The organism is Hydrocarboniphaga sp. (genome assembly GCF_028291725.1).
GTDB lineage: Bacteria > Pseudomonadota > Gammaproteobacteria > Nevskiales > Nevskiaceae > Hydrocarboniphaga.
The window spans coordinates 1-47,993 of record NZ_JAQGNT010000012.1; the positions used below are offsets into that span (position 1 = coordinate 1).

Consider the following 47,993-nt stretch of genomic DNA (forward strand, 5'->3'; position numbering starts at 1 on the left):
ATCGTGAACTCCTGATTCATTTTTTATTTGGCGAACAATTGCAGATGTTCGATGACCGGGCCGAGCGCCAGCGCCGGGACGTAATTAAGTACGCCAACCAACACCACCACAGCAACCAGCAGGCCGATGAACATCGGTCCATGGGTCGGCATGGTGCCGGCGTTGGACTCGAGGCGCTGCTTGCGGGCCAGCGAGCCGGCCACGGCCAGGATCGGCACGATCATCGCAAAGCGCCCGAACCACATCGCCACCGCCAGCATGCTGTTGTAAAACGGCGTGTTGGCGGACAGGCCGGCGAAGGCGCTGCCATTGTTGTTGGCCGCCGAGGAAAAGGCGTACAGGATCTCCGAAAAACCATGCGCGCCGGGGTTGGCCATGCCGGCCTTGCCCACGTCGAGCATCACGGCGATTGCCGTACCCGCCAGCACCAGGGTGGGGGTGACCAGGATGGCGATCGCGGTCATCTTCATTTCATAGGCCTGGATCTTCTTGCCCAGGTATTCGGGCGTGCGGCCGATCATCAGGCCGGCAATGAATACCGCCATGATGGCGAAAATCAGCATGGTGTACAGGCCGGTGCCGACCCCGCCGAACACGACTTCCCCAAGCTGGATCAGCACCATCGGCACCATGCCGCCGAGCGGCAAAAAGGAGTCGTGCATGGCATTGACGGCGCCGCAGGATGCGGCCGTGGTGACGGCGGCGAACAGTGCCGGGGCGCTGATGCCGAAGCGGGTTTCCTTGCCTTCCATGTTGCCGCCGGCCTGGGTCAGGCTGGCCGCCTGGTCCACGCCCAAGGCCTGGAAGCCCGGGTGAGCCTGCTGTTCGGCGACCAGCACAACGGCCGTCATGACGACGAAGATCAGCGTCATCGCCGCCAGCAGCGCCCAGCCCTGGCGCCTGTCGCCAACCATGCGGCCGAAGGCGAAGCACAAGCCGGCCGGGATCAGGAAGATCGACACCATCTGGAAGAAATTCGACAGCGCCGTCGGGTTTTCATACGGGTGCGCCGAGTTGGCATTAAAGAAGCCGCCGCCGTTGGTGCCGAGCATCTTGATCGCTTCCTGCGAGGCGACCGGGCCGGTCGCGATGTTCTGCTGCACGCCTTCGAGCGTCGTCGCGGTGACGGAGGCATCGAAGTTTTGCGGCACGCCCTGCCACACCAGCACCAGCGCGAACACCATAGCGATCGGCAACAGCACCCACAGCACCGAGCGCGTCATGTCGACATAGAAATTGCCGAGGACCTTGCTTTCGCGACGCGCGAAGCCGCGGATCAGCGTCAACACCACCGCGATGGCGGTTGCCGGCGACAGGAAGTTCTGCACCGTCAGCCCGCACATCTGCGAGAACACCGACATCGTCGACTCGCCGCTGTAGGACTGCCAGTTGGTGTTGGTGACGAAACTGATCGCGGTGTTGAACGCCAGATGCCAGGACAGGCCCGGCAGGCTGGCCGGATTCATCGGCAGATGGTCCTGGAACAGCAGGATCGCCAGCAGCAGCAGAAAGCCGCCGAAGTTCACCAGCAGCAGCGCGCTCAAGTACTGCTTCCAGTTCTGCTCGCGGGTCTCATCGACGCCGCAGACGCCGTAGATCGCGCGCTCGACGATGTTGAACCGTGTGTGTGCCGGTGCCAGCGTCGCCTGAAGATAACGGCCGACCAACGGCGAAATCAGGATCAGTGCCGCCGCGTAGGCGGCGAGCTGGATCATGTCGGATACGGGCATGGTCATGGCCTTAGAGCCTTTCCGCGTTCAGTAGCGCAAAGACCAGATAGACGAGCAGGCCGACGGCGATTGCGCCGCCGCACCAGGTTTCGATAGTCATGTAACGGGCCTCTGCCACTGCTGGATCAGGAGGCGCGCAGTATCGGCAGAGGAGCCGCTAAGCCTCCATTCGAATTTGGGGCGGGCGCCATAAAGGACGTGTAAAAGGATGCGTAAAGACCGGCATGCCTGGGCACCGAATGCAGGCGCAGAGGTCTTACACTCAGCCTTTCCAAGTCCCCGGCCCCCATGTCGAATCTGCCTTCCCGCCTGCTCGCGTTTGCGCTGCTGGTTTCGCTCGCTGCCTGCCAGTCGGACGCCGCCCGCCAGCGCGAGCGCTCGCCGATCACGTTCAAGGCCTTCGATGATGCCGATACCGATCACGACGGCAAGCTCAACCGCGAAGAGGTTCTCGCCGTGCCGGAGTTCGTGCCGCTGGCGAAGTACTTCGACCGGATCGACAGCGACCACAGCGGGTTCCTGTCCTGGAACGAAGTCCGCGCCGCGCGCTTCCCGGTTTTCCGCGAACCGAGGCTGCCGGAGCACTGAGTCGGCGTAGTTTCGTAGGTCGGCAATCCCTTGCCGACGTGAGGCGGCGATTCCAGATCGGGCTTCGCACGTCGGCAAGGGATTGCCGACCTACGGCCGTCCGCCGCAACGATTGTGATTTTTGCTTGATAAAAGTCAAGCAAGTCGATAAGTTGCTGCCAACTTGATTGCGCAGGAATCTGCTTGATCACACTTCTGCTTTGGGTCGCCACGCTGGCGGGCGGGCTGCTGATCGCCGCCGGTATCGTCGGCTCGCATCCGCGCCCCTCGGATGGCCAGTGGCGCCCGCTGTCGCCGAGCCTGCGTGCCGGCCTGAGCATCGTCGGCCTGATGGTGATCCTCGGTGGCTGGGCCTTGAACCAGGGCTGGTTCAAGGCGCCCAAAGCCGGCGTCGCGTCGGGCCCGCTCTATTCCGAGGCGCGTGCCGATCGCCCGATCGACAGCTTGTGGAACGAGGCCGAAGTCGCCGAGCGCGAAGCCCGCCAGCATCCCAGGCGGCTGCCGGCGCCATCTGAGTCCGCGACATCGACCCCGGCGGCTGCGCCGACACCGATACCGACGCCCGCGAGCACACCGGCAGCGGTGCCGACGCACGAGCCGACTCGGCTGCCTGAACCGGTGCCCGCACCTCCATCTGCACCGATGTCGGCGGCAGTGGCCACGACTCCCGGTCCGGCCGCGCCGGCACCGGCCCAGGCTGCCGCCAAGGCGCCGGCCTGCGACTGCGATCCGCCGGATCTGACCAAGCCGCTAGTTTCGAAGTCTGTGACCAGGACGCAACCGGGCCGTCACGCAACGCAGGCGATCCGCTCCGATGTGGTCAGCGTCTGTGCGCTCCAGCGGCAATACGGTATCGGTGATTCTTATCGCGGCGGCAACGGCACATCGTCGCTGCGCGTGCAGGACCGGCTCGGGCCGCAGCAGCGACGCGAGCAGTTGCGCATCACGGTCGACGGCGCTGCCTCCGCCGCGCTGAACCTCGGGCCGTCGGCGAGCAGCGGCTCGGTCAGCCTGCGCGTTCCTCGAGGCGGCGCACGCTACCGGCTGAGCGGCTTCACCGAATACCACGATGGCCACCGCGTTGCGCTGTCGGGCGAGGGCTTTGTCGACGGCAGCGCTCCGCGCTATGAACTGCGGCTGGCCGACGAGCTCAGCGGCAGCGCGTTTCTGGAACCGGCGCCCTGAGGTTTATCGCCGCGTCTACAATGCCGAGGGTCTGTTAACAATTAATCGGTCGCAGCGATCGATTAATTGTTAACTGACCCTAAAGCCAACAGGGACGCCAGCATGCCCGACCCCAGCGCCGCACCGGATTCGCAGCCGCCGCTGTCGCTTGCGCGCCGCGTCGCCGATTCGGCGGTGCGCGAGCAGGTCTACATGATTTTCCCCAACGATCTGAACAACAACGACACCGTGTTCGGCGGGCTGATCATGTCGCAGATGGATCGCCTGTGCGCGGTGGTCGCCGACCGCCATGCCGGTGCAATCTGTTCCACGGTCGGCGTCGATGCCGTGCATTTCCTGAAGCCGGCCCGCCGCGGCGACGTGCTGATTTTCAGCGCCTGCGTGAATCGCGCCTGGAACACCTCGATGGAGATCGGCTGCCGGGTCGAGGCCGAGACCATCGCCGGCCTCGATCGCCGGCATATCCTGTCGGCGTACCTGACGTTCGTCGCGCAGAATAGCGAAGGCCGGCCGCATCCGGTGCCGGCGCTGGTCGTGGAAAGCGATCAGGAGAAGCGCCGCTACGGTGAAGCGCAGTTGCGCCGCGAATCGCGCCTGGCACATTCCGAAGCCTTGAAGCGTCTGCGCGCACCGACGACGAGCGAGCCCTAACCATAACGGGGAGCAGCACCATGACGAGCAAAATCCGCAGGCATCGTTTCCGGCAGACCTTCGTGATCGCGCTGCTGTCGCTGACGATGCTCGGCTGCGCCGGGCAAAAGCAGATCGAAGCCTCGTCACCTGACGTGGTGATCGCCGGCGTCAATGTCGGCGACGAAGTCGACATCAACAGCAAGGCGGGCAAGCACTATCGCTTCGTCGTCACCAAGATCACCAACAAGGCGCTCTACGGTGAAGGCGTGCGCGTGACCTATGCGGAGATGAGTACCGTCGAAACCAAGAACAAGGATGGGGTGTTCAAACGGATCGGCAATCTGTTCTGAGTTAGCCGCCGAAGGAATCGCGTACGGCGTCATCAATGTCGTCGTCGAGACCGTGCAGCAGGATGGCCAGCGCGACGGCGCTTGCAGCGACAATGCCGCCGACCAGCCCGGCAGTGCGCCAGCCGCTGAACTGCCGCGCCTCGATCTGCTCGATCTGGTCGTAGCGCACGGCCCAGGGCCTATCGGCGCTGTCGCGGCCGGTGAACGAGGCTTCGTCGACGGATGTGACTTTCAGATCGTAGTGATGCTGGGTCCTGGTCAGCACGTTGACCTGTTCGCCGACTTTCAGATGATCCTTCACCGCCGCTGCGGCGGGCTGCTCCATCACCTGCATCGACGTGCAGCCGAGCAGCGACAGCGCCGCAAGCGCGGCGACCGGTGTTTGAAACATCGAGCTTCCCTTTATCCGAAGTCGCGAGCCGGTTGCCCGCGATACAGCCCCGTCAGGACAGTACCAGTGCCTCGGGCTGCTGCGCCAGCGAGCGGTGCAGGACCTCGGCGAGTTGCGCGACATGGCGGCGCAGCTCCGGCACTGCGGTGGCTTCCCAGTGCTGGGCACGCAGGAACGGGCCGACGTAGTACATCGTCGGCGAAGAGTAGCCCTGGCGATCGACCAGCCGGTATTCGCCGTCGACGATCAGGCCGAGGCCCAGATCGTCGGGCTTGATCAGCCCGGCTTCGCGCAAATGCGCGATCAGTGGCTCGGCGCAGCTTCGCGTATCGCTCTCGGGGCCGGTGCAGTTGATCACATAGCCGGCCGAGACGCGCTGCGTTTCGGGCTTGCTGCGCGGGCGGAAGATCACGTCGACGCCGTCGGCATGCTCGGCGTAGCCGACGACGCGGCCGGCGTGCACGCGCAGGCTGTTTTCGGCGCGCTCGGCATCGAGGAGACGGCCGAGCGCAGGCGCGCAGCGATGGCGGTGGGTGTCCCAGAACGTGCGCAGGTGGCGCATGAAGCGGCGCCGTTCGCGCATCGACAGTACCTGCCACAGTAACGGTGTGGCGCCGCGCAGGCCGCCGATGATGTCGCGCCAGTCCACGTCCTCGGTCTGCGCGAGTTCGAGTTCATGACGCAGGCCGCGCAGATAGTCGCGCACGTTCGGTGTCGACGGCAGGCGCTTCGGCAGGCCGGTGGTGTAGACCGGCCGGATCTCGAGTTCGCGATGCGGCTGCGGTAGCAGTCCGCGACGCGACAGAGCGTGGATCGGCGCGCGGTGGCCGCGTGCGCGCAGGCTCAGCAAGGTGTCGAGCATGGTCAGGCCGGTGCCGATCAGGAACACCGGCTCGTCGGGCTTGACCACCCACAGTGCGTCGGCGCGCCAGGGGTCGCGCACATAGCGCGGGCTGCTGTAGAAATTCTCGGACTCGGTGCCGACCTGCGGATCACCCGGCGCGAAGTTGCCCAGCGCAAGGACCACGCGATCGGCCTCGAGGACGCGCTTGTTGCTCAGGTGGATGCGCGCGCCGGCCGCCAGCGGCTGGATCCGCTCGACGTCGCCAACCATCGGCCGGTAGATGCTGCCCGCAGGCGCGACGCGGACCGCTTCACGCACGATCCATTCGAGATAGTCGCCGAACACACGGCGCGATACGAAGCTGTTGGCGGATACCTCGGCGTCCTGGCTCTGCGCATAGCGCAGGAAGCTTTCGTCGTCGTCGGTATAGGCGCTCATGCGCCCGGCCGGCACGTTGAGCACATGCTCGTCGGTGCGCGTGCCGTAGGCCAGGCCACGGGCCATCAGGCCCGATCGGTTGAGCAGCACGACTTCGATCGGCTCGGCAGCCTTGCGCAGCAATTGAGCGGCGGTGACTGCGCCGCAAAAGCCTGCTCCGATGATGACGACGGTTCTCATGAGAGGTTCGTGTCCCTGATGCTGACGGAGTCTTGCGGGCTTCACGCCCCCGTGCCCAACTCGTCGCAAGACGTATGCCTTGGAGGCTAAAGGCAGGGTCAGGCGGCGCACAAATAGCCAGTGCTTCTATTAAACCGTCGGGACCAACCGTGTAAGCAAATTCCTACAAACGCGGGCCCGATTACTCAGCGCGTGGCTGAGGGCGAACCCCTGGGCGCCGGTCTTGCGCGAGCTTTACGCCAGATCGGCGAAGCGGTCCGTGGCCGCCACCAGGCGCGACAGGATGCCGGGCTCGCTGGCCGCATGGCCGGCGTCGCCGACGATCTGCAGATCCGCTTCGGGCCAGGCGCGGTGCAGGTCCCAGGCCGACTTGATCGGGCAGACGACGTCGTATCGACCCTGCACGATCACGCCGGGGATGTGGCGGATGCGGTAGGTGTCTTCGAGCAGTTGATCGGGGCTGCGGAAGAAGCCGCCGTTGACGAAATAGTGGCATTCGATCCGCGCGAAGGCCTCGGCGAACTTGTCCTCGCCGAAGCGCTGGACCATGTCGCGGCTGGGCAGCAGCTTGCTGGTTGCGCCTTCCCAGATGCTCCAGGCGCGCGCGGCCTCGCGGCGCTCGTCGGCGTTGCTGCTGGTCAGGCGCCGGTGATAGGCGGCAACCAGGTCGTGGCGCTGGTCCTTCGGGATCGGGCGCAGGAAGTGCTCCCAGGCGTCCGGATAAATCCAGCTGGCGCCTTCCTGGTAGAACCAGCGGATCTCCTCACTGCGCAGCAGGAAGATGCCGCGCAGCACCAGCGCGCGGGTGTGGTCGGGGTGGGTCTGGGCGTAGGCCAGCGCCAGCGTCGATCCCCAGGAGCCGCCAAACACCAGCCAGCGGTCGATGCTAAGGGTCTTGCGGATCAGCTCCATGTCGGCGACCAGATCCCAGGTCGTGTTCTCGCGCAGATCGGCGTGCGGCGTGGAGCGGCCGCAGCCGCGCTGGTCGAACAGCACGATGCGATAAGCCTGCGGATTGAAGAACTGCCGATGCCAGGGCTCGGTGCCGCCGCCGGGGCCACCGTGGACGAACACCACCGGCTTGCCACGCGGATTGCCGCATTCCTCGACATAGATCTCGTGCAGTCCCGAGACCGGGAGGCGATGCGTCTTGTAGGGCTCGATGGCGGGATAAGGCTGGGCCATGATGGCGTCGGTGTCCTGTGTTCGTGAGGTCGTCGTGTCCGGCAAGCGGCCGGGCCGCGCGCAGATCGCTAGGGTAGCGCACCGATGCGCAAAGCTCGTACCGCTTGCCCGCGCACCCCGGTAAAGCACAGTAAAGCTCCGTGTCGCGATCAGGTTTGAGTGCGGGGGGAGCCTGGGCTAGCATCGGCTCACAGGGGTTCATGAGTGGGCGGAGTCGGTAGTGGCATCGAAGTTTTGGCGGTCTCTGGCAGGCGCAGCTGCGCTGCTGGCAACGGACCCGGTCTGGGCCCAGCAAGTCATCACCGGTGCCGATACACCGGCAAGCGTGGTGCCGACGGCCGAAGCCGCGGTGCCGGCTGAGGCGGTACTGCCACCGGTGATCGTGCCCGAACCCGCGCTGCCCACGGTTGCGCAACCCGCGCCGCTCGCCGCCGATCCGGCGGCTGCGATCGAGGCCGCGACGTCCCCGGCCGCGCTGATACGGCGCCTGCCGCCTTCGCCGCCGGTCGACGAGCGCCAGTTCCCGCGCTATGACGTGCTGGCGCCGAACGTCGCGTTCTGGACGCGGGTGTTCGGTGAATGGTCCGAGAACCAGAGCGTGGTGCATTCCAGCGAGTACCCGAACAAGGTGTTCGAGGTGCTCGACTTCCGCAACGAGGCGCTGGAGATGAATCCGGTGCAGCTGTCGCGCTACAAGGCGATGCAGGAGAACGATGCCAAGGCGCGCGTCGACAAGCTGCTCAAGCAGGTGTACGAGCTGCGCAACTCGCCGGACCAGTTGAACGAGGATCAGCGCCGCATCTGGCGGATGTTCGCCGACGTGCGCGGTGACAACAAGTTCAAGGACGCGATCGGCACATTCCGCTGCCAGCGCGGCCTCAAGGAGCGCACGGCGCTGGCGCTGCAGACCTCCGGCAGCTATCTGCCCGAAATGGAAAGCATCTTCGGCAGTTATCGCCTGCCGACGCAGCTGACGCGGCTGCCGCTGGTGGAATCGAGTTTCAACGTCGACGCGTATTCCAAGGTCGGCGCGGCGGGCCTGTGGCAGTTCATTCCGTCGAGCGCAAAGATCTACATGCGTCTGAACGAGCTGGTAGACGACCGACGCGATCCCTGGACCAGCACCGACGCCGCGGCGCGCCATCTGCGTGACGACTACGCCGCGCTCGGTGCCTGGCCGCTGGCGCTGACCGCCTACAACCACGGCCGCGGCGGCGTCGCCAAGGGCCTGCGCGAAACCGGCGGCAGCAGCCTGCCGGACCTGATCCGTGCTTACGATTCGAAGAGCTTTGGGTTCGCGTCGCGCAACTTCTACGCGGAGTTCCTGGCCGCCAGCGACGTCGAGCGCAACTGGAAGCAGCACTTCGGCGAGATCGTGCGCCGCGAGCCGCTGCGCTTCGACACCGTCGAAACCAAGAACTACGTGCCCTACGAGACGCTGCGGCGCTTGTGCGATGCCGACGACGAAGTGTTCCGCCGGCTCAATCCGGCGTATCGGCCGGAAGTCATCGAGGGCAAGCTTTACGTGCCGCCGGGGCATCTGATCCGCGTGCCGGCCGGCCGTGCGAATGCGTTCAACGTCGCGTATTCCAAGCTCGGCGCCTCGGAGCGCTTCGATTCCCAGCGCAGCTTCTTTCTGCTGCACAAGGTCGGCAAGGGCGACAGCCTGGGCAAGATTGCGAAGCAATACGGAGTCAGCCAGGCTTCCGTCAAGAGCGCCAACAGCCTCAAGGACGCAAATCCCAAGCTCAAGCTCGGCCAGGTGCTGAAGATCCCGCCGCACGAAGAGAACCGCCCCGGCCCGGTGCTCGTCGCGGTCGGCGAATCCAAGCCGACCCTGACTCGCGAGCAGTCCGACGAGGTGGTGGCAGAGCGGGTGCGCGACGAGCAGCCGACGCCGAAGAAACCGGCCAAGAAGTCAGCGCCGTCACGTCTGCACAAGGTGCGTTCGGGGCAGACGCTGGGCGAGATCGCCAAGCGCTACAAGGTCAGCGTCGCCGACATCCGCGCGGCCAACGGCATCAACGAGAGCAACCAGATCCGGGTCGGCCAGCAGCTGAAAATTCCGGCCGGGTAGGTCGGCAATGCCTTGCCGACGTGAGGCCTCGATTGCGCATCGACCGGCCACGTCGGCAAGGGATTGCCGACCTACGGATCATGCCGCTATGCCGTTCACCGACTACAGCCCACTAGTGGAAGTGCATGATGCCGATCACGCCGATCGCGATCAGGTACAGCGCGACCACGTAGTTCAGCAATCTCGGCATGACCAGGATCAGTACGCCCGCGATCAGGGACAGCACCGGAACGGTTTCGATATGCAGTGTCATCTCTGATGTCCTCGTCGCGTGATGATGGCCGGCAGCGAGTGTGTCAAACCAACCAGACGAACGCGAACACGCCGATCATCGCCAGGCCCAGCGCCAGTTTGGCGACGGTGCCAAGCAGCAGTCCGATCCAGGTTGCGAAGCCCGAAGCGGCGGCCTGATCCAGGCCGCGCCGCGCGCCGATCTCGCCGATCACGGCGCCGATGAAGGGCCCGAGTATCAATCCCGGCAGGCCAAAGAAAATGCCGACGACGCTGCCCAGTGTCGCGCCGAGCACCGCCTTGGGGCTGGCACCGACGCGTTTTGCGCCGAAGCTCCCGGCAACGAAATCCAGAGCCAGGCCGATCAGCAGCAGCACCGTCAGAATGCCGATGGTGAATTTGCCGACATGCTCGAAGCCGTCGCACCAGGCCGCGAGCAGCAGCCCGCCGAACACCATCGGCAGGCCCGGCAGGATCGGCAGGATCGCACCGGCCAGCCCGCCGAGTACCAGCATCGCGGCGATGATGTTGAACAGCGTTTGCATCATCGGATCTATCGGCGTCATCGGCTTGGGCTGGAGATCAGTGCTTGCCGGCAGTGGCTGGCGCGGCGGGCAGCCCGTCGATCAGGGTCTGCGCGATCAGATCGTAATTGCCGTCGAAGTGATGGCTGCCCGGCAGCAGCTTGATTTCGAAGCGCCTGGCGTCGAGCTTGGGGCAGATCGCGTCTTCGTCTTCCTGGCCGCAGACGATCTGGAAGTCGCGGCGGCCAGCCAGCCTGTTGATCTCGGGCAGTGTGTCGAGACCGCTCGTCTGCCCGGCCCAGGCGCCGACGTGGAACTCGAACGCGGCATGCTCGGACAGCGCCACCGCGCTGGTCAGCACGACGTGGGAGCGCGTCGCGTCGGCGAGCCGGTTGAACGTGAACGGCAACACGTCGGCGCCCTGCGAGTAGCCGATCAGCATGACGTTCGGCCGCTTCCACGCGCCGGTGTAGTGCGCGACCAGGCGGTCCAGATCCTTGGCCACGTCCTCGGGTTGGCGCTCGGTCCAGAAATAGCGCAGCGAGTCCATGCCGACCACCGGAATGCCGGCGGCGGCGAGGGTGTCGGCGACTTCTTCGTCCAGCCCGGCCCAGCCGCCGTCGCCCGATATCAGTACCGCGAACAGGTCGCGATGCTGATCGGTGTTGGCCGTCGCCGGGATCTCGACCAGGGGCAGATCGGGCAGCGCTTCCGGCTTGCGGTGCGCCGGCGCGATGTCGGCCGCCAGCGTGCCGTAAGCGACCAGCGCGGCGCCGGCGGCGCTGGGCGCGCCGGACTGGCGCCGCACCGGCCAGCGCATTTCGGCGTTCGGAATCTGGTCGATGAAGGCGCGCGCGCCACAGGCTTCGCTGGTGGGCGTGATCACCGCGTAGAACGGCGATTGCAGACGCGACGTCGTCAGCAGCTCGTTGCCTGGCGGCGTGCTGTGCTGACGCAGTGCGGTGCCGGCGCACAGCGGCGGATGCAGCACGCTGCGTGGGCAGAAGCCGACGCCGACGCCGCCGGAAAAGCTTTTAGCCGGCGCCTGTGCGAGCACGCCGAACACCAGCGCGGCCGCGTCGTCGAAGCCCAGTAGCAGTGCCGGCAGATAGTCGTCCTGATGTGTGTAGGCCTGGATGAAGCGGCTCAGGTTGTCGAGATCGCCGTCGAGAAATTCGCAGTCGTCGCCGTCCTCGCTGAGTTTTTTCAGCAGCGCCGGCGTGTCGATGCCGGCGACCAGGGTCTGGTTGTCGCGCAGCGCACGCGCGTAGGCCTCGGCGCGGCGATCCCAGCCCCTGTTGCCGGAGAACAGCAATGCGGTACTGCGCGCCGGGCCTTCCGGTTTGTACAGGTGCAGATGTTCGAAGCGGCCGTGATCGATCACTTCGTCGCGTGCCGGATCCGGCGGCGGCGATGCCCATGCCGTTGCCAGCAGCAAGCTGGCTATCAGCAAGGCGGCGCCGCCCGCCCGCATCACTTGCGTACCATCTCGCGCATGCCGCCGGCGATCAGCGAGGCGGTGTCGAGCATGATGCGCGGCAAAGCCAGCCCACCCGGCGACGCCAGATAACGCGGCCGCCACACCGGCTGATATTTTTCCTTGTAGCGGCGCAGGCCGTCGAAGTTGTAGAACGATTCGCCGTAGCGATGCACCAGCAGCCCGAGCCGGTGCCATAACGGTGCCAGCGGATGATGTTCCAGGCCCGCCAGCGGGGCCATGCCGAGATTGAACCACTGAAACTTCCGCTCCTTGCCCCACAGCAATAGTTCGACGAACAGGTAATCCATGACGCCCTTGGGCGCGTCGGCTCCGTAACGCATCAGGTCGACCGACAGCTCGCCGCCGTCGCCGGAACGCCATAGATTGGCGAACGCGACGATGGTCTCGCCGCGCATCGCCACCGCACAGGGAAAATAGGCCATGTAGGCGCGATCGAAGCGGCCGACCGAGAAGCTTTTTTCGGCGGCCGACTTGTCCGCCAGCCAGGCCAGCGACACCCGGTCGAGCTCGTCCATCCGCGCCTGTACCTGTTCGGGCTCCAGCACCTCGAAGTGCAGGCCTTCACGTGCGCCCTTGCGCTGCGCGGTGCGCAATTCCGCGCGCGGCTTGCCTTCGAGATTGAAGCCGGTCAGCTGCACGCGTGCTTCTTCGCCGAGCTTGGACAAGGACAAGCCCAGATCCAGGTACAGCGGCAGCTTGTCGGCGGTGACCTGGTAGAACACGCACCAGCCGCTGTGCCGGTCGCAAAGCTCGCGGAAGCGCCAGGCGAGTTCGGCGTGGCGCTCGGGATTGCCTGCCGGATTGCCGAGTGCGATCCACGAGCGGCCGGAACGGCGATACATGATGAAAGCGTCGCGCTGATCGCTGAACAGGATCTGCTTGTCGCCGAGCAGCACCAGGTTGGGTACGCTGTCGGAGCCGACTTTCAGGCAGGCGCGTGCGGCCTCCAGTTGCCCGGCGTCCGGCATTTCCGGTTCCGGCCGCGCCGAGCCGAGCAGCGACCACAGTCCGTAAATCAGGCCTACCACGACCGCGACCAGGCTGGCGCGCAGCATGCGCGGCGCGTTCTCGTCGAGTGCGAAGCGCCACCAGATTTCCTGGTCGTACTGCACGTCGCGGAACACCACGAAGCCGATCCAGATCGCCGCGCCAATCACCAGCCCGACATTGAGCAGCCACAAGGGCGACAGCCGCGCTTCGGTCAGCGGCGCGTGCCGATAGAAGCGATCGCGCGATACCGCGAGCACGATCAGCACCACGAGCAGGATCAGTGCCTCTTCGAAGTCGCCACCTTTGAGCAGCGACGCGGCGATGCCGCCGACCAGCAGGATCAAGGTCAGCCACCAGGCCGCCGCCAGCCGTCGATACAGGCCGCGCGCGATGATCAGCAGGCCGACGCCGAACGCGCTGCCGGCCAGATGCGAGGCTTCCAGTACGCCCAGCGGCAGCGCCTGCGCCAGCCATTCGACGCGCGTGCCGATCGCCGGCAGCGAGCCGGAGATCAGCAGCACCGCGCCGGCTGCGAATACCGCGACCGCAACCGCCTGCGGCACCATTGATTCGAATGAGCGCCGCACGGATTTGGCGGCCCGCTGGATCGGCGCGCGCAATGCGGTGACTTCGCGCGAGGCCAGCAACAGCAGCGCCAGCGTGAACGGCGCGATGTAGTAGACGACGCGGAACAGCAGGATCGAGCCGAGCAGCGGCCCCGGCTCCGGCGTCGGCAACAGCAGCAGCAGCGCCGATTCGAATACGCCGAGGCCGCCAGGCACATTGCTGATCGCGCCCAGCGCAATCGCGATGACATAGATGCCAAGGAACGCCGGGTAGTGCGCGCCGACCTCGTGCGGCAGCAGCACGTACATCGCCGCAGCCGAACACGCGATGTCGAAAGCGCTGACCACGAACTGGGCGGCGACCTGCGGGGGGTTCGGCGTCGCGATCCGCCAATTGCGCAGCTGCAGCGGTTTGCGCCGGAACGAGGCCAGCACCGCATAGCCGACCAGGAGCGCCAGCACCAGCGCGCCGATCCCGCGCGTCCATGCCGGCGAGACGTGCAGCAGCCGTGCGGCGGCATGCGGCTCCAGCAGCAGGGAGCCGCTCAGCAGAGTGCCGGCGCCGAGCAGGAAGGTTAGCGAGAACAGGCCCTGTACCAGCGCGATGTCGGTGGCGCTGAGGCCTTCGGCCGAATAGGCGCGCAGCCGCACCGAGCCGCCGGACAGCGAGGACAGGCCGAGCGAATGGGCCAGCGCGCAGGCGATGAACGAGATCGACGCCACCCGCCGGTAGCGCAGCGGCCGGCCGATGATGTCCAGCGCCAGTGCGTCGTACAGGGTCAGCGCGAAGTAGCTGGCGGCGGTCCAGCCGACCGCCGCCAGCCCCTGGCTCAGCGACAGGCTCTTCAGCGGCAGCAGCAGATCGGCCGGATCCAGCTTGCGCAGACTGTCGTCCAGCACGAACAGTGCGATGGCGAACACGCCAAGCGTCATCAGCGCGGCCGCTATGGCGCGCGCCTTTCCAGGTTCCAGTCTTTGCATGGCGCGCATTCTATGGAGCTTGAGTCCACTCTGGCATCCCGGAATGCCCGATGCCCGCTTTCCCGAGGCAATTCACCCCGTCCGGGCCGCTTCCGGCGCCGCCGAATGGCCGAAATTCCGCCAAATTGCGCCGCTGGTCCGGAACTCAGGTATCGCTCAGTGACGGCTCTGCACCATGGGGGCAAGCGCCCGCCAAATCCGAGCCCGCCCTGGCGGCGGCGACGGCGCATCCAACTGACTGTTCGCAAGGAAAGCTATTTACCATGAACCAGCCGCTGACTCCGTTGATGCTCAAGGCCCTCGTTCCCGCGACCGCGCGCGGTGAAGCGACCCGGCGCAAACTGCTGGCTGCCGCCGAAGTCGAATTCGGTGCCCGCGGCTTCCACGCCGCCTCGGTGAGTTCGATCACCACCCGTGCCGACGTCGGCCAGGGTACGTTCTACCTGTACTTCCACAGCAAGGAAGAAATTTTCATCACGCTGGTCCGCGAAATCGGCCGCGCTTTGCGCACGCTGGCGGCCAAGGCCGGTGCCGCGGCACCGACCCGCCGCGCCGGCGAGCGCGAGGGGCTGGTTGCGCTGCTGCGCTACACGCTGGACTACCCGGGCCGCTACCGGATCGTGCAGGAATCGCAGTTCGTCGACGAAACCGTGTTCCGCGAATACCACGAACGCCTCGCGCGTAGCTATTCGCAGAGCCTGGTCGAGGCCACCGAGAGCGGTAACTTCAAACCGGGCGACGCTGACACCCGCGCCTGGGCGATTCTCGGCATCGGCCAATTTCTGGCCATGCGCTATTGCCTGTGGACCGGCCGTATGCCGGCGGACACGGTGATCGACAGCGCTATGGACATGATCGAAAACGGCATCGTGACCCCGTCAGGCCTGATGTCGCCGGTGCGTGTCGCCGCCTGATTCGCATCTGATACGAGCTTGACGCACACGCCGGGCATTGTGCCCGGTGATCGGGACGCGACCAGGGCTTGTAGTGCGGATGCTGCAACGGCCCAAAAGGATCCGCCTCTGGCCGGTCCTTTCGCAGTGTCCTTGCGATCGGACGAAAATCTCCGCCAAGCGGTGAGTTTTGCAAGCTTATTGACTATTTTTTGTCACATGGGTGCGCTAAAACCGCTGATAGAATGGTGGCGTGCCGGTCGCATTGCCGGTGCTTTCCGAGGGCTTCACTCCTCTCATGTCTTCATCCCCTGTTGTCGATTCGTCCAGCCAGCCAGTGCTTGCCGAAAAGCGGTCCTACAACTGGCCTGCCATCATTCTTTTCGGATTGAGCACGACGCTCGCGCTGACCGTCTTCCCCTGGTACGTGTGGAATTACGATTTCAGTGGCGCTGCATGGGTCTGGTTCGCGATCTTCCTGTATGCGAGCGGTTTGTCGATCACGGCAGGCTACCACCGCCTGTATTCGCACCGCGCCTACCAGGCTCACTGGAGCCTGCGCCTGTTCTATGCGCTATTCGGCGCACAGGCGCTGCAGAACAGCACCTTGGTCTGGTGCTCGATGCACCGCGTCCACCATCGCGAAGTCGACGACGAACAGCACGATCCGTATTCAGCACGCCGCGGTCTGTGGTATTCGCACATGGGCTGGATGCTGCGGGACGAGCCCTGCCACCGGTTCGACGAGAACATCGGCCGCGATCTGAACAACGATCCGATCGTGCGCTGGCAGCACAAGAACTACCTGGCGATCGCACTGGCGATGAACTTCGCGCTGCCCGCCCTGGTCGGCTGGGCGAGCGGCGATCTCTGGGGTACGGTCGTGCTCGCCGGCCTGATGCGTCTGGTGATCAACCATCACTTCACCTTCTTCATCAACTCGCTCGCCCACTACTGGGGTCGCCAGCCGTATACCGACGAGAACACCGCACGCGACAATGATTTCCTCGCGCTGCTGACTTACGGCGAGGGCTACCACAACTTTCATCACCTGTTTCAGTGGGATTACCGCAACGGCGTGCGTTGGTATCAATGGGACCCGACCAAGTGGTGGATTGCCGGGTTTTCCTGGTTGGGCCTGACCAGCGGCCTGCGCCGTACCCCGGAGTTCCAGATCCAGCGAGCCAAGCTGCAGCGCCAGTTCGAGCGTGCCAAGGAGCGTCTGGCCAAGGCCGAGGCGGGTGGCCGCTTCGCGCATCTGCAGCTGCTGCTCGAGCACGAATTGCAGACCTTCTCGGCTACGCTTTCGGAATGGGCGCGGCTGCAGCAGGAGAAATTCGAGCACGCCAAGCAGCAGTTGTCGGAGCATTGGGAGACCAGCGAAGTCCATCGCCGCATGCAGCTGCTGGAACAGACGCTACGCCACCAGCAGCGCCGCGTGCGGCTGTTGAGCCTGCAGGCGGTTGCGTAACAGCCCGACGAATATCGGGCGAGGCATAAAAAAAGCCGGCTATTTAGCCGGCTTTTTTTGTGCCTCGCGGTTGCGAACAGCGCAACAGAACCTAGTGGTGACGATCGTGATCGTACTCGACGTGACGATCATAGTCGCGACGACCATCGTAGTGGACGTCGCGTTCGTAATGCACGTCACGCCCATAGCGCGGCGGACCGTAGTAACGCGGGGCGTAGTACACCGGACGGGGCGCGTAATACACCGGCGCCGGGTAATAAACGCGTTCGCGATACACCGGAGCGTAAACCGGGGGGGGTGGTGCGTAGTAGTCGTTGTAATAGACACCCACGCCCGGAAGCGGCAGGCCGATTCCGATCGATACGTCGGTGCGCGCATTCGCGACACCTATACCACCCACCATCAACACGGCAGCGGCAAGCCATTTGTAGTTCATTGAAGCGCTCCGAAAAGGGCAATAAAGCGACTTCAATCTACCGCCTTGCAATGAACACGATCTGAACCGAACCATTGGCAGAATGCAGGATCGCTGCATTCTGCCGATATTGCTGGACGCCGCTTCGACGCCGTCTACTGGTCGCCGGTGACTTTGAACTCGACGCGGCGGTTGTTATCCCGGCCCGCTTCGGTGTCGTTGGTGTCGATCGGCACGGACTCGCCGTATCCAACTGCCTTGAGTCTGGCCGTCGCGACTCCCTGGGTATCGAGGTAGCGGATGACCGAATTGGCGCGTCGCTCTGACAGGCCGAGATTGTAGGAATCGGAGCCCAGGCTGTCAGTGTGGCCTTCGACGTCCAAACGGATCTGCGGGTAGGCTGCGAGCGTCTGAGCGACGTCGCCGAGGATCACCTTGGCGGGCGCAGTGAGGCGGTCGGAGTCGAACTCGAACTTCACGCCGCGCAGCACGAAGCGTTTGTCCAGAGCGCAGCCGCGCTCGTCGACTTTCTCGCCCGGCCGCGGTTTGCGGCAGTCGCCGACCGGCGCGCAGCCGTCAGGCAGCACCTTCAGACCTGCAGGAGTATTGGGGCAGTCGTCACGCGAGTCCGGGATGCCATCGCCGTCGGAGTCCAGCGGACAGCCATCCGGGCCGACCTGTTCGCCGGGAGGCGAGTTCGGGCACTTGTCGAGAGCATCCGGTACGCCGTCACCGTCCGAGTCGCGGAAGTCGCAGCCATTGGCGTCGACCTTGGTGCCGCGGACCGTGCCTGGGCATTTGTCGAGGTAGTCGGGCACGCCGTCGCCGTCCGCATCCATCGGGCAGCCGCGGGTGTCGACCGGAGTGCCCGGCGGCGTGCCTGGGCATTGATCGAGGTAGTCCGGCACGCCGTCGCCATCGGAGTCGGCGGGGCAGCCGTCCGCATTGACCGGCGCGCCGGCCGGCGTGCCGGGGCATTTGTCGAGATAATCGGGCACACCGTCCTGATCGAGATCGGTCGGGCAGCCGTCGGAGTACACCGTGACGCCCGCCGGCGTGTTCGGGCACTTGTCGAGGCGGTCCGGCACGCCGTCGCCGTCGGAGTCGGTGCCGCCGGTGCCGAGCGCATAGCGCAGCGACAGGCCGACGTTCTGCGATTGGTATTCGGTCTTCAGCGGCTGGCCCAGCGCGCTGCGGTACTCGGGCTGATCCGCATCGACGTAGCGATAGTCGAGCGACAGCGTCAGGTAGTCGGTCAGCAGGTAGGCGATGCCGCCGCCGAGCTGGAAGCCGAAAGTCGTGTCCTTGCCGTCGATCAGGCTGGGAACGCTGGTGTCGGTCTGCTGTGCGCCGACGCCGCCGCCCACATAGGGCAGCAGCTTGCCGAGGTTGATGTCGTACCAGGCGTTCGCCATCAGGCGCAGCGTCTTGACCTTGCCGTCGTAGCTCCGTGGAGATGGATCGGCAGGCGTGCCGTCGGCATTGCCGAAGCCCGAAGTCAGCGCGATCGTGTCGACGTCGGCTTCGCTGTAGTTGATGTTGAGCTCGGGCCGGAAACCGCCTTCGAACGCATAGCCGAACGTCAGGCCGCCGCCGAAGCCCCACTTGAAGTCGTAGCTGAAGCTCTGCGCCGGGATACCGGGAATCGCATCGACCGGAGCTGTCGGATCGACATCCGGCCCCAGAATGCAAAGGCCGAGCAGGCCCAGATTGCCCAGGTTGCCGAGCGACAGTATGCAATTGGTGCCGGTGGTACCGGGGACGCCGTTGCTGCCCGGAACGCCGGCGGCACTGGCATCGGCGGATTCGGGATGCGTGCCGAAGCCCTCGACACCGAAGTACCAGCCAGGTTGCCCGGCGGCTTCGGCTTGGGACGGAATGACCGCCGAGGCAGCCGCACACGCCATCAGGGCCGCAGCAGTAGCGGCTCTAAACTTGTAAAACATTGGATTCCCCAAAAAGCGCCCCGGATATGGACGCCGCCGGTTCCCGACGAACCTGACGGCCGCTACATCTATAGCGAAATTTAGGGGGAACTACTCAGTAAAAGCAAGCCCAACAGGCTGCTAGCCCGAACGCTTGCGCTCGTGTTCCTTCAGGAACTTCTTGCGGATGCGGATCGATTGCGGCGTCAGTTCGACCAGCTCGTCCTCGTTGATGAATTCCAGCGCCTGTTCCAGCGAGTGCTTCACCGGCGGCGTCAGCAGCACGGCTTCGTCGGAACCCGAGGCACGCATGTTCGTCAGCTTCTTGCCCTTGAGCACGTTGACGACGAGGTCGTTGTCGCGCGAATGGATACCGACGATCTGGCCTTCGTAGACCTCGATGGCCGGGTCCACCATCATGCGGCCGCGCTCCTGCAGGTTGAACAGCGCGTACGGCGCGGTCTTGCCGGTTTCGTTGGAGATCAGCACGCCGTTGTGGCGCTGGCCGATGTCGGCGTTATCCGCCTGCGGGCCGAAGTGGTCGAAGTTGTGGAACAGCAGGCCGGTGCCCGAGGTCATCGACATGAACTCGGTCTGGAAGCCGATCAGGCCGCGCGACGGAATCATGTAGCTGAGGCGGACGCGGCCCCTGCCGTCCATGACCATGTCCAGCATCTTGCCGCCGCGGCTGGCGAGCCCGGTGATCGCGCCGCCCTGGTTGGCTTCCTCCACATCCGCGATCAGCGACTCGTAGGGTTCGCAGAGGACGCCGTCGATCTCTTTGATGATCACCTGCGGACGCGCCACCGCGATCTCGTAGCCTTCGCGGCGCATGTTCTCGAGCAGGATGCCGAGGTGCAGCAGGCCGCGGCCGGAGACGCGGAACTGGTCGGGCGCCTCGCCCGGCTCGACGCGCAGCGCGACGTTGGTACGCAGCTCGCGCTGCAGGCGCTCGCCGATCTGGCGGCTGGTGACGAACTTGCCTTCCTTGCCCGCGAATGGCGACTTGTTGACCTCGAACACCATGCTCATGGTCGGCTCGTCGACCTGCAGCGTCGGCAACTGTTCCGGCACCTTCGGATCGCAGATCGTCTCGGAGATGCCGAGCTCGTCGATGCCGGTCAGCGCGACGATGTCGCCGGCCTCGGCCTCGGCCACTTCGATCTTGTCCAGGCCCATGAAGCCCAGCACCTGCAGCACGCGTCCCGTGCGCACCTTGCCGTCGCGGTTGACCACCGACACCGGGGAATTCGTCCTGATCTTGCCGCGCGAAATGCGGCCGGTGCCGATCACGCCGACGTAGCTGGAATAGGCCAGCGAGATGACCTGCATCTGGAACGGACCGTCCGGATCCACTTTCGGCGGCACGACCTTGTCGACGATGGTCTGGTACAGCGGGTCCATGTCGCCTTCGCGCACGTCGGAGCTGAGGCCGGCGTAGCCGTGCAGCGCCGAGGCGTAGACGATCGGGAAATCGAGCTGGGTGTCGTTGGCGCCGAGCTTGTCGAACAGGTCGAACACCTGGTCGACGACCCAATCGGGACGCGCGCCGGGACGGTCGACCTTGTTGATGACGACGATCGGGTTCAGGCCCATCGCGAAGGCTTTCTGCGTGACGAAGCGCGTCTGCGGCATCGGGCCGTCCTGCGCATCGACCAGCAGGCAGACCGAGTCGACCATCGACAGCACGCGCTCGACTTCGCCGCCGAAGTCGGCATGGCCGGGGGTGTCGACGATGTTGATCCGGTACTGCGTGTTGGTGCGCTTGTCGAGCCAGCGGATCGCGGTGTTCTTCGACAGGATGGTGATGCCGCGCTCGCGCTCCAGGTCGTTGGAGTCCATCACGCGCTCGCCGAGGTTTTCGCGGGCGTCGAGCGTCTGGGACTGGCGCAGCAGCTTGTCGACGAGAGTGGTTTTGCCGTGGTCGACGTGGGCGATGATGGCGATGTTGCGGAGATTCTGAATCACGAGAGAGGTACCAGAAACAAAATAAGTACGGGGCAGCAAGGCTGCCCCGTTTAGACAGTCCGGGCCACGGACGGCCCGGTCTTGGTCAGGGATGGCTAAAACGGCCGCGGAGTATACGTGGACGCAGTTGACACCGCATCTGTCATGCCACGCCTTCCGGCCGCGCTCGCGACTACAATGCTCGTTTTACGCCCACCCGAGCCTCGCCAGCGATGACGTTTCTGCAATGAGCATCCTGAACAAGGCACGCCGCGTGCTGGTCGGCAAGAAACTCGATCCGTTTGATCCCAAGACCCGGCACAACATCGCGCTGATCGCGATCCTGGCCTGGATCGGCCTCGGCGCCGACGGCCTGTCCTCGTCCTGCTACGGTCCCGAAGAAGCCTTCCTGGCGCTGGGCCAGCATACTGATATCGCGCTGTTTCTTGCGTTGGCGACGGCCGTCACCGTGTTCGTCATCGCGGCCAGCTACAACCAGGTCATCGACCTGTTTCCGTCCGGCGGTGGCGGCTACAAGGCCGCAACCAAGTTGATCGGGGCCAAGGCCGGCCTGATCAGCGGTTCCGCGCTGATCGTCGACTATGTGCTGACGATCGCGATCTCGGTGGCCAGTGGTGCCGACGCGCTGTACAGCCTGCTGCCGGCGAGCATGCATGGATGGAAGCTGGCCACCGAAGCCCTGCTGGTGGTCGGTCTGATGGTGCTCAACCTGCGCGGCATGAAGGAGTCGATCCGCGTGCTGGCGCCGATTTTTCTCGGCTTCGTCGTCACCCATGTCGCGCTGATCATCTACGGCATCGGTGCCCATGCCGACGCGATCGGCACGCTGTGGCCGAACAGCGTGGCCGAAGCCCAGAAGATCTCGAAGGAAAGCGGGGTCATGTTCGTGATCGCGCTGTTCCTGCGCGCGTATTCGATCGGCGGCGGCACCTACACCGGCATCGAGGCGGTGTCGAACAACATCAACATGCTCGCCGAGCCGCGCGTCAAGACCGGCCACTACACGATGTTCTACATGGCGGTTTCGCTGGCGCTGATGGCCGGCGGCATCATCATGCTGTACCTGCTGTGGGACGCGGCGCCAACGCCGGGCCAGACGCTGAACGCGGTGACGTTCCGCCAGATCATCGAGCAGATTTTCGGCAGCGGCAGCACTGCGAACATCGCGCTCGGGACCGTATTGTTGCTGGAGGCGGGCCTGCTGATGGTCGCAGCCAATACCGGCTTTCTCGGCGGCCCCGCGGTGCTCGCGAGCATGGCCTCGGATCGCTGGGTGCCGCGCCAGTTTCGCCAGCTCTCCAACCGCATGGTTACGCAGAACGGTGTGCTGGTGATGGGCATCGCGGCGCTGCTGATCGTGCTGGCCACACGCGGCCGGGTATCGCTGCTGGTCGTGCTCTACAGCATCAACGTGTTCATCACCTTCACGCTGACGCTGTTCGGTCTGTCGCGGCACTGGTGGCAGCAGCGCCGCTACATTTTGAAGTGGAAAGGTCCGCTGCTGCTGTCGCTGACGGGGCTGTCGGTCACCGCGTTCATGCTGACCGTGATCGTCGTCGAGAAATTTCTGCTCGGCGGCTGGGTGACGCTGGTCATCACCGGCGCGGTCGCCGCGCTGTGCGTGATCGTGCGTCGCCACTACGACGAAGTGCGTCGGCTGATGGCGCACGTTGATCAGTACGCGCCGCGTGTGAGCTGGCTTGAAGAGCTGCAATCGCCGCCGCTGGATCCGGCCGGCTGCACCGCGATTGTCCTGGTCGGTGCCAACCGCGGCGCCGGTTACCGCACGCTGGAATGGGTGCTCGACAAGTTCCCGGGCAAGTTCCGCAACTTCGTTTTCGTCGCGGTCGGCGAAGTCGATCGCGATGCCTTCGACAGCGCGCGCAGTCTCGCCGCACTGCAGGCGCGCCTGCAAAATTCGCTGGCCTACTTCATCGGCTACTGCGCGAGTCAGAATATCGCCGCGACTTCGTACGAGTCTTACGGCGCCGATCCGCAGAGCGAACTGACGAGCTTGGTCGATCAGGTGTTCGAGGACTATCCCGACAGCGTCTGTTTCGCCAGCCGCATCGTGTTCCGCAACGAGAATCTTTTCACTTCGATGCTGCACAACCAGCTGCCCCTTTCGGTGCAGCGTCATCTCCATGGACAGGGCCGCGAGATGATCGTGGTGCCGGTCAAGCTGACGGAAGCGGACACCAGGCCGAGCGCCCCGACGCGCCCGCCGGTGCATTGAAGCAGCGTCCGCAGCAGGTGGGCGAAAAACTCACAGCCTCTCAGGCGTCGTCGAGCGTCTTCGGCCAGCTGTCGTGCAACAGGCGCGACAGCGCACGGTCGGCCAGCAGCCGGCCCTCGGTCTGGCAGCGCGCGCAGTAGTTCGCCTCGTTGCTGCTGTAGACGATGCGCTGCACCGGCGAGCCGCAGTCCGGGCATGGCTTCAGATAGCGGCCGTGCACCGCCATTTGCGGATGAAAGGCGGTGACTCGGGGCGGCCAGCCGCCGTTGTGCGCCGCCTCGATGCGCAGCTGCTGTGTCCATTCGCTGAGCACCGCGCGGCTTGCCGCGTACAGGCGCGCCTGTTCGTCGCTGCTCAGGCCGCGCGTCTGCTTGAACGGTGACAGCCGCGCGCGATGCAGGATCTCGTCGGAATACGCGTTGCCGATGCCGGCAAAAATGCGCGGATCGGTCAGCGCCCGCTTGAGCGTGTGGTTTTCGCGCTGCAGGCGTTCGCCGAACGCGGCGGGCTCGAGTTCGAAGACTTCGGCTCCGCCGCGATCCAGCTCGGCGCTCGATGCGCTCGCGTCGAGTAGATGCAGGGCCGCGCGACGCTTCTTGCCGGATTCGGTCAGTAGCAGCGTGCCCTTGTCGAAGTCGAACGCGGCGAGTCCGCTGCCCTTGGGTAGCGCCGCTTTCGGCTTCTTCCAGTGCAGGCGCCCGAGAATCATCAGGTGGATCACGGCGCGCATGCCGCCGTCGAACTCCAGTACCAGGCGCTTGCCGATGCGTCCGGTGCTCTGCAGCTTGCGGCCCAGAAAAGCAGCGGGCGGCGGCGTTACCGAGCGCAGCAGGAACGGATGGCCGATGCGCAGTCCGGTCAGGCGCTGGCCGAGCGCGCGCGCCTCGATGCATTCCAGGTAGACACTGAGATCGGGCAGTTCCGGCATCGAGGCGCGCGCTATTCCGGCGCGACGTGGATTTTTGCAGCAGCTCGCCGTGCTGTGGCGCGCGCCGCATCAATGTCGGCGCCGAGCGCCAGCGCCACACCCATGCGGCGGCGTCCGACGATCTCGGGTTTGCCGAACAGTCGCAACTGCGTATCCGGCTCGGCCAGTGCCTCGGCGACACCGCTGAAACCCGGCGCGACCCGATCACCTTCCAGCAGCAGTGCACAGGACGCCGCGGCGCCACGCTGCGCAATGTTCGGAATCGGCAGGCCGAGAATCGCGCGCGCATGCAGCGCGAACTGCGACAGATCCTGCGCGATCAAGGTGACCAGCCCGGTATCGTGCGGACGCGGCGAGACCTCGCTGAAAATCACTTCGTCGCCCTTGATGAACAGCTCGACGCCGAACACGCCGCGGCCGCCGAGATTGGCGGTGATCGCGGCCGCGATCTGTCGTGCACGCTCCAGCGCCTTCTCCGACATCGGATGCGGCTGCCAGGATTCGCGGTAGTCGCCGTCGATCTGCAGATGGCCGATCGGCGCGCAGAACGAAGTCTGCACGGCGTCGGCACTCGCACCATGGCGCACCGTCAGCAGCGTGATTTCGTAGTCGAAATCGACGAAGCCTTCGACGATCACACGGCCCGCGCCGGCGCGGCCGCCGGCCTGTGCGTAATCCCAGGCTTGTTGGATGTCGGCTGCGCTCTTGATCAGACTCTGGCCCTTGCCTGACGAGGACATCAGCGGTTTTACGACGCAGGGAATTCCCAGCGCTTCCACCGCGAGTTCGAACTCGGTTCTGTTGTCGGCAAAGCGGTAAGGAGAGGTCGGCAAACCCAGTGTCACCGCGGCGAGATGGCGGATGCCTTCGCGGTCCATCGTCAGCCGGGCCGCGCGTGCGGTCGGCACCACCTTCCAGCCTTCGGCTTCGAGTTCGAGCAGGGTCGGCGTATGGATCGCCTCGATTTCCGGAACGATCAGATGCGGCTTTTCGAGTTCGACGATGCGGCGCAGCTCGGCGCCGTCGAGCATCTTGAATACGTGGCGGCGATGGGCGACCTGCATCGCCGGCGCATTTTCATAGCGATCGCAGGCGATGCACTCGACGCCGAGCCGCTGCAATTCGATCACGACTTCCTTGCCCAGCTCGCCGGAGCCGAGCATCAGCACGCGGGTCGCGTTCGGGGACAGCGGAGTGCCAATGGAGCTCATGTGCGAATCACGCGCCGGGTGAAGCGCAATTATGCCCCGGTCATGGTTCAGCGGCAGGCCAGCATGGCGGCTTACTGTGGTCAGTCCATTCGATGAACAAGAACGGGTGGACCGGCAACCGCCGGAACCTGGAGGTGGCTTGTGAATCAAGGTCGGGGCATCGCCGCAACGCCAGCTGCCGCGACACTGCGCATTTCCTGGCCTGCGATCACCGCGATTTCCCTGGCGGCGATGGTGGCGGTGCTGCTCTTTGGATTGTTTTCATTGGCGCACAGCCATACGTCCTCGATGCCGGTTCAGGATAGTCCCGGATGGTTTCACGCCAGCGTCGTCGATTCCGACTCGCCGCGTGCGAAGCACTACCGCGACCGCAAACAGGAACTGGTGCATCTGCCGGATTCGAGCCCGGCCACGCTCGCAAGCAGCGCGGGTCAGCCGCAGGCGCTGCTGTTACCGCCGTCCAATTCGCTGGCCGATCATCGCGAGCGTGCCTTGCAAGCGGGAGCGGCTCTGGAGCCCGACAGCAGCGTGGTTTTGCCCGCTGTAACCGAGCAGGGCAAGCGCGTCGACTTCGTGATTGCGGCAGACGGCAGGACGCTCGCGTCGGCGCCGCGCCGGCCAGACGCTGCTCAGCGCTGACAGCGCGGGCAGAAGAAGCTCGAGCGCTGGCCGATCACGAGGCGCCTGATCGGTGTCGCGCAGCTTCGGCATGGCTGGGTATCGCGGCCGTACACGTACAGATCCTGCTGGAAATAGCCCGCGGCACCGTCGGCGCCGGCGAAGTCGCGCAGCGTCGTGCCGCCCTGCATGATCGCCTCGTTCAGCACGTCGCGGATCATCGACGCGAGCACCCGGTAGCGCGGCAGGCTGACGTCGCCGGCCGCGCGCGTGGGCCGGATACCGGCGCGGAACAGCGATTCCGCCGCGTAGATATTGCCGGCACCGACGACGATGCGTCCGTCCATCACGAAGCTCTTGATCGCTGCGCTGCGGCCGCGCGACATCCGGTGCAGATAATCACCGTCGAATTCGTCGGAGAACGGCTCAGGGCCCATGCCGGCGAGCAGTGGGTGGCTTGCGTCCGCATGCCGCCACAGCAGCACCGCGCCGAAGCGGCGCGGATCGTGGAAGCGCAGCATCTTGCCGTCGCCGAGTTCGATATCGACATGATCATGCTTGATCAGCGGATGGCCCTGATCGAGTACCAGCAGCCGGCCCGACATGCCCAGATGAATCAGCACGCGGTCGCCGTTGTCGAGGTGCAGCAGCAGATATTTGCCGCGCCGGCTGGTGCCGACGATCAACCGGCCGCGCAGCTGCTCGGCGAAATCCGGTGGCACCGGCCAGCGCATCCGCGCCTCGCGCACCAGCACGCGGCTGATGCGGCGATCGACGACGTAGGGCTCGACGCCGCGCCGTATCGTTTCGACTTCGGGCAGCTCGGGCATGCGGCTATCGCGGCTGTTACGGCGTCTGCGTTTTCGCGGCCGGGGCCGGCGTGCCGAGCTTCAGCAGCATGTCGATATCGGCCTTCGACAGCGTGTAGCGCACACCCAGGTCGGCACGCGACAACACCAGTTGCGGATCGCGGCTGACGATGTTGAAGCCCAGCGTGCGGCCGTCGGACAGCGTCAGCGTGACCGGCTCGGCCTTGGCATCTTCCGGATCGATGGCTGCATTGAACAGGGCCTTCGCATTCTTCCACGCGGTGATCACGGCGAGCAGCTGCTCGGGCCGGGCCTGCGGATGATCGGGCGAGAGCCAGACGCCGCCGGCAGTTTTCTCGATGCTCAGGCCAGGCGCCGCGATGCGCGTGATGTCGGCGCTGGCCGGCAGCAGATTCTTCGCGACCAGGTCGGAATAATCGGCGTCGAAGGCGGCGCTGCCCGGGTCGTCGATCAACTCGATCTGCTTGCCGTCGACCAGCACATAGCGGCGATATTTCAGCGGCTCTTCGCCGCCGAAATCGATGCTGTGCTCATTGAGCGTGATGCGATAGCGCGCAGGTGCCAGGCCCAGCTCCTTCAGATCGACTGCGGCCAGCGTCTGCTGCACGCCGGTATCGGCGAGGCCGACCAGGGCGTTGACCTCGAAAGGATCGGTTTCGGCCTGCACCGGTGCGGTCAGCATCCACACGCCGTTCTGCTTCGCCAGCCGGATCGCCGGCGAGCCCGGATGTTCGATCGCGATGCTGGTTACCGCGGCTTTTTCCACCGACGTCAGCGGCGGCTTTTTCTCCTCGGCCTTCTTCTGGCCGAACCAGACCGCGACGCCGAGGCCGGCGACGATCACCAGCAAACCGATATTCAGATGCGCGCGTTTCATGATGGGCTGGAGTCCGTATTTACTTGCGACGGCGCGCGAACCAGCGGCCGATGCCGATGCCGAGCAACAGCAGCGGCAGCACGATCACGAAGCCGCCCGCGAGCAGCGCGATCGCCCAGTCCGGCAGGAACAGATCCACGTCCGGCGCCTTGGGTATGTCGACATTCATCTGGCCGTCGCGCGCCGCGAGCCACTGGATCGTGTTCAGGCCGAGCTGCTGGTTGCCGAGCTGGCCGAGGTAGGCGTTGGAGATGAAGTCGGCATCGCCGATCGCGACGACGCGCTGCTGCGGCTTCGGCGGTGGCGGCGCGTCGGGCGCGGCCGGAGCTGGTGGCGGCGCGACCGCAGGGCGAGCACGAGTCAGCATCATGCCGATGTTCAGCGGCCCGGGAATATCGCCTTTCTCGGGCTCCATCTGCACCGGGCCGCCGTCGAGCGCGCCGGTTTCCAGCCACGCGGTTTCGGTGGTGACCAGCAGCGGAGCGGCGGTCCAGCCCGCGTCTTTCTTCGCGACCAGCGAACGCACCAGCGGGAACAGCGTGACCTGCTGCAAGCCGTCGGTGATCGGCGACGGCGGATAGCCGAGCGCCGCGTAAATGCCGGGATGGCCGGTGCCGAGCGCCTCGTATTCCGGAAAGATCGCGTAGCCGTTCTGCCAGGTGATGCCGAGCGAATCGGACACCGATTTCAAGCCCGGATCGTTGTCCGGATCGGCCAGCCACAGCAGGTTGCCGCCCTTGTCGACGTATTGCTGGATGATCTTGATTTCGCCGTCGAGCAGCGCCGAACGCGGGCTCGCGATCACCAGCACCGAGGTGTTGTCGGGGATCTGCGGCGTCTTCACCAGGTTCAGGCCCTGGATCTTCAGGCCCTTGTCCTTCAACACCTGCGCGAACTGCGAGATCGCCTCGGGCCCCGCGCTGTTGGTGTCGCGCTCGCCGTGGCCTTCGAGGAACACGATCCAGTTGTCGCCGGTGTACGACAGGCGCTGCAGCGCGGTGGTGATAGCCTGCTCCGACAGGCCGTGCAGATTCTCGCGGCGGCCCTGGTATTCCAGCACCACTTCACCGGCCGAGGCGATGTTGTACTCGCGCACTTTCTGCGGCGCGCTGGACGGATCGATGTACTGCACCTCGATGTCCGACTTGACGCGCTTGTAGCGGTCGACGAAGAAATCGATAGCCGCCCGCTCGTCCGCGCCGGGATACGAGAACGCGATGAACTTCAGTGGCGACTTCATCGATTGCAGCTGTTTCTGGCTGGCTTCGGTCAAGGTGTTGCGCTTGCCGGCGGTCCAGTCCCAGTGCGCGTCATAGCGCACCGACAGCCAGCCGAGCATCACCAGCACGGCGACGAACAGCAGGCCGCTGATCACCTGCTGCAGATAGAGATTTTTCTTTTTCATTAGTTACGTTCCATGTCCAGACGCAGAACCGTCAGCCACAGGAACAGTGCGGTGAACAGCAGGTAATAGACGACGTCCGACGCGTGGAACAGGCCGCTGATCAGATCCTGGTAATGGCTGATCAACGACAGATACTCGAAGACGCTCTTGAAGCTGCTGTCGAACTGCGCCGGCATGCGCAGCAGCCAGACCAGCAGCAGCAGGCCGAAAGCGCCGATCGCGGCGATCGTCGGCTCCTTGGTCAGCGACGAGATGAACATGCCGGCCGCGCCGAACGACATCGTGATCAGGAACAGGCCGAGCAGGCCGGCAGCGAGACGACCGAGGTCGAGATGGACGGCCGGCAGCAGCGCCGCCGGCATCGCGGCCAGCAACAGGATCAGCGCACCGACGAAACTCAGCAGGCCGAAGAACTTGCCGAGCACGATATCCGTCAGCGACACCGGTGCCGAGAACAGCAGGGTCAGCGTATTGCTTTTGCGCTCTTCGGCGAACAGCCGCATCGTCATCAGCGGCATCACCAGCAGCAGCACGATCGTCGCGGTGCCGTACAGGCCGCCGCCGATGTAGTCGGACACGCCGGTGTACTGGTCGGCGGTTTCATAGTTGCGCAGGTACTGCATCAGCATGCCGATGTAGACCCAGCCGAAGATCACCTGGGTGATCGCGAGCACCGCCCAGGCCAGCGGCGACACGAAGATGCGGCGCGCCTCGTGGCGCGCGATGGTGATGATCGGGTTGGACAGCGGACTCATGCGGCTTCTCTCAGGGTGGCGTCACCCGATGTCAGTTCGACGAAGATTTCTTCCAGGCTGCGCGTCTCGAGCCGCAGTTCGAGCAGGCCCCAGTTGCGCTGCACCGAGGTGGTGACCAGATCAGCGCGCGGATCGGCACCGTCGGCGAGTTCCAGCAGGAAGCGTCCGGCCGGGCCGGTATCGACTTTCAGCACGCCGGCGAATTGCAGCTCGGCGGCCGGCGGCGGATTGGCGAACGCGGCGACCAGGCCTTTCTTCCCCAGGTGCGCATCGATGCTGGCGTCGTAGACCAACCTGCCGGCGTTGATGATCATCACGCGGCCGCAGACCGCGGTGATCTCCGGCAGGATGTGGCTCGACAGGATCACGCTGTGATTCTTGCCGAGTTCGGCGATCAGGCTGCGGATTTCGCGGATCTGGATCGGGTCCAGGCCCACGGTCGGCTCGTCCAGCACGACCACGTCGGGCCTATGGATGATTGCCTGCGCCAGGCCGACGCGCTGCTGGTAGCCCTTGGACAGGTTGCCGATCAGCCGCGAGCTCATGTGCGCCAGGCCGCAGTCGCGCTTGGCGTCGGCCACTGCCTCCGCGCGCTGCTTTTTGGCGATGCCGTGCAGGCCGGCGCAGAAGCCCAGGTATTCATCGACGGTCAGCTCCGGGTACACCGGCGGCTGCTCCGGCAAGTAGCCCAGATGACGCTTGGCCGCCTGCGGTTCTTCGCGCAGGCTGATGCCGCGAATCAGCACGTCGCCGCTGCTGGGCGCGAGGTTGCCGGTCAGCATCTTCATGCTGGTCGACTTGCCGGCGCCGTTCGGGCCGAGCAGGCCCAGCACCTCGCCTTTCTTCAGCGTCAGATTGAAATCGCCCACCGCGAGGTTGGGGCCGTAACGGCGCGTCAGTGAGCGCGCCTCGATCAACGAATCGCTATCCATCGGTATGGTTCTGGTTCTTGGGTCAGGGGTCGTGCCGAACTCGGCGGGCCTGATTGCTCAAGGCCTGCCCGGGCCGCGGGTGGGACCGCGCGGGCGCCGGTGGGTTCCGTGCCGGTGCCCGCGCGGTGGCCGGTTGCGGCCATCGCCGGCCATTGTACGGTCAGATCGTGTGCGGCCCTGTCGTCGATCACCGTCGGGCACCGCCGGTTCAGCGCCGGCAGCTAAACTGGGCGCCGCTTACCGATCCGACCACCCGCCGCGTTGGAGTTGCTCATGCTCGACCCGCAGAAAATCGAAGACGTGGCCGCCCGGCTGGCGTCGGTGCTACCCCCGGGCCTGCTCGGCCTGCGCCGCGAGCTGGAGGAGAACTTCCGCGTCGTGCTGCGCGCCAACCTCGAGCGCTTCGACCTGGTGTCGCGCGAGCGCTTCGACATCCAGGCGCAGCTGCTGTCGCGCACCCAGGAGCGCCTGCTGCAACTCGAGCAGCGGCTTGCGCATCTGGAAAGCGAGCCGCTGCATTTGCAGAAAACGACCCAGGCCGGCGAAGGCGAACTTTGACCGCAGACCTGTAGGAATTTTTTCGGTCACTTTCGGTAGCTTAATGAGCGCTAGTTCCGTGCGCCGACCGAGTGCTGTCGGCATGCTCAGCGCATGTCGCTCGCCACCGTGCTCAGCCGTGCCCAGAATGGACTGACAGCCGATCTGGTCCGCGTCGAAGTGCATCTCGCCAATGGCTTGCCGGGGCTCGCGATCGTCGGCCTGCCCGAGGCCGCGGTCCGCGAAGCCAAGGATCGGGTCAAGGCCGCGATCACCACCTGCGGCTACGAGTTCCCGGCCCGCAGAATCACCTGCAACCTGGCGCCGGCCGATCTGCCCAAAGAGGGCGGTCGCTTCGACCTGGCGATCGCGCTCGGCATTCTCGCGGCGTCCCAGCAGATACCGGCCGAGCGGCTGGCCGGGCTCGAAGTCCTCGGCGAGCTGTCGCTGTCCGGCGAACTGCGCGCGGTGCGCGGCGCCTTGCCGGCGGCGCTGCAGGCCAAGCGAGCGGGCCACGCCCTGATCGTGCCGCTGGCGAATGCGGACGAAGCGGTGCTCGCCGCCGGCGTGCGCATCATCGCCGCGCGACACCTGAGCGAGCTTTGCGGCGCGCTGCATGCGGGCGAGCTGGCCGAATACCTCGCGACGAATTCCGCTTTCGATATTGCGGTCGACGGTCCGGATCTCGCCGAGGTCCGCGGCCAGCCGATGGCGCGCCGCGCGCTGGAAATCGCCGCGGCCGGAGGCCATTCCCTGCTGATGGTCGGCCCGCCGGGCTCAGGCAAGAGCATGCTGGCCGCGCGTCTGCCCGGGCTGCTGCCGCCAATGAGCGAGGACGAAGCGATCCAGGTGGCGGCGATCGCATCGGTCGCGACCAGTGGTTTCGATCCCCGCAACTGGCGGCGCCGGCCGTTTCGCAGCCCGCATCACACCGCCAGCGGCGTTGCGCTGGTGGGCGGTGGATCGTCGCCGCGGCCGGGCGAGATAACGCTCGCGCATCTCGGCATCCTCTTCCTGGACGAAATCCCGGAGTTCGACCGCCGCGTGCTCGAGGTTTTGCGCCAGCCGCTGGAAACCGGAGAGATCACCATCTCACGCGCGGCGCAGCAGCAGGACTTCCCGGCGAGGTTTCAGCTGATTGCGGCAATGAACCCCTGCCCTTGTGGGTTTCTGGGCGATCCGGAGAGCCGCTGCCGCTGCACGCCCGACCAGGTCGCGCGCTATCGCGGCCGCATATCGGGGCCGCTGCTCGACCGCATCGATCTGCAGATTTTCGTGCCGCGTATCGAACGGCAGGCCTTGCTGCAACCAGCGGTTGCGGTCGAATCGAGCGCGGATGTGCGCGTCCGGGTCAGTGCCGCGCGCGAACGCCAGATGCAAAGGGCTGGCAAACCGAACGTGCTGCTGAATGCGACCGAACTCGAGCGCGACTGCGCACTGGACGCAGCGACGCGCGCCTTGATCGAGGCGGCGATGCAGCGCCTGAGACTGTCGGCGCGCGGCTATCACCGGGTGCTGCGCGTCAGCCGCACGATCGCCGATCTGGCGCATCTGCCGACGCTGACGCCGGCCCATGTCGCCGAGGCGCTGCGCTACCGCGAATTCGAGCGCTCGGGTGTCTGAATACGCCTTGATCGGCCTCACGGCCGACCGCAAAAAAAGGGCTGCCGAAGCAGCCCTTTCTTAAGACGGCGAAAGCTTACAGATCGAAGGTCTTTTTCAGACCGATGACGATCGACGGCTTATCGGTCTTCTCGTTGCCGGAACCATCGTCGGGCTTCAGATTGGTGCCAACCACGGCCAGAGTGGCGGTGAAGCCGCCATCCAAGGTCTTGGCGATGCCAACGCTGTAATCGATGTAGCTGTCCGTGACTTCGCAGTACGCTACATTCGGGCAGAAACCACCGGCCGCGTCATCCGAAGATGATGTGTAGCCGATAGATCCCGTCAAGTTCAGGGTTTCGCTAAGCGGAAACGCGCCCGAGGCCACAAAGTAAAGATTCTTCAGATCGCCACCACCCGGTTCTTTGGCGCCGAAATAGCTGGGGCTGTAATAAGCCTTGAAAGTGACCGGCCCCACCAGAAGTCCGGCGTACACTTCCACCGTATTGGCATCGGGATACAGGCCGCCCGGTTCGCCTTTTTCGGGGTAAATGTAGCCAATGGCGCCCACATCAATCCCGATAAGATCCGTGAATTTCTTGGTGAACCCGCCATAGAGATCGAGTTCAGTTCCGCCAGCGCCCCAATCGATGTTCGAAGCCCAGGTGCCAACGTACAGCCCGGAGTCGAAAGCGTAATCGAGTCCGCCCTGGATCGAGGGATCGTCCGGATTCTGTGACAGGCCGCGGAACATGTATTCGCTAACGCCGCCAACGTTGCCCGTGGCACCGGCGAACGCACTGCTGCTCGCCAGCATGGCTGCGGCGACAACGAGACCCTTCATCTTCATAAGCAAAACCTCTCCTGTGGAATGGAATGACCAACGCGCCAAGCAACCCCAAACAGGCCGGCGCCGCCCGTGAACGATCGATACGATCGTCTCTGCCCCTTTTAGTGGCCCCGCTATCGCGAAACGACTGAGGACCCCTGTGAATGAGGCCGGATTTCCCTCATTTTCTGCCCGGCCAATTCCCTAGTCCGAGCTGTAAAGCAAACGTCATGCCGATCCCCTAAGCCGTGGTTCAGGTCGCGGGGCAACGGAAAAGCCCGCTATCGCGGGCTTCGTCGGGGATCTTGAGTTTAGCCGCCGCTCTTCTTGAGCATGAATTCCACGGCTGCGTGCATCTCGTCGTCGCTCAGGTCGGGATCGCCGCCCCGCGCCGGCATGCTGTTGATGCCCGCAATGGCCTTCTTGGTCAGCCCGTCCAGGCCGCCCTGACTTTTGGAGCGCTCGCCCCAGGCCGCAGCGTCGCCGATCTTCGGCGCATTCAACACGCCGGTGCCGTGGCAGGCGCTGCAGACCTTGGTGACCACCTCTTCACCGCCCATGGCCGCGCGAGCCGGCTTGGCGGTCGCCTTGAGCAGCGCAGCCGGGTCGGTAAAGACCTGGGTCACCGGCTTGATTCGGTTGTTCAGCGCCGCCATCTGGTCGGCGTCCGGTGCCGGCAGACTCGGGATCACCAGGCGGGCAACCGCAGCAATCACGAAGGCGATACCGGCAAGAATGCCGATTACGACGCTGAAATTGACGAAGAAAACCTTGTCGTGATTCTGCTGTTCCAAAACTGGCTCCCCTACGAGGTGGCTTGGCCCAAAAGCGGCGCGAAGTATAACGGGCAAGTGATTCGCTTAGTAAGCGTTGGGTTAGCACGCACCACCACTCGAGTCGGCGGCGAGCCGTGGTTTCTGCAGCTAATATGCGCGCCGGGCCAGGGATCGAGTCTCGTGACCGGCCGGCTCGTTGTAGAATCCGCCGCACGCGCTCGTAGCTCAGCTGGATAGAGTACTGCCCTCCGAAGCACGACTCATTTCTGAGGGATGGGGCGTAAATGTAGTCAAAGCGCTTGTAGCTCAGCTGGATAGAGTACTGCCCTCCGAAGGCAGGGGTCACTGGTTCGAATCCAGTCAAGCGCACCAAAATCAATAACTTAGAGCCTCAGTCCGCTGTGCGGGTTGGGGCTCTTTGTGTTGTGCAGTTGTTCCGGTCAGCCATTCTTTTGAGTGCCTCCCTGCTTTGGGCGCAATGCCTGATTTTCGGGGCGGAGACCGAACTGAGACCATCCAGGGACCATCTGAGACCGGGCAAATCTAGTCTCAACAAATTTGACTGGATCCTCGAGACCGCTCGCCATGCGCGATGTTGGTGCAGTCAGCAAATCACTCTGGAACGTACTCGGCCAAATCTTCTATGCGACAGCCGAAGTAGCGGCATAGCCGGTCGAGGGTCTCGGTGCCGGTTCCATAGCCTTTTTGATTGAGAAGTCGCGACAGCGTGATCCGAGAAACATCGGCATCACTGGCAACTTCATTGATCGTGAGCAAGCGCCCTTCGCGGAATTGCTTCTCCGCCATCAGCTCCCGCAGTTTAAATCTGATCATTGATACGTTTGAATCAAAAAAGATGCAGGCGGAGTTGACACGCGGCCGTGAATGTATATAATTTGATTCATAGGCATCACATTTGTTCTTTGTGCAGCTTATTTGAAACCCTTAGATCACGGAGATTAGCACATGGAGCAAACGTACCTGACGACAGATGAGTTGAGCGCGCGGATCAAATATGACGCGCGGACGATAAGAAATCGCCTGAAGGACTCGGTCCTACTTGAAGGCACGCACTACATTCGGCCTTTCGGCGGAAGAAAGATTCTCTTTCTCTGGGAGGCCATTGAACGCGACATGAAGGCTAGCCTGAGCGCGTCGCTGATGAAGGGCATCCCGCTGGCCTCCGGAGCGATCTGCAATGGCTAGCGTGAATGTCCGGAGCGGGAAATTGTTCTTCGATTTCCGTTTTCGCGGGAATCGTTGCAGAGAGTATTCGGCACTCGATGACACGCCTGCGAATCGCCGGAAGATGGAGAAGGTGCTCGCGAAGATCGAATCTGAAATCTCGGCCGGGACTCTCGATTACGGACAGTACTTTCCGGGTAGCAAGATGGCTGCTCGGTTTAAGACGCCTAAGACCGTGAAGGAAGCTGATCCGATGCAGGTGCCGAACGCGGCGGCCCTGTCGATCGTGCTCCCGTTCTGCAGCGACTTTACCCAGCAATGGCGGTCGGACAAGCAAGTCGAATGGCGGATGTCGTATCGAGATGCTGTCCAATCGATTTTAACGACGCATCTGTTACCGGCATTCGGCGAAAAGCGGCTTGATCAGATTGATCGCTCTACGGTGCTGGCTTTCCGTAGCCACCTCGCCGCAAAGCGCGTCGGCGCGAATATCGAGAAGGGCATCGAAGGCAAGCCGATGGCCCCGGCGACGATCAACCGCATCATCGGCATCCTGAGGATGATCTTGGACGAGGCCGCGCTTCAGTTCGGTTTGCAGAACCCCTGCATCTCGATCAAGCGCCTGAAGCTTCAGCGGGTGGACATCGAGCCGTTTACGGTCAATGAGACCCAAGGGATCCTGGCTCGTGTTCGCCAGGACTACCGTCCGTACCTGAGCTTCCGTTTCTTCACCGGCGTTCGTTCGGGAGAGGCCCATGGGCTGAAATGGAAGCACGTCGACTTCGAGCGTCGCCAGATCTTGATTCGCGAAACCTTTCAGGACGGCCGGACGGAGTACACCAAGACTGACGGGTCGCAGCGCGAGATTCAAATGAGCCGTGTCGTGAGCGAGGCCTTGCTGACGATGCGGCCGGCGGACTTTGAAACCGATCCTCAGTTCGGCGAACGCTATGTGTTCTGCACGAGAAGCGGAAAGCCGATCGACAACACCAACTTCAATGATCGCGTTTGGAAGCCACTGCTGCGAAACCTCGATCTGAAGTATCGCCGGCCATACCAGATGCGCCATACCTGCGCGACCTTGTGGCTGGCGGCTGGGGAGTCGCCCGAGTGGATAGCACGCCAGTTGGGTCATACGACGACCGAGATGCTGTTTCGTACCTACAGCCGGTACGTGCCAAACCTCATGCGGCAGGACGGCAGCGCGTTCGACTCAATGGTGTCGAGTGTCGTGAATGGAGGACTGCGGGCAGCGAACGACAGTTTTCTGCAGGTGGGATTGAAAGCCAAGGCAAAGCAAGGGGGCAAGTCATGACTAATCGTGCATCACTAACTGGGTTGTCGAAAGAGCTGCTCGTACGGCGCCTGGAGCAGGAGCTCAGTGCCAAGGCACAGCGCGGTGTGGCCCGTCGAATCGCGCCGGTCCTGATGCAAGAACTGCATCTGCATCCCAGCGGAATTGATGTCATCTGCTGGATCGCCGACGCGAGCTGCCGTACCAATGCGGACGCAGTGACTAACTGGATCCTGGGCCAGTTGAGCCAGACCGACGAGATATCGCCAATGCCGTCGACGATCGAACTCGCGGCGCGTTTGTCTCGTCACTTGCAGAATATGGAGGCTGCAAACTCATGATCCCAACTTGCACAATCGGCGGGATGAGCAGCCATCGAGGCCAGCGCATTCGTGGCACCTTTTTCCTGACCCGGGTTGAGGCCAGCCCTCCCGGCGCGGAGCACACACGTGTTCTGCTGGAGGATGGCACCGGTTCACGGTGGGCCAGCTGTCGCACCACGGCTTTGAGGTTTCGGCCTGCGCTACCGCAGCCAATCGATGCGCTGATCGACCTTCAGCTCCAAGGGAGCGGCATCCTCGTCGTCCAAATCTACCCGGTCGAAATCGACTTGCTGCCGAGTGCGTCCTGGGTGTTGCCGATCGAGCACTGTCCGGCGCCTGCGGTAGACGCTTTGGTTCGTCTCCACAACCTGGAGGAATCGTTGCCGGAGCCGCTCAGCGGGTTCCTGAAGCGCGTGCTGCTCGACCCTTCGATCGGCTTGCCGATGCTGCGCTGTCGAGCGAGTGTCGCTCACCACCACTCGTTTGTTGGCGGCCTGCTAGTCCACAGCACCGACCAGCTCGACGTCGCGCTCGCAGCCTCGCGACAGGCGCTGCCCAACGAGCCGCTGTCGTGGCAGTTGGCGCAGCTAGGCTACTTTTTGCACGACGTCGGCAAGCTGAAATCGGTCGGGGAGGCCGCCCGCCCCGTGCATGCGCTGGTGTCGCATCACGAAACGCACAACCTGCTGGTCCTGGCGCCGCATCTGCAATGGCTGGAGTCAGTCGATCGTGACTTGGCAGCCGCATTGACCTACATCCTCGAATTCGTTGCCACGCCGGCGCGGGCTCGGGGACAAGCGAAATACCTGGTCGCCGAGATGGTCGTTGCCCTGGATCAGTGGAGCTCCGCCACGCACAACGGTCGGGGTTTGGGATCGCTGCTGAAAAAGAACATCCGGCCATTCGGCGAGATCATCGCTGCCGAAGCGGCGAATGAGGAATACGCTTTCACGGAGCGCCACGGTGAACGCTAACCCAGGAACCGTTCGGAACCGTTCCGAACCGCCGGTGGGTCGTCCGGCGGTGCTCGATGATGCCGCGCTTCTTGCGCTGGCCGAAGATTTGAACCGGACACTCGGACGTCCCCCTCGGCTCGATGAACTCATCCATGCCGCTGGCGGCTGCCAGCGGTTGCGAGCAAGCCGAGGGATTCGCCAGTTGCGCGAGCAATTGGCCGCGAAGTCTGTGCGCTCGCAGCTGCTGCTGCCTGCCGACATGGAGAGTGAACTCCGGCAGTGGGTGGATCGCTGGATGGCCAGTGCTGCAAGGCAGCTATCCGAAGCGCACGCCCAGCTGCAGGCGACGCACGACGAGGCGCAGGACCGCGCTAGCGACATGATCGCCGAACAACAAGCGATCCTCGCGGAATTGAAAGAGCGCGTTGCCGATCGTGAGCGAATCGGCGCCGAGCTGCTCGCGCGCAATCAAGCGCTCGGATTGGAGTTACAGCGAATGGCGGCCGAGCGGGACATTGCCATCGCGGTCGCCGAAGACCGGCTGAAGCTCATCGAACGCTGGGAGGTGTACCGAGCCGGTTGACCATATCTCACCGCTGCTTCTGGGTGAGGCAGGTGGAGTTCCAAACGGAGTTCGGAATGCTCTGGGGCCATCCACTGGACGGGGTCCGGACCCGGAGCGAACTCGAAAAGGATAGAGGACTACTTTGAGCGGGGTGCCGCCGCCGGTTTGCGCCGAGTCGGTCGCCAATTGATGGCGTGCAGGTAGTCGGTAATGAACTCGAGTGGATCCTTTCCGATCGCGTCCAGATAACTCAGCAAATCGCTGAGGTCCATCCGAACGACGCCGCGTTCGAGCTTGGACAGCATCGATTGGCTGGTGCCCATTCGCTCGGCAACGAGTGTCTGGGATTCGTCACCGCGAAGTGCGACCAATCGCTCAAGCAATAGCCGGTATTCCGAGCTGTACCGGGATTGCCGCGAGCGAGGCAAGTTGCTTCCTTGATTCGTAGGAAGTCAAGAACGTATAGTCGGTATGGGAATATGAAAAACATGACTATTTTCAGAGATGGATTTTGGTGGTCGAAATGAACGATTGGACGCTCGTGCCGTGCGCGCTACCAGCGATGGTGCTGTTCAAGGCCTTCGATCTTCGGCATCGACTGCTCGGCAACCGACAACGCTTCGCCCGGATCTTTCCTTCGGGAATGAAGCGAGCGGTCTACGTCTGGCTCGTCGTGGCCACCATTGCATTCTTGGGTGGGCCAGCGCTCCTGCTCGCCAGCCTGGCAATCGGAGCGCCGAAGCTCGATCCCTTCGGAACTGCGCTGTGCGTCTACACACCGATCTGGACCTGGGTCGGGCACTACGTGTTGCTTGCCCAACGTGAATACCTACGCTGGTGGCGGCTGCGTCGCGAGGTCAAACGCTACCTGTCACTGCCGCCCGATCGACGGCCCTTTGCGCCGCCGACGGGCGCCATCGTTATCTGACTCTTCACCACACTGAGGTTCGGGGGAACTCATGCATCTGAAAGCTACTGCGCGTTTAAAAATATTTTCGGTGTTAGCGACCGCTATCGCGGGTGCGATCTCGACGGGGGGCTGTGTCAGTCCTGCCACAGCTCCGGCGGTCGCTCCACTTGCGACGTCGGTGAACCGGCAGGCTGCGAGCATTACCAACTGGAACGGCTCGGAGAATTGCGTGGCCATTTACCAGCATCAGGAGTTTCTGCTCATCGTCACCTCGTCGACGACGACGGGCGGCGAGATATCGATCTATGACGATCGTCTCGGCGTGGCGTATTCGGGGATTTTCAGTCGTCGCAATCCGAAGCCCGGTTGCCAGCTCGAAGGCGAGCAATGGGTTGCGACGTACAACAACTTGTCGCTGATCCTTTCGCCGGAGTTCAAGGCCCTGTTTAGTGCGGCCACAAAAGAGCCGAACGCGCTTGCTCAGGCTATTACCGCTGGCCCGCCGTACTTCCGTTTCGACTCGGTCTATATGGGTAAGAAGAGCGGCATCAACTCGATCGGATACGGACCACCCGGGCTGAATTTGCAGGCGGCGGAAGACTGGCTGAGGAAGCGGTCACCGGACCGCATTCAGTTAATCTTCGCCGACGCGCTCGATGCGGTCAGCCGCAGTGGGCACTGACATGGGCCGTCAGCTGCTGGCAGTCCTGACGCTACTGATGGCCGCTTGCAGCGCGGCCGTCGCGCGCGAAGACAGCAATCCGAACGCGATGCGATTGATCGCCAAGACGGAAGAGCCAACCACGGTCAACAATGGCGGCCGTATCGCCAACATCGGCTGCAAAGCGGTTTTCGCCAACGCCAGCATGGTGGCTTTCGTCGTGACGGTCGATGACGTCCGGCGCATCGGCATCTACCAGCTCAACAGCGGCGTCATTTCGGCTGATGCCTACGCTCGACATCTCAAGGGCTGCGACAAGCTGACCTACCCCAAGGAGCCCGACCCCGAGTTCTGCTGCGGCGCACGAGTGCCACCGGAATTCAAGCTGCTGCTCGATGATGCGGTGACCAATCCCGGAGCGCTGATGGCAGCCTTAAATGATGGACCACCGCTCTATCAGGTTGCAGCCAACGAGATCTATCTGAAGAACCTTGTTGCACAAAGAGAGCAGAACCGGATCGACGCGGCTCAAGCACGCGAAGCGGCGCAACAGAATGCGGCTACGGAAGAGACTCGGGTGCGCCAAAGCTTCCAGAATGCCGCCGCAAAGCCGAAAATCCTTGGTGGATCGGTCTGCTCTAGCGACAATCGCCTTGCCTACGTCGAGCGCATCGCCGCGGCGCGGATTCAACTGCGCTTGGCCGGTGTCGCCACAAGCGATGGATTGAATTCCGAGTCGTTGCCGTACTACCTTTTTAGAGCGCATCCCGCCGTGCGCTTCATCCAAGGCGGAAAAATCATCTGGGATGATGCGTCGTACTGGGCAGCGTGTGACTACCGTGAAAACTGACTCGCAGAAGGAGGTCCAGAGTTACAGTGAGCGTCCGAAATGTCTAGGCTGCCAACATTATTCGGGCGCATTGGTTAGCTAGTATCAGACTAAAGAAGGAGTCGAACTATGAAAAATGCCAAACCGGGTCCCAAGGGTATTCAGGACGGCAGGCTGACGATGGCTCAGATAATCGCGGACAAGGTAAAGCCGGAACGCGTGCCAGGGTGGGATGAATTGCCGGCTGTGGGTTTAGAACGCGACCCTGATGTGCTCCTCGACGGCATGCAGGAACCATGGGCGCTGGTGGGCATGCAAAGTCTGAAGTCGATCGACACAAAGGCGCTGCGAGAGATGCTGTTGAACGATGCCAAATCCGATGCCGGAGAAGGGCCGTGGAAAGGTTGAAAAGCCGTAGCAAACTCGCCGGCGCTGAATGTCGCGAATCAACCCCTATGCGCAGATCGATGTGAGTGGCTGTGCCCACGCGTCTTCGTTGTTAGGGTGCTGTGTAGGTAGGTCGGGATTGAGTCGATATAGTTTTGGCGGCTGCGTCCAGGGCCGATGCGCACCTCTTTGAGGACCGCAATGGGTTTGCTCCCCACGCCCTCCGTTGTGCACTGAACGAACCGGCTCCTCTGGTGGCGATGAAGCGCCGCAGCGGCGGCTCAACGCCCTCGGACGACAGGTGTGCAGCTTCCCCGTCGGGCTCGCTCATGCCCTTCGCGCAGACACTGAAACTATGCGGAGCACGTTCCGAGCTTGAACTGACGAGACAAGGTCCCCAACGCCGCAACTGCGCATAGTTTCTATCTGTGCGTAGGGGCCGCTATGCAGATCTTTGCATAGCAGCCCGAAGCAGTCATTCATACGCGGTGCGTTTCTCGTCCTGGATCGGGGCCGTAGAACTCCCCGCAGATCATCGCCTACACGCGACGGTTCCGCGTCTCAGGCTACCGACAGCGAGTCCGTGTCGATCACGAAGCGATACCGCACGCGCCGCGCTCCAGTCGTGCAAAGGCTTCGGTGATCTCGCTCATGGCGATGGTCTCGAAGACGGGCAGGATTTGCTTCCTGCCGCAGAAATCGAGCATCTCCTGTGTCTCGACCAGGCCTCCCGACGGCGAATTTCGAACAGCTGGCAGTTGGAATGGCGACGTGCTTGAACTCCTCGTCCGACTCGAACCGCGCGTCAGTCCATAACTCGGGTTCACTCCACGACAGAGCGTTCCCTGCTCTTTAAGTGAATGCCCGATGCCCTTCGACTATGTTGCTGTGTTTCCCTGTATCGGCTATCGCGTCTACTCAGCGATCCTAGGGCTTCGTGATTTCGCTAGTCCGGCTTCGCTCTGGTGGAATCGGATAGAACTCTGCAGCGGGCGGGGCGCAACAACTGATGCATCTTGATACGCCGTTCGTCGCCACCTTCTTGACGATCTCAGGGCGACAGGCGCGTAATTTACTCGTCAGCGGATAGACCGCCGACACTCGCCAACGGATCGTTGGCAACGCGATAAGGAGCTTATCGCCATGCAGTTCGATCTCCTCGTCTTCGTCGGACGCTTTCAGCCCTTCCATCAGGGCCATCTGGCTGTCGTCCGCAAGGGTCTCGCAGAAGGCCAGCGCGTGCTCGTTCTGGCTGGCTCGGCAGAACGCCCCCGTAATATCCGTGATCCTCTGAATGCCGGCGAACGCGCCGACATGATCCTCGCGTGCCTGGCACCCGACGAACGCGCCCGAGTGGCGGTAGCCCCGTTGCGCGACGCGATGTACAACGATCCGATCTGGATTCGCAATGTTCAGGCCGCTGTGTTCGAGCACCTCGGAGCCGTCGTCCCCGGACGCAAGCCGCAGGATCTGCGTATCGGCCTGGTGGGTCACGGCAAGGACCGCAGCTCTTACTACCTGCGCCTGTTTCCGACCTGGGGCGCGGTGAACGCTGCCAATCACGAAGCCATCAGCGCCACTGATCTGCGGCAGCTCTATTTCACTCATCCGTTCGACCAGGGTAGGGTGCCGGCCGAGATCGCCAGGACTTTCGAACAACGTCTGCCGAAGGCGATCTACGATGGCCTGCTCGCCTTCGCGAAGACCCCGGCGTACCAAGAGTTGAAGGCCGAGCAGGAGTTCGTGACCCGTTATCGCGAGCAATTCGCGAGCCTCAAGTACCCACCGACCTTCAACACCGCCGATGCGGTGGTGATTCAGAGCGGCCATGTCCTGCTGGTCCGCCGCGGTGCCCGTCCCGGTAAAGGCCAACTGGCACTGCCGGGCGGCTTTATCCAGGAAGATGAAAACGCACTGGATGCCTGCCTGCGCGAGTTGCGCGAGGAAACCCGCCTCAAGGTGCCCGAGCCCGTACTGCGCGGCTCAATGACCGGCAAGGATCTGTTCGACGACCCCTTTCGCTCAACCCGCGGCCGGACCTTCACCACCGCGTTCCGTTTCGACCTGCGCCCCGAAACTGACCTGCCCAAGGTCAAGGGTGGTGACGATGCCAAGGAGGCGTTCTGGATACCCCTGGCTCAGGTAAAGCCCGAAGAGATGTTCGAGGACCACTACTTCATTCTGCAGAAGATGGTGGGCCTCTAGCGCATACGAGTTCATTCAAACCGGCGGGATAGACCCGACGGCCACCCATCAACGTAGAGGAGTTCTACGATGACCACGCAAAACCTGATTCTCAACACCGACAGCTATAAGCTCAGCCACTACCTTCAGTACCCGCCGGGCACGGAGGTGATCAACAGCTACATCGAGCCCCGTGGCGGCGAACTGAAGGATGTCGCCTTCTTCGGCCTGCAAGCCTTCCTCAAGGAATACCTGAGCAAGCCGATCACCCTTGCCGACATCGACGAGGCCGAGACGCTCGCCAAAGCCCACGTCGGATTCTTTAATCGCGCCGGCTGGGAATGCATCCTCGAGAAGCACGGCGGATTCCTGCCGGTGGAGATCGAGGCAGTCCCGGAAGGCACTGTGCTTGGCACTCGCATTCCGCTGGTGCAGATCCGCAACACCGATCCCGAGCTGCACTGGCTGCCGAGCTACCTCGAAACGGCGCTGCTGCGCGCGGTCTGGTATCCGACCACCGTTGCCAGCCTGAGCTTCGCCTGCAAGAAGGAACTGCGGCGCTATCTCGACGAGACCAGCGACGATCCCGCGGCCGTGCTGCCGTTTCAGCTGCACGACTTCGGCGCGCGCGGTGCCACCACTGACGAGGCCGCCGGCATCGGCGGCGCGGGGCACCTGCTCAACTTCATGGGCACCGACACGTTGGCGGCGCTGCTGGTCGCTCGCAAGCACTACGACGAGCCCCTGGCCGGCTTCAGTATCCCGGCGAGCGAACACAGCACGATGACCAGTTGGGGCAAGAACGGCGAAGCCGATGCCTACCGCAACATGGTCGAACGCTTCGCCGGCCCGCAGAAGATCGTCGCCTTCGTTGTCGACAGCTATGACCTGTGGAACGCAGTCGACAACATCGTCTGCGACGAACTCAAGACGCTGATCGAAAACACTGGCGGCCGCGTGGTGATCCGCCCGGACAGCGGCGACCCCATTGCCGTGCTGCCGCGACTGATCGAGCACCTGATGAGCCGCTTCGGTCATCGCGTGAACTCCAAAGGCTACCGCGTGCTGCCGGACTTCATCCGCGTGATCCAGGGCGATGGGGTCAATCTCGAAAGCCTGCCGCGCATCCTGGAAGCCCTGAAGCTGCGCGGCATCGCCACCGAGAACGCGGCGTTCGGCATGGGCGGCGGCCTGCTGCAGAAGGTCGATCGCGACACCATGAAGTGGGCAATGAAGGCCAGCCAGGCGATCATCGACGGCCAGCCGCGCGACATCTTCAAGGATCCGATCACCGATCCGGGCAAGCGCAGCAAGACAGGGCGTTGGGGCGTGGTGCGCACCCCGTTGGGCTATGAAGGTGTACGCCTCGAAGAACTCGCCGATCGCGAGAACCTGTTGCGTCCAGTGTTTCGTAATGGCCAGCTACTCGTCGATGACAAATTCGTCGACATTCGCGCCCGTACCGCGGCCGAGTTCGAGCGGCTGACCGCAACCGATTTGAAGGGAGAATAAGCATGTTCGGATACCAGTACATCAAGGCAAATCCTACGACCTACGTCATCCAGTACAAGAACGGCAAACCGGTGCGCGAAGGTTCCGGCTTGTCGTTCTTCTACTGGGCGCATAGCTCCTCGCTGGTTGCTGTCCCGATGCAGAGCGCCGATGCGCCCTTTATGTTCACGGACGTGTCGGCCGACTTCCAGACCGTGAGCATCCAGGGCCAGGTGACGTATCGGGTGCGCGACCCGAAAGCGCTAGCGACGATGATGAACTTCTCGCTGCAATCCAAGGGTATCGGCTATGTCTCCGACGATCCCGACAAGCTGCCGCAGCGCATCGTCAATGGCGTCCAGGTGCAGGTGAAGTCCGTTGTGCAGAAGCTGCCGCTGCAGGAGTTGCTGCGCAGCATCGAGGCCGTGGCCGCCGCCGTCAGTGAGGGCCTACTTGCCACCGGCAGCCTGCAGGGACTGGGCGTTGAAATCACCGACCTGTCGATCCTGGCAATCAAGCCGACGCCGGAAACAGCGCGCGCCCTGGAAGCCCGTGTCCGCGAAACCATTCTCAAGGACGCAGACGATGCCATCTATACCCGTCGCAACTCTGCCATCGAACAGGAGCGCGGCATCAAGGAGAACGAACTCAAGACCGAGATCGCCATCGAGGAGAAGAAGCGGCAGATCCGCGAAGCGCAGATGGACGCGGAGCGCTCGGTGCTGGAGAAGCGCCAGCAGATCGAGCGCCAGGAGATGACCGGCAAGGTGGAACTCGAAAAGCAGAATCGCGATCTGGTGGAACTGGCAGCGGAGAATGCCAAGCGGCAGGCGGACGTGAAGGCCTACGGTATCGAAACCTCGATGAAGGCACTGGGCGATGTCGATCCGAAGGTGCTGCAGGCCCTGACTCTCGGCTCGGCCGATCCGGCGACGCTGATTGCCCTGGCGTTCCAAGGGCTGGCCGAGAATGCCGAGAAGATCGGTGAACTCAACATTTCGCCGGATCTGTTGCGGCAAGTGATGTCGTCGAAGAAGGCCTAGTGTCATGGAGCGCCTTCAGAACAAGCTGGTTCTGGTGACGCGACGCACGCGCCTGGAAGACCTGATCGTCCGCTTCAACACGGTCGACCAGGCGCGTTTCTACATCGAACACCTCGGTGCCGATTTCGGCGACTACGACGAAGAGCACCGGCACTACCAGAGCGTGGTCCGTAGCGCCGAAGAAGTGTTGAGCCAGTTCGGGCGCGTGCAACGGCTGGATCGCTCGTTCCTGCCCAACTTCATCTTTCCGACCGGCATGCCGGTCGTGGTGGTCGGTCAGGATGGCTTGGTCGCGAACACCCTGAAGTATCTGGGCGACCAGCCGGTGATCGGAGTGAATCCCGATCGCCGGCGCTGGGATGGCGTGCTGCTGCCGTTCGAGGTCGGCGATCTGAGTCGGATCGTGCCGGAGACGCTGGCGCATCACCGGCCCGAGAAGAGCATCACGATGGCCTCGGTCACGCTCGGCGATGGTCAGACATTGCACGCGGTCAACGATTTCTTCGTCGGTGCCCGCACCCATGTCTCGGCTCGCTACGAGATCCATTGGAGTGAACAGGTCGAAAGACACTCGTCGAGCGGCGTGATCATCTCGACCGGCCTGGGTTCATCCGGCTGGTTTCGCAGCGTGCTGACTGGCGCAGCCGGCATCGCAGGCGCGTCCGGTGCCGAGATCAAGCATCTTCGCGACGAAGGATTTCCTTGGGATGCCGACTACCTTCACTTTTCGGTACGCGAGCCTTATCCGAGTCGAGCGACACAGGCGGGGCTGGTGTTCGGCAAGATCAGCCGCGCGCAGCCTCTGGAACTCGTTTCAAGCATGGCGGAGAACGGTGTGATCTTCTCCGACGGCATCGAGTCGGATTTTCTCGAGTTCAACGCGGGCACGAATGCCCGCTTCCAGCCAGCGAACCGTCAAGGTCGTCTGGTCTGCTAGGAAAAACCATGATTTCGATGCAAGAAAGTACCGCTAACGTTGTCATCCAGTGCATCGGGGGCATCGCCGCGCGACCACGGTGGCTTCGTGCTGGCTCGATAGTCGCGGCTTCACGACCGATGACGCGATCGCCAAGGTACGGGAGATCCGATCACCTCGCGCCGTCGAGACTCGGGTCCAGGAAGAGGCAATTGCCGCGTTCCATGAGTGAAAGACCGGTCAGAAGGGAAGGGTGACGGCGCAATGAAGTACGAGAAGCCTTTCCTGATGCAGGCGTCCCTAAAGAGAGATAAGGTCGAGAGCTATGACCGGTATCCGTTCTCGATTCCGGCTGTCCGTGCACTTGATCGGCTGACGTTCCACCGCGATGTGACATTCCTCGTCGGCGAGAACGGCTCAGGGAAATCCACCCTGATCGAGGCACTTGCGCTGGCTCTCGGGTTCGGCGCCCAGGGAGGGACAAAGAACGTCCAACTGGAATCGGCCGGCGACATCTCAACGCTGCACGAGTACCTTGCTCTCGTCAGAGGGCCTGCCCAGCCACGCGACGGCTACTTCCTCCGCGCAGAAAGTTTCTACAACGTCGCGACCTACATGGACGAAGTGGGCTACCTCGGCGAGTACGG

48 protein-coding genes, 1 tRNA gene and 1 pseudogene are annotated in these 47,993 nt (G+C 63.7%); 26 read left to right on the top strand and 24 right to left on the bottom strand.

Annotated elements, in window-relative coordinates; genetic code table 11:
• Positions 1 to 23: 23 nt before the first annotated feature.
• Together kdpA and kdpF are read right to left on the bottom strand one after the other, a co-directional pair.
• Positions 24 to 1,730: a potassium-transporting ATPase subunit KdpA gene (kdpA, locus tag JWQ90_RS03750; RefSeq protein WP_366919430.1), complete on the bottom strand. Its 1,707-nt coding sequence runs from the start codon at positions 1,728 to 1,730 to the stop codon at positions 24 to 26.
• A gap of 10 nt (positions 1,731 to 1,740) precedes the next feature.
• Positions 1,741 to 1,830, bottom strand: coding sequence for a K(+)-transporting ATPase subunit F (gene kdpF, locus JWQ90_RS03755; protein WP_299689608.1), 90 nt, complete (start codon positions 1,828 to 1,830; stop codon positions 1,741 to 1,743).
• Between the two features lie 188 nt (positions 1,831 to 2,018).
• Between kdpF and JWQ90_RS03760 the strand changes: the two genes are divergently transcribed.
• The 4 genes from JWQ90_RS03760 to JWQ90_RS03775 all read left to right on the top strand — a co-directional run bounded on the left by JWQ90_RS03760 (position 2,019) and on the right by JWQ90_RS03775 (position 4,486).
• On the top strand, positions 2,019 to 2,318 hold the full coding sequence (locus tag JWQ90_RS03760) for an EF-hand domain-containing protein (protein WP_299689611.1): 300 nt from the start codon (positions 2,019 to 2,021) through the stop codon (positions 2,316 to 2,318).
• Positions 2,319 to 2,501: 183 nt separating this feature from the next.
• Entirely contained in the window at positions 2,502 to 3,503 is a 1,002-nt protein-coding gene (locus JWQ90_RS03765) for a hypothetical protein (protein WP_299689614.1), read from the top strand.
• A 102-nt stretch (positions 3,504 to 3,605) separates the two neighbouring features.
• Entirely contained in the window at positions 3,606 to 4,154 is a 549-nt protein-coding gene (locus JWQ90_RS03770) for an acyl-CoA thioesterase (protein ID WP_299689617.1), read from the top strand.
• Between the two features lie 20 nt (positions 4,155 to 4,174).
• The gene (locus tag JWQ90_RS03775; protein WP_299689620.1) at positions 4,175 to 4,486 is read left to right on the top strand and encodes a hypothetical protein; all 312 of its coding nucleotides are present in this window, start codon (positions 4,175 to 4,177) and stop codon (positions 4,484 to 4,486) included.
• Position 4,487: 1 nt separating this feature from the next.
• Here the strand turns inward: JWQ90_RS03775 and JWQ90_RS03780 are convergent, their stop codons facing one another.
• The 3 genes from JWQ90_RS03780 to pip form a co-directional block, all read right to left on the bottom strand.
• Positions 4,488 to 4,877: a hypothetical protein gene (locus JWQ90_RS03780; protein ID WP_299689623.1), complete on the bottom strand. Its 390-nt coding sequence runs from the start codon at positions 4,875 to 4,877 to the stop codon at positions 4,488 to 4,490.
• A 52-nt stretch (positions 4,878 to 4,929) separates the two neighbouring features.
• Entirely contained in the window at positions 4,930 to 6,339 is a 1,410-nt protein-coding gene (locus JWQ90_RS03785; RefSeq protein WP_299689626.1) for an FAD/NAD(P)-binding protein, read from the bottom strand.
• Between the two features lie 234 nt (positions 6,340 to 6,573).
• A complete protein-coding gene (gene pip, locus JWQ90_RS03790; protein WP_299689629.1) occupies positions 6,574 to 7,524 on the bottom strand; it encodes a prolyl aminopeptidase in 951 nt (316 codons plus the stop codon).
• Positions 7,525 to 7,744: 220 nt separating this feature from the next.
• Here pip and JWQ90_RS03795 point away from each other — a divergent pair, with 220 nt between their 5' ends.
• Positions 7,745 to 9,601 (top strand): lytic transglycosylase domain-containing protein, encoded by a 1,857-nt coding sequence (locus JWQ90_RS03795; protein ID WP_299689632.1) that lies wholly within the window; start codon positions 7,745 to 7,747, stop codon positions 9,599 to 9,601.
• A gap of 112 nt (positions 9,602 to 9,713) precedes the next feature.
• Here the strand turns inward: JWQ90_RS03795 and JWQ90_RS03800 are convergent, their stop codons facing one another.
• From JWQ90_RS03800 to mprF, 4 genes are read right to left on the bottom strand one after another with little or no spacing between them, the layout of a single operon-like run.
• The gene (locus JWQ90_RS03800; protein WP_299689635.1) at positions 9,714 to 9,854 is read right to left on the bottom strand and encodes a DUF3096 domain-containing protein; all 141 of its coding nucleotides are present in this window, start codon (positions 9,852 to 9,854) and stop codon (positions 9,714 to 9,716) included.
• 43 nt (positions 9,855 to 9,897) lie between these two features.
• Positions 9,898 to 10,377: a DUF456 domain-containing protein gene (locus JWQ90_RS03805; RefSeq protein ID WP_366919431.1), complete on the bottom strand. Its 480-nt coding sequence runs from the start codon at positions 10,375 to 10,377 to the stop codon at positions 9,898 to 9,900.
• Between the two features lie 37 nt (positions 10,378 to 10,414).
• A complete protein-coding gene (locus JWQ90_RS03810; protein ID WP_299689641.1) occupies positions 10,415 to 11,809 on the bottom strand; it encodes an AcvB/VirJ family lysyl-phosphatidylglycerol hydrolase in 1,395 nt (464 codons plus the stop codon).
• Between the two features lie 20 nt (positions 11,810 to 11,829).
• Positions 11,830 to 14,394, bottom strand: coding sequence for a bifunctional lysylphosphatidylglycerol flippase/synthetase MprF (mprF, locus tag JWQ90_RS03815; protein WP_299689643.1), 2,565 nt, complete (start codon positions 14,392 to 14,394; stop codon positions 11,830 to 11,832).
• Between the two features lie 263 nt (positions 14,395 to 14,657).
• Here mprF and JWQ90_RS03820 point away from each other — a divergent pair, with 263 nt between their 5' ends.
• Positions 14,658 to 15,308, top strand: a complete 651-nt coding sequence (locus tag JWQ90_RS03820; protein ID WP_299689646.1) for a TetR/AcrR family transcriptional regulator — start codon at positions 14,658 to 14,660, stop codon at positions 15,306 to 15,308.
• Positions 15,309 to 15,675: 367 nt separating this feature from the next.
• Entirely contained in the window at positions 15,676 to 16,758 is a 1,083-nt protein-coding gene (locus tag JWQ90_RS03825) for a fatty acid desaturase (RefSeq protein ID WP_299689649.1), read from the top strand.
• Between the two features lie 91 nt (positions 16,759 to 16,849).
• On the opposite strand, the gene JWQ90_RS03830 is transcribed toward JWQ90_RS03825, so the two are convergent.
• From JWQ90_RS03830 to typA, 3 genes are all read right to left on the bottom strand, one after another.
• On the bottom strand, positions 16,850 to 17,194 hold the full coding sequence (locus tag JWQ90_RS03830; protein ID WP_299689652.1) for a hypothetical protein: 345 nt from the start codon (positions 17,192 to 17,194) through the stop codon (positions 16,850 to 16,852).
• Positions 17,195 to 17,328: 134 nt separating this feature from the next.
• Positions 17,329 to 19,119: an OmpA family protein gene (locus tag JWQ90_RS03835; RefSeq protein ID WP_299689655.1), complete on the bottom strand. Its 1,791-nt coding sequence runs from the start codon at positions 19,117 to 19,119 to the stop codon at positions 17,329 to 17,331.
• Positions 19,120 to 19,239: 120 nt separating this feature from the next.
• Positions 19,240 to 21,066: a translational GTPase TypA gene (typA, locus tag JWQ90_RS03840; protein WP_299689658.1), complete on the bottom strand. Its 1,827-nt coding sequence runs from the start codon at positions 21,064 to 21,066 to the stop codon at positions 19,240 to 19,242.
• A 226-nt stretch (positions 21,067 to 21,292) separates the two neighbouring features.
• On the opposite strand from typA, the gene JWQ90_RS03845 reads away from it, so the two are divergent.
• Positions 21,293 to 23,302, top strand: a complete 2,010-nt coding sequence (locus JWQ90_RS03845; RefSeq protein WP_299689661.1) for an APC family permease — start codon at positions 21,293 to 21,295, stop codon at positions 23,300 to 23,302.
• 40 nt (positions 23,303 to 23,342) lie between these two features.
• Here JWQ90_RS03845 and JWQ90_RS03850 read toward each other — a convergent pair whose 3' ends face one another.
• Both JWQ90_RS03850 and purT read right to left on the bottom strand, forming a co-directional pair.
• Entirely contained in the window at positions 23,343 to 24,230 is an 888-nt protein-coding gene (locus tag JWQ90_RS03850; RefSeq protein ID WP_299689664.1) for a DNA-formamidopyrimidine glycosylase family protein, read from the bottom strand.
• 11 nt (positions 24,231 to 24,241) lie between these two features.
• The gene (purT, locus tag JWQ90_RS03855; RefSeq protein WP_299689667.1) at positions 24,242 to 25,441 is read right to left on the bottom strand and encodes a formate-dependent phosphoribosylglycinamide formyltransferase; all 1,200 of its coding nucleotides are present in this window, start codon (positions 25,439 to 25,441) and stop codon (positions 24,242 to 24,244) included.
• Positions 25,442 to 25,582: 141 nt separating this feature from the next.
• Here purT and JWQ90_RS03860 point away from each other — a divergent pair, with 141 nt between their 5' ends.
• A complete protein-coding gene (locus JWQ90_RS03860) occupies positions 25,583 to 26,080 on the top strand; it encodes a hypothetical protein (protein ID WP_299689670.1) in 498 nt (165 codons plus the stop codon).
• Here JWQ90_RS03860 and mutM read toward each other — a convergent pair.
• The 5 genes from mutM to JWQ90_RS03885 are packed head-to-tail and all read right to left on the bottom strand — an operon-like array spanning position 26,071 to position 30,858.
• A complete protein-coding gene (gene mutM / locus JWQ90_RS03865; RefSeq protein WP_299689673.1) occupies positions 26,071 to 26,889 on the bottom strand; it encodes a bifunctional DNA-formamidopyrimidine glycosylase/DNA-(apurinic or apyrimidinic site) lyase in 819 nt (272 codons plus the stop codon). The genes JWQ90_RS03860 and mutM overlap by 10 nt on opposite strands.
• A 16-nt stretch (positions 26,890 to 26,905) precedes the next feature.
• On the bottom strand, positions 26,906 to 27,766 hold the full coding sequence (locus JWQ90_RS03870; protein ID WP_299689676.1) for a DUF4340 domain-containing protein: 861 nt from the start codon (positions 27,764 to 27,766) through the stop codon (positions 26,906 to 26,908).
• Positions 27,767 to 27,785: 19 nt separating this feature from the next.
• The gene (locus JWQ90_RS03875) at positions 27,786 to 29,171 is read right to left on the bottom strand and encodes a DUF4350 domain-containing protein (RefSeq protein ID WP_299689679.1); all 1,386 of its coding nucleotides are present in this window, start codon (positions 29,169 to 29,171) and stop codon (positions 27,786 to 27,788) included.
• Complete coding sequence (locus tag JWQ90_RS03880; RefSeq protein ID WP_299689682.1) at positions 29,171 to 29,926, bottom strand: ABC transporter permease subunit; 756 nt, start codon at positions 29,924 to 29,926, stop codon at positions 29,171 to 29,173. The genes JWQ90_RS03875 and JWQ90_RS03880 overlap by 1 nt, the downstream gene beginning before the upstream one ends.
• Positions 29,923 to 30,858 (bottom strand): ABC transporter ATP-binding protein, encoded by a 936-nt coding sequence (locus tag JWQ90_RS03885; protein WP_299689685.1) that lies wholly within the window; start codon positions 30,856 to 30,858, stop codon positions 29,923 to 29,925. The genes JWQ90_RS03880 and JWQ90_RS03885 overlap by 4 nt, the downstream gene beginning before the upstream one ends.
• A 273-nt stretch (positions 30,859 to 31,131) precedes the next feature.
• On the opposite strand from JWQ90_RS03885, the gene JWQ90_RS03890 reads away from it, so the two are divergent.
• Positions 31,132 to 31,416 (top strand): accessory factor UbiK family protein, encoded by a 285-nt coding sequence (locus JWQ90_RS03890; RefSeq protein ID WP_299689688.1) that lies wholly within the window; start codon positions 31,132 to 31,134, stop codon positions 31,414 to 31,416.
• Between the two features lie 93 nt (positions 31,417 to 31,509).
• On the top strand, positions 31,510 to 33,018 hold the full coding sequence (locus tag JWQ90_RS03895; RefSeq protein WP_299689690.1) for a YifB family Mg chelatase-like AAA ATPase: 1,509 nt from the start codon (positions 31,510 to 31,512) through the stop codon (positions 33,016 to 33,018).
• 76 nt (positions 33,019 to 33,094) lie between these two features.
• On the opposite strand, the gene JWQ90_RS03900 is transcribed toward JWQ90_RS03895, so the two are convergent.
• Together JWQ90_RS03900 and JWQ90_RS03905 are read right to left on the bottom strand one after the other, a co-directional pair.
• Entirely contained in the window at positions 33,095 to 33,847 is a 753-nt protein-coding gene (locus tag JWQ90_RS03900; RefSeq protein WP_299689692.1) for a TorF family putative porin, read from the bottom strand.
• Positions 33,848 to 34,137: 290 nt separating this feature from the next.
• Positions 34,138 to 34,620 (bottom strand): c-type cytochrome, encoded by a 483-nt coding sequence (locus JWQ90_RS03905; RefSeq protein ID WP_299689694.1) that lies wholly within the window; start codon positions 34,618 to 34,620, stop codon positions 34,138 to 34,140.
• A 277-nt stretch (positions 34,621 to 34,897) separates the two neighbouring features.
• On the opposite strand from JWQ90_RS03905, the gene JWQ90_RS03910 reads away from it, so the two are divergent.
• A tRNA-Arg gene (locus tag JWQ90_RS03910) sits at positions 34,898 to 34,974 on the top strand.
• A 240-nt stretch (positions 34,975 to 35,214) separates the two neighbouring features.
• On the opposite strand, the gene JWQ90_RS03915 is transcribed toward JWQ90_RS03910, so the two are convergent.
• Positions 35,215 to 35,436 (bottom strand): helix-turn-helix transcriptional regulator, encoded by a 222-nt coding sequence (locus tag JWQ90_RS03915; RefSeq protein ID WP_299689696.1) that lies wholly within the window; start codon positions 35,434 to 35,436, stop codon positions 35,215 to 35,217.
• A 132-nt stretch (positions 35,437 to 35,568) separates the two neighbouring features.
• Here JWQ90_RS03915 and JWQ90_RS03920 point away from each other — a divergent pair, with 132 nt between their 5' ends.
• From JWQ90_RS03920 to JWQ90_RS03940, 5 genes are read left to right on the top strand one after another with little or no spacing between them, the layout of a single operon-like run.
• Entirely contained in the window at positions 35,569 to 35,808 is a 240-nt protein-coding gene (locus JWQ90_RS03920) for a hypothetical protein (protein ID WP_299689699.1), read from the top strand.
• Positions 35,809 to 35,830: 22 nt separating this feature from the next.
• Complete coding sequence (locus tag JWQ90_RS03925) at positions 35,831 to 37,102, top strand: DUF3596 domain-containing protein (protein WP_299689702.1); 1,272 nt, start codon at positions 35,831 to 35,833, stop codon at positions 37,100 to 37,102.
• Positions 37,099 to 37,422, top strand: a complete 324-nt coding sequence (locus JWQ90_RS03930; protein WP_299689704.1) for a hypothetical protein — start codon at positions 37,099 to 37,101, stop codon at positions 37,420 to 37,422. Before JWQ90_RS03925 ends, JWQ90_RS03930 begins: the two co-directional genes overlap by 4 nt.
• Before the next feature lie 23 nt (positions 37,423 to 37,445).
• On the top strand, positions 37,446 to 38,378 hold the full coding sequence (locus JWQ90_RS03935) for a hypothetical protein (protein ID WP_299689706.1): 933 nt from the start codon (positions 37,446 to 37,448) through the stop codon (positions 38,376 to 38,378).
• Complete coding sequence (locus JWQ90_RS03940) at positions 38,368 to 38,943, top strand: hypothetical protein (RefSeq protein ID WP_299689708.1); 576 nt, start codon at positions 38,368 to 38,370, stop codon at positions 38,941 to 38,943. The genes JWQ90_RS03935 and JWQ90_RS03940 overlap by 11 nt, the downstream gene beginning before the upstream one ends.
• A 119-nt stretch (positions 38,944 to 39,062) precedes the next feature.
• Here JWQ90_RS03940 and JWQ90_RS03945 read toward each other — a convergent pair whose 3' ends face one another.
• Positions 39,063 to 39,353 (bottom strand): helix-turn-helix transcriptional regulator, encoded by a 291-nt coding sequence (locus tag JWQ90_RS03945; RefSeq protein WP_366919429.1) that lies wholly within the window; start codon positions 39,351 to 39,353, stop codon positions 39,063 to 39,065.
• A 95-nt stretch (positions 39,354 to 39,448) separates the two neighbouring features.
• Here JWQ90_RS03945 and JWQ90_RS03950 point away from each other — a divergent pair, with 95 nt between their 5' ends.
• The 4 genes from JWQ90_RS03950 (at position 39,449) to JWQ90_RS03965 (ending at position 41,733) form a co-directional block, all read left to right on the top strand.
• Complete coding sequence (locus tag JWQ90_RS03950) at positions 39,449 to 39,853, top strand: hypothetical protein (protein WP_299689710.1); 405 nt, start codon at positions 39,449 to 39,451, stop codon at positions 39,851 to 39,853.
• Between the two features lie 31 nt (positions 39,854 to 39,884).
• Positions 39,885 to 40,517, top strand: a complete 633-nt coding sequence (locus JWQ90_RS03955; RefSeq protein ID WP_299689712.1) for a hypothetical protein — start codon at positions 39,885 to 39,887, stop codon at positions 40,515 to 40,517.
• Between the two features lies 1 nt (position 40,518).
• Positions 40,519 to 41,346, top strand: coding sequence for a hypothetical protein (locus JWQ90_RS03960; protein ID WP_299689714.1), 828 nt, complete (start codon positions 40,519 to 40,521; stop codon positions 41,344 to 41,346).
• Between the two features lie 108 nt (positions 41,347 to 41,454).
• On the top strand, positions 41,455 to 41,733 hold the full coding sequence (locus JWQ90_RS03965) for a hypothetical protein (RefSeq protein ID WP_299689716.1): 279 nt from the start codon (positions 41,455 to 41,457) through the stop codon (positions 41,731 to 41,733).
• 540 nt (positions 41,734 to 42,273) lie between these two features.
• Here JWQ90_RS03965 and JWQ90_RS29095 read toward each other — a convergent pair.
• Positions 42,274 to 42,452 (bottom strand): annotated as a pseudogene (locus JWQ90_RS29095) (NAD(P)-dependent alcohol dehydrogenase); the annotation flags it as partial.
• 403 nt (positions 42,453 to 42,855) lie between these two features.
• Here JWQ90_RS29095 and JWQ90_RS03970 point away from each other — a divergent pair.
• The 5 genes from JWQ90_RS03970 to JWQ90_RS03990 form a co-directional block, all read left to right on the top strand.
• On the top strand, positions 42,856 to 43,917 hold the full coding sequence (locus JWQ90_RS03970) for a bifunctional nicotinamide-nucleotide adenylyltransferase/Nudix hydroxylase (protein ID WP_299689718.1): 1,062 nt from the start codon (positions 42,856 to 42,858) through the stop codon (positions 43,915 to 43,917).
• 69 nt (positions 43,918 to 43,986) lie between these two features.
• Positions 43,987 to 45,408, top strand: a complete 1,422-nt coding sequence (locus JWQ90_RS03975) for a nicotinate phosphoribosyltransferase (RefSeq protein WP_299689720.1) — start codon at positions 43,987 to 43,989, stop codon at positions 45,406 to 45,408.
• Between the two features lie 2 nt (positions 45,409 to 45,410).
• On the top strand, positions 45,411 to 46,430 hold the full coding sequence (locus JWQ90_RS03980; RefSeq protein ID WP_299689722.1) for an SPFH domain-containing protein: 1,020 nt from the start codon (positions 45,411 to 45,413) through the stop codon (positions 46,428 to 46,430).
• A 4-nt stretch (positions 46,431 to 46,434) separates the two neighbouring features.
• Positions 46,435 to 47,367 (top strand): hypothetical protein, encoded by a 933-nt coding sequence (locus JWQ90_RS03985; RefSeq protein WP_299689724.1) that lies wholly within the window; start codon positions 46,435 to 46,437, stop codon positions 47,365 to 47,367.
• A 243-nt stretch (positions 47,368 to 47,610) separates the two neighbouring features.
• A partial coding sequence (locus JWQ90_RS03990) for an AAA family ATPase (RefSeq protein WP_299689726.1) occupies positions 47,611 to 47,993 on the top strand: 383 nt, incomplete at its 3' end.

Excerpts from the sequence above, each read along its gene's own strand:
- JWQ90_RS03975 (WP_299689720.1), top strand. The coding sequence starts at position 43,987 with ATGACCACGCAAAACCTGATTCTCAACACCGACAGCTATAAGCTCAGC.
- JWQ90_RS03930 (WP_299689704.1), top strand. The coding sequence starts at position 37,099 with ATGACTAATCGTGCATCACTAACTGGGTTGTCGAAAGAGCTGCTCGTA.
- JWQ90_RS03830 (WP_299689652.1), bottom strand. The coding sequence starts at position 17,194 with ATGAACTACAAATGGCTTGCCGCTGCCGTGTTGATGGTGGGTGGTATA.
- JWQ90_RS03870 (WP_299689676.1), bottom strand. The coding sequence starts at position 27,766 with ATGAAACGCGCGCATCTGAATATCGGTTTGCTGGTGATCGTCGCCGGC.
- purT (WP_299689667.1), bottom strand. The coding sequence starts at position 25,441 with ATGAGCTCCATTGGCACTCCGCTGTCCCCGAACGCGACCCGCGTGCTG.
- kdpF (WP_299689608.1), bottom strand. The coding sequence starts at position 1,830 with ATGACTATCGAAACCTGGTGCGGCGGCGCAATCGCCGTCGGCCTGCTC.
- JWQ90_RS03935 (WP_299689706.1), top strand. The coding sequence starts at position 37,446 with ATGAGCAGCCATCGAGGCCAGCGCATTCGTGGCACCTTTTTCCTGACC.
- JWQ90_RS03890 (WP_299689688.1), top strand. The coding sequence starts at position 31,132 with ATGCTCGACCCGCAGAAAATCGAAGACGTGGCCGCCCGGCTGGCGTCG.
- JWQ90_RS03955 (WP_299689712.1), top strand. The coding sequence starts at position 39,885 with ATGCATCTGAAAGCTACTGCGCGTTTAAAAATATTTTCGGTGTTAGCG.
- kdpA (WP_366919430.1), bottom strand. The coding sequence starts at position 1,730 with ATGCCCGTATCCGACATGATCCAGCTCGCCGCCTACGCGGCGGCACTG.
- JWQ90_RS03950 (WP_299689710.1), top strand. The coding sequence starts at position 39,449 with ATGAACGATTGGACGCTCGTGCCGTGCGCGCTACCAGCGATGGTGCTG.
- JWQ90_RS03900 (WP_299689692.1), bottom strand. The coding sequence starts at position 33,847 with ATGAAGATGAAGGGTCTCGTTGTCGCCGCAGCCATGCTGGCGAGCAGC.
- JWQ90_RS03785 (WP_299689626.1), bottom strand. The coding sequence starts at position 6,339 with ATGAGAACCGTCGTCATCATCGGAGCAGGCTTTTGCGGCGCAGTCACC.
- JWQ90_RS03980 (WP_299689722.1), top strand. The coding sequence starts at position 45,411 with ATGTTCGGATACCAGTACATCAAGGCAAATCCTACGACCTACGTCATC.
- JWQ90_RS03880 (WP_299689682.1), bottom strand. The coding sequence starts at position 29,926 with ATGAGTCCGCTGTCCAACCCGATCATCACCATCGCGCGCCACGAGGCG.
- JWQ90_RS03780 (WP_299689623.1), bottom strand. The coding sequence starts at position 4,877 with ATGTTTCAAACACCGGTCGCCGCGCTTGCGGCGCTGTCGCTGCTCGGC.
- JWQ90_RS03895 (WP_299689690.1), top strand. The coding sequence starts at position 31,510 with ATGTCGCTCGCCACCGTGCTCAGCCGTGCCCAGAATGGACTGACAGCC.
- JWQ90_RS03970 (WP_299689718.1), top strand. The coding sequence starts at position 42,856 with ATGCAGTTCGATCTCCTCGTCTTCGTCGGACGCTTTCAGCCCTTCCAT.
- JWQ90_RS03985 (WP_299689724.1), top strand. The coding sequence starts at position 46,435 with ATGGAGCGCCTTCAGAACAAGCTGGTTCTGGTGACGCGACGCACGCGC.
- JWQ90_RS03800 (WP_299689635.1), bottom strand. The coding sequence starts at position 9,854 with ATGACACTGCATATCGAAACCGTTCCGGTGCTGTCCCTGATCGCGGGC.
- JWQ90_RS03835 (WP_299689655.1), bottom strand. The coding sequence starts at position 19,119 with ATGTTTTACAAGTTTAGAGCCGCTACTGCTGCGGCCCTGATGGCGTGT.
- JWQ90_RS03820 (WP_299689646.1), top strand. The coding sequence starts at position 14,658 with ATGAACCAGCCGCTGACTCCGTTGATGCTCAAGGCCCTCGTTCCCGCG.
- JWQ90_RS03965 (WP_299689716.1), top strand. The coding sequence starts at position 41,455 with ATGAAAAATGCCAAACCGGGTCCCAAGGGTATTCAGGACGGCAGGCTG.
- mutM (WP_299689673.1), bottom strand. The coding sequence starts at position 26,889 with ATGCCCGAGCTGCCCGAAGTCGAAACGATACGGCGCGGCGTCGAGCCC.
- JWQ90_RS03920 (WP_299689699.1), top strand. The coding sequence starts at position 35,569 with ATGGAGCAAACGTACCTGACGACAGATGAGTTGAGCGCGCGGATCAAA.
- JWQ90_RS03915 (WP_299689696.1), bottom strand. The coding sequence starts at position 35,436 with ATGATCAGATTTAAACTGCGGGAGCTGATGGCGGAGAAGCAATTCCGC.
- JWQ90_RS03760 (WP_299689611.1), top strand. The coding sequence starts at position 2,019 with ATGTCGAATCTGCCTTCCCGCCTGCTCGCGTTTGCGCTGCTGGTTTCG.
- mprF (WP_299689643.1), bottom strand. The coding sequence starts at position 14,394 with ATGCAAAGACTGGAACCTGGAAAGGCGCGCGCCATAGCGGCCGCGCTG.
- JWQ90_RS03770 (WP_299689617.1), top strand. The coding sequence starts at position 3,606 with ATGCCCGACCCCAGCGCCGCACCGGATTCGCAGCCGCCGCTGTCGCTT.
- JWQ90_RS03875 (WP_299689679.1), bottom strand. The coding sequence starts at position 29,171 with ATGAAAAAGAAAAATCTCTATCTGCAGCAGGTGATCAGCGGCCTGCTG.
- JWQ90_RS03845 (WP_299689661.1), top strand. The coding sequence starts at position 21,293 with ATGAGCATCCTGAACAAGGCACGCCGCGTGCTGGTCGGCAAGAAACTC.
- JWQ90_RS03850 (WP_299689664.1), bottom strand. The coding sequence starts at position 24,230 with ATGCCGGAACTGCCCGATCTCAGTGTCTACCTGGAATGCATCGAGGCG.
- JWQ90_RS03775 (WP_299689620.1), top strand. The coding sequence starts at position 4,175 with ATGACGAGCAAAATCCGCAGGCATCGTTTCCGGCAGACCTTCGTGATC.
- pip (WP_299689629.1), bottom strand. The coding sequence starts at position 7,524 with ATGGCCCAGCCTTATCCCGCCATCGAGCCCTACAAGACGCATCGCCTC.
- JWQ90_RS03960 (WP_299689714.1), top strand. The coding sequence starts at position 40,519 with ATGGGCCGTCAGCTGCTGGCAGTCCTGACGCTACTGATGGCCGCTTGC.
- JWQ90_RS03885 (WP_299689685.1), bottom strand. The coding sequence starts at position 30,858 with ATGGATAGCGATTCGTTGATCGAGGCGCGCTCACTGACGCGCCGTTAC.
- JWQ90_RS03805 (WP_366919431.1), bottom strand. The coding sequence starts at position 10,377 with ATGCAAACGCTGTTCAACATCATCGCCGCGATGCTGGTACTCGGCGGG.